This is a genomic window from Cypionkella sp. (assembly GCF_036782355.1).
GTDB lineage: Bacteria > Pseudomonadota > Alphaproteobacteria > Rhodobacterales > Rhodobacteraceae > Cypionkella.
Window position 1 is genome coordinate 39,639 of the sequence record NZ_DAIPZF010000002.1, and the last position, 54,465, is coordinate 94,103.

The following is a 54,465-nucleotide window of genomic DNA, read 5'->3' on the forward strand; positions in this document are numbered from 1 at the left end:
TGGCCGAGGCCTTCAATATGTGGCGCTTCAAAGAAGGCCAGTTCATCGACGAATCGGTTGCCGCTGGGGTGGCGCATTGAGGTTTAGGCATCATCAGACCTGGCTTGGCCGCTATCTGGAGGACCGCACCGCGTGGTTTTACCACAGCTGGGGCGTGTCGATCCTGTCCTTAGGCATCGTGATGGATTACTTCATGCGCGGCCTTTGGTTGCCGCGTGCGGGTGCCGTGGTGGCCGGCGCTGCGGCCTATACCTATTTCTTTGATCCGCGTACTTCGGATGACTGGTGGGCGATGCGGCGCAAGTCGGCAGCGCTTGAATTGGAAGATGTGCGCGCCGAGATCGCCAAACCCGCGCGCGACCGTGCCAGCGTGATGCGCGCCCGCAGGCTTGCGGCACAGATCAGTCTGGCCGAAAAATTGACCGCGCAGGCCAAGGAATTGCAACTGAGCTTGCCCTTGGCGATGCGCATCTTGAACGAAAGACATCATCGCGCCCTGCAAGTGCAGGGGTTTTGGGTGCTGCTTGGCACGCTGATCTGGGCCTTTGGTGATATTCCCGTAGAACTCGCAAAATGTGGAGCGATTCCATGCTGATCCTTGAATGCCCCTATTGCGGCGTCAAAGCCGAAGAAACCGAACTCTCGCCCGGCTACGAGGCGCATCTGAAACGCTTTGGTCCGGGGTCTTCGGACGAAGAGTTCGAGGCCTATATGTTTGCGCGCAAAAACCCCAAAGGCGTGCATTTTGAACGCTGGCGTCACACCTATGGCTGCGGCAAGTGGTTTTTGGCGGCGCGCGACACCGCCACATTGGAAGTCTTTGGCACCTATGCCGCACAATCCTCGGCCCCACCGGCCGAACTGCAAGATAAGATCAAGGCCAAACGGCCGGAGTGGAAGGGCTACAAATGAGCACTCGGCTTCACAAGGGCGGGCGGTTGATTGACCGCTCTGCGTCAACCGAATTTTCCTTTAACGGCAAGCGCATGCGCGGCTATGCGGGCGATAGCCTTGCCTCGGCGCTGCTGGCCAATAACCAGATGCTGGTGGGGCGGTCGTTCAAATACCACCGCCCGCGCGGGGTCGTGGCCGCAGGGCCGGAAGAGCCAAACGGCTTGGTCGGTCTGGGGCGCGATGGGCGGTTTGAACCCAATCAGCGCGTCACCACCACCGAGCTTTTCGAAGGCCTAGAGGCTGCCAGCCAAAACCATTGGCCAAGCCTCGACTATGACGTCGGCGTGGTGAACAACGCGCTGGCGCGGTTCTTGCCGGGCGGGTTTTACTATAAAACCTTCATGTATCCGCGCGCCGCGTGGAAGCATCTGTTCGAGCCGATCATTCGCGCCTCGGCAGGGCTTGGCCGCGCGCCAACCCAGCGCGACGCTGACCGCTACGAGCAGGCCTATGCCTTTTGCGACCTGCTGGTTGTGGGCGGCGGTATTGCCGGTTTGCAGGCAGCGCTGATTGCTGGGCAGGCGGGTGCGCGGGTGATCGTGCTGGAACAAACCCCGCATTGGGGCGGGCGCGCACCTGTTGATGGCGACCAGATCGAAGGCGCTGCGGCAGACCTGTGGATCAACGCCACCGTGGCCGCGCTCGAGGCGATGGAGAATGTCACCCTGCGGCTGCGCTGCGCCGGTGTCGGGGTCTATGACCACGGCTATGTCTTGGCCGATGAAAAGGTCGCAGACCATACCCCCGGCGACGGGCGGCCAAAGCACCGCTTGTGGCGCATTCGCGCGGCGCAAATCGTCACCGCGACGGGGGCGATTGAACGGCCGCTGTCCTTTGCGGGCAATGATATTCCCGGCGTGATGCTGGCGGGGTCTTTGCGCGAGTTTGTGGTGAACTTTGCCGTCTCGGCAGGCGACCGCACCGTGGTTGTGACCAATAACGACGACGCGTATCGCACCGCGATTGCCTTGGTGGAAGCCGGTCTTGTGGTGCCCTGCATCGTGGATGCGCGCAGCACGGTTTCTGGGGCTTTGGCGGAAAAAGCCCGCGCTTTGGGCATTCGGGTGGCCACGGGCACCGCGATTGCCAAGGTCAAGGGCGGCAAGCGTGTCACCGGCGTGCAGCTTTGCGCGCAGGCGGGCGAGGGCGCCGTTCTGGAAGAGATTCTGTGTGACGCCGTGGCGATGTCGGGCGGCTGGTCTCCGGTCGTGCATTTGTGGAGCCATTGTGGCGGCAAGCTGGTCTGGGACAAGGTCAATCAGCACTTCCGCCCGGATGTGATGCGTCCGCCAACCGGAGCAGACGGTCTTGCCATGGTCGTGGCGGTGGGCGCTGCCAATGGTGCTATGACGACTGCCGAAACCTTGGCCGATGCCGCACGCGGCGCGGCTGCGGCCTGTGCCGCTGTTGGCATGCAGGCCGAGGCCAAGGCCGCAAGCGCCGATGCGGTGATCGAGCAGGCGATGGAGCCGGTCTGGATCATGCCGCAGGGCGCGGGCCATGCGCTTAAGGCCAAGATGTGGCTGGATTATCAGAACGATGTCAAAGTCTCGGATGTGCAACTGGCGGTGCGCGAAGGCTATGAAAGCGTTGAACACACCAAGCGCTATACCACTTTGGGCATGGCGACAGATCAGGGTAAGCTTAGCAATATCAACGGTCTGGCCGTTCTTGCTGAGGCTTTGAATGAAGAGATTCCGCGCGTTGGCACCACCACCTTCCGCCCACCCTATGTGCCCGTGACTTTGGGCGCTTTGGCGGGGGAATCGCGCGGCGAGATCTTTCAGCCTTTGCGCAAAACCCCGATGCATGCCTGGCACGAGGCCAATCACGCCTATATGGAGCCGGTCGGTCTGTGGCGCAGGCCCTATTGCTTCCCGCGGGCTGGCGAAAACCACGAGCAGGCGGTGCACCGCGAGGTCAACAACACCCGCACCGCGCTGGGGCTTTTGGATGCCTCGACGCTTGGTAAGATCATCGTCAAAGGCCCCGATGCGGGCCGCTTTATGGATATGCTTTACACCGGCGTGATGAGCACGCTGCCAGTGGGCAAATGCCGCTATGGTCTGATGTGCAACGAGCAGGGCTTTTTGTCAGACGACGGTGTTGTGGCGCGGATTGACGAGGAAACCTGGCTTTGCCACACCACCTCGGGCGGGGCAGATCGCATCCATGCTTGGATGGAAGATTGGCTGCAATGCGAATGGTGGGATTGGAAGGTCTATACCGCCAATATCACCGAGCAATTGGCGCAAGTGGCGGTTGTTGGCCCCAATGCCCGCAAACTGCTGGAAAAGCTGGGCGGGATGGATGTCTCGAAAGAGGCGTTGCCGTTTATGGTTTGGGCGGACGGCAGCTTGGGTGGCTTTCCTGTACGGGTGTACCGGATCAGCTTTTCGGGCGAGCTGTCCTATGAAATCGCGGTTCCCGCCAGCATGGGCGCTGCGTTTTGGGCCAAGCTGCATGAGGCGGGGGCCGAGTTTGGCGCGATGCCTTATGGCACCGAGGCTTTGCACATCATGCGGGCCGAAAAGGGCTTTATCATGATCGGCGACGAGACCGACGGTACGGTTATTCCGCAAGATTTGAACCTTGGCTGGGCGATTTCGAAAAAGAAGGCCGATTTCTTGGGCAAGCGCGGGCAGGAACGGGTGTTCTTGGCCAGTGCGGATCGCTGGAAACTTGCGGGCTTTGAGACGCTGGACGGATCGGTTGTTCCAGACGGCAGCTATATTGTGGCGGCGGGCAGCAATGCCAATGGCCAGGGCAACACCCAAGGCCGCGTCACCTCGACCTATCACAGCCCAACCTTGAACCGGGGCATCGCCATGGGCTTGATCCACGGCGGCTTGGACCGGATCGGCGATATCGTCGAGTTCAACACGGTGACAGGCGGGCGGGTGAAAGCGCGCGTCGTGGATCCGGTGTTTTATGACAAAGAGGGAGAAAAGCCGAATGTCTAATCCGGTCAGTGCTTTGGGCCATGCGTCTTTTGACGGCTTTGCCAAAATTTCGGAAATCGGCCCCTTGGGGATGATCACTCTGCGCGCCAAGCCCGATGTCAAGGGGCTGGCCAAGGCGGTCAAGGCGGCGGTCGGGCTTGGCCTGCCCGCGCAGCGCCAGATCGAGGTTGCAGGCGATAAGGCTGCGGCTTGGATGAGCCCGGATGAATATCTGCTGGTGCTGCCCTATGATCAAACCGACGCGGCGATGGCTGCGATTGATAAGGCGCTGAAAGGCGAGCATTATCTTGCGGTTGTGGTCTCGGACGCGCGGGCGGTGTTTCGCGTGCAAGGCGGCAAGGCCGATCAGGTCATCGCCAAACTTGCTCCCGTCGATTTCGCCAAGCTGGGGCCAAAAGAGCTGCGCCGCACCCGCACCGCGCAAGTGGCGGCTGCTTTTTGGGCGCAGGACGATGGCTATACGCTGGTCTGCTTCCGCTCGGTGGCGTCTTATGTCATGGGGCTGTTGTCGCATTCGGCGATGGCGGGCAGCGAGCTGGACTAAGCTGCCCCTTGTAAGCGCGAAAATGCGGCATAGGTTTATATATGACGGGCAGATATCGCTTTCTGCCCTTGACCAATGGCGTCCATGCGCAGTTATTGACGCCAAATCACATCTGAACAGGAGATACTCCGATGGCTTTTACGCTTCCCGATCTGCCCTATGCGCATGACGCTTTGGCTGGCCTTGGCATGTCCGCCGAAACGCTGGAATTTCACCACGACCTGCACCACAAGGCCTATGTCGACAACGGCAATAAGCTGATTGCTGGCACCGAGTGGGAAGCGAAATCGCTGGAAGAGATCGTGGCTGGCACCTATGTGGCAGGCTCTGTCGCGCAGAACGGCATTTTCAACAATGCTTCGCAGCATTGGAATCACAACCTGTTTTGGGAAGTGATGGGCCCTGCCGGCAAGGCGATGCCAACCGTGCTTGAGACCGCTTTGGTCGAGGCTTTCGGCTCGGTTGCGAAGTTCAAGGAAGATTTCGCCGCAGCCGGTGCGGGTCAGTTCGGTTCGGGCTGGGCTTGGTTGGTGGTCGACAAAGACGGCAGCCTGAAGGTCACCAAGACCGAAAACGGCGTCAATCCTGTGTGCTTTGGCCAAAAAGCCTTGCTGGGCTGCGATGTTTGGGAGCATTCCTACTACATCGATTTCCGCAACAAGCGCCCAGCTTACCTGTCGAACTTTTTGGACAAGCTGGTCAATTGGGAAGCAGTCGCGGCCCGCATGTAAGCGCGGAACGTCAGACTTATTGGGCCTGTCAGAGCAATCTGGCAGGCCTTTTTGTTAGGCCATAGCCGCGGTCAGCGCAGGGGTTAGTGCCGTGACACTGTCCACCACGGCAAACAGATCACGCATGCTGGCCGAGGCAAAGCCTTGGGCTATGATGTGATCCATTAGCACAAGCAGGGGCTGCCAATAGTCCTCTGTGTTCAAAAGAAAAATCGGTTTGCTGTGCAGGCCCAGCTGCGCCCAGGTCAGCACCTCGAAAAACTCGTCCAGACTGCCGGCGCCGCCCGGCAGCACCACGATGGCGTCCGAGTTCATGAACATGACCTTTTTGCGCTCGTGCATGTTTTCGGTGATGATGAACTGCGTCAGATCGCGTTTGCCAACCTCTAGCGCCATCAGATGGGTTGGAATTACCCCAAGACAGGGCGCGCCTGCGGCCATCGCCGCGCGCGCAACTTCGCCCATCAACCCAACATCGCCCGCGCCGTAGACCAGCCGCCAGCCGCTGTCCGCCACCGCCTTTCCCATGGCTTGGGCGGCCTGCGTATAGGCGGGCAGGGTGCCTGCGCGCGCGCCGCAGAAGACACAGATTGATTTTTGGGCGGCCTGCATGGGCATATCCTTCTGAATAAGGTTGCGTTGCGCTGTGATATCGGGGTTCTTAGGCTAAGGAAAGCAGGGGTCGGAACAGGCCCCGCGAAATCAGGGGAATGTGATGACGGCTTGGTCGAAGATGGGCGCGCAGGCGCGGGGTGGTGTTGGTGTTGGTGTTGCGGTGCTTGTGGCGATTGCTGTCTATTTCGGATTTGGCGCAGCCCCAGAGTCCCCGGCGCTTGCGCCCGCGCCAGACGTCGCGGCTGTGCCTGCGGCCCCCGAGACTGCGGCTGCGGTCGCCGAGGCACCGGTTGCGGCTGCGGTCCCCGAGGCCGCCGTTGTGGCCGCCGTTGAACCGGCAGCGCTTAAGATCGACTTGGTGCGCGTTGCGGCGGATGGGGCGACCACCATCGCGGGCATGGCGGCTGCGGGCGATGAGATCAGCTTTTTAATGGCCGAGGCGGCGCTGGCGGTGACGACAGCCGATGCCAGCGGCAATTTTGTTGGCCTGTTTGACATTGCACCTGCGCCAGAGCCACGGGTTATGCGGGTGGTGGCCAAGACTTCAGAGGGCGTCACGCGTGAGGTCGAGCTGGTGATCGCGCCCTTTGCCGCCCCCGAGGCTTTGGTGGCCACGGCGGAGGCGCCTGTCACCGATGCGGCCGAACCCTTGGCAGCGCAGGCTCCCGCCGCTTTGTTGATTGCGCCCGAGGGCGTCAAGGTGGTGCAACCCTCAGCCTCAGCCTCAGCCTCAGCCGAGCCCGCAGCTGTCGGCGGGGTCACGCTTGACACCATCACCTATGGCGCAGATGGCGCGGTACAGTTGGGCGGCACCGGCGCGGCGGGCAGTGGCTTGCGAGTGTATTTGGATCAGGCCGTCGTGGCCGAGACGGCGGTGGGTGCAGATGCAAGCTGGCAGGCGGTGCTGACCGATGTGGCAGCGGGGGTCTATACGCTGCGCGTCGATCAATTGGGCGCAGATGGCAAGGTCACCGCGCGCTTTGAAACGCCATTCAAGCGCGAAACGCTTGAGGCTTTGGCCGCCGTTGCAGCCGCAGCTGCGCCCGAGCCCAGTTCCGAGGTCGCGGCCTTGGCTGAACCGGCAGCGGTTGCCTCTGCCGCGCCCGCATCCGCAGAACCGGCTTCTGCGGCGACAGAATCCGCGGCGATTGCCCCTGCCACACCCGCACCCGCACCCGCAGCTGCGGTGACCGAGGTGCAGGCGCCTGTCGCCGCCGCCGAGCAGCCCGCGGTGGCAGAGGCTACGTCGGTTGCCGCCGCCGCACCAGCTGCGCCCACAGCCGAAACCCCCGTCACCACAACGCCAAGCGTTACCATCACCGTGCAGCCCGGCTTTACGCTTTGGGGCATTGCCAAGCAGGAGTTTGGCGATGGCGTGATGTATGTGCAGGTGTTTAACGCCAACAAAGACCGCATCAAAAACCCTGATCTGATCTATCCAGGGCAGGTGTTCACTATCCCGACGCTGCCCTGACGCGCGGGTTTCGTGACAAGTTTTGCACAACAGCCAGAGGCCATCCTTCGGGGTGGCCTCTTTCGTCCCAAGGCCCGCTTTTGCCAAAGCCCTGTTCAAGCTGGATTGAACTGTCCGGTTTAAGCGCTTAGATCGGCTGCAAGCACAGGGGCAGGCCCCAAGCGGTGAAGGAAGAACGATGCGCAAGGTGACAACAGGGGCCCTGTCAAGCGACAAGGGCGAAGAGCATGGCTCGGGGTTTCAGACCATGCGGCGCGTGGCGCCCTATCTTTGGCCCGAGGGCGAAACTTGGGTAAAGCGCCGCGTCGTCGCGGCCTTGGTGTTTTTGCTTTTGGCCAAGCTGGTGGCGATCACCATGCCGTTTATCTATAAGCAGGCGGTCGATGTCTTGGTCGGCAAAACTCCGTCCGAGGCGACGATTCTGGGCATGGGGGCGGTTGGATTGACCGTGGCTTACGGGCTTGCGCGCTTTGGCTCGGTGGCGATGGGCGAGCTGCGCGATGTGGTCTTTGTGCGGGTGGGGCAACGCGCGCTGCGCAAGCTGGCGCTGGAAACCTTTACCCATATTCACCGCCTGTCGATGCGCTATCACATCACCCGCAAGACCGGCGGTCTAAGCCGTGTGATCGAGCGCGGGGTCAAGGGCGTCGATTTCTTGCTGCGCTTTATGCTGCTGTCGATTGGGCCTTTGATTTTGGAACTGTCGCTGGTCTCGATCATCTTTGCGCTGTATTTTGGTTGGCAATATATGGTGGTCGTGGTCACCACGATCACGATCTATGTCACCTATACTTTCAAGGTCACCGAATGGCGGGTGCAGATCCGTCGGCAGATGAACGACCAAGACACCGATGCCAATCAAAAGGCCATCGACAGTCTTTTGAACTTTGAAACCGTCAAATATTTCAACGCCGAGGCCCGTGAGGCCGAGCGTTATGACAAAGCCATGGCCGCCTATGAGGTTCTGGCCGTGCGCACCGGGCAAAGCCTGTCGGTGCTGAACGCGGGCCAATCTTTCCTGATCACCTGCGGTTTGATTGCTGTCATGGTGATGTCGGCGATGGGCGTGCGGGCTGGCAGCTTGACCGTGGGCGATTTCGTTATGGTCAACGCCTATATGATTCAAATCACCATGCCGCTGAACTTTCTGGGCACGGTTTACCGCGAAATCCGGCAGGCATTAGTGGATATGGCGGCGATGTTTCATCTGCTGGAACAACCTGCCGAGGTGAAAGACAAACCCGATGCGCCGGCTTTGGTGGTCACGGGCGGCTTGGTTGAATTTGACAACGTGCGCTTTGATTACGACCCCTCGCGCCCGATCCTGAAGGGCGTCAGCTTTCGGGTGGAACCGGGGCAGCGCATTGCCTTGGTCGGGCCTTCGGGCTCGGGCAAATCGACGATTGGGCGGCTGTTGTTCCGGTTTTATGATGTCACTGGTGGTGCGATCAAAATCGACGGCCAAGATCTGCGCGATGTCACCCAAACCAGCCTGCACGGGCTGATCGGGGTGGTGCCGCAGGACACGGTTTTGTTCAACGACACCATCCATTACAACATCGCCTATGGCCGTGCGGGGGCATCCGAGGCCGATATCATTGCCGCAGCCAAAGCCGCCAAGATCCATGATTTTGTGATGTCTTTGCCCGAGGGCTATCAAACCTCGGTTGGCGAGCGCGGGCTGAAGCTGTCGGGCGGCGAAAAGCAGCGGGTGGGCATTGCGCGCACCTTGCTGAAGAACCCGCCGATCTTGGTGTTGGACGAGGCGACAAGCGCGCTGGACACCCAGACCGAGCAGAGCATTCAGGAAAGCTTGCTTGCGATGGGCGAGGGGCGCTCGGTCATCACCATTGCGCATAGGCTGTCGACGATTGCCGATGCCGATATGATCTTGGTGCTAGAGGCCGGCGAAGTCAGCGAGCGCGGCACGCATGAAGAGCTTTTGGCGCGCGAAGGCAAATATGCCGCGATGTGGGCGCGCCAAACCGCCGAGGAAGAAGAGCAAGCCGCAGCCTAAAGCCACGCGGTTTCTTGGCGCGGGGCTTGGCAAGTTGCAGGCTTCGCGTGTAAGACTGAAGCCAAAGGGTAAAGGCGCGGTTTTGGCCGCGCTGCAAAGGAGACGCAGGCGTGAGCAATCCCGATAGTTTTATCGACGAAGTCACCGAAGAAGTCCGTCGCGACAAGCTGTTTGCGATGTTTCGCAAATATGGCTGGATCGGCGCTTTGGCCGTTGTGGCGATTGTCGGCGGCACCGCCTATAACGAATGGAGCAAGGCGCAGACGGCCGCGCGGGCGCAAAGCTTTGGCGATGCGCTGGAGGCAGCCCTTGCCCAGCCGACACCGGCAGAGCGCGCCACGGCCCTGACCGCTTTGGCAAGTGATGGCGGCCAAGTAGCCCCCAAGGCGCTGCTGGCAGCGGCGCAAAGCGATAAGCCCAAAGCCTTGGCCGATTTGCAGGCACTTGCCGCCGATGCCAGCCAGCCGCAGCTTTACCGCGATCTGGCCAGCCTGCGCGCTGTGATGCTGGCAGGGGCAGATCAGCCGCTGGCCGAGCGCCGTGTGGTCTTGCAAGATTTGGCCGTGCCCGGTCGCGCCTTTCGCACCCTTGCCAATGAGCAGCTTGCCTATCTGCTTGTCGAAGAAGGCAAGACCGACGCGGCCATCACAGCCTTTGGCGATCTGATGCAAGATCAGGATGCGCCCAGCAGTCTGCGCACGCGTGCGGCGCAGATGATCACGGCTTTGGGGGGCACGCCGCCCGAGGCCAAGGCCGCAGCCGCAGGCTGATCGACAGGTTAATGGGTTTTTCTGGGGGCTGAGACTATGACAGGTGCAAAAATCGGAGTTTCGGCAATTGTGCTTTGTCTTGGGCTGAGTGCCTGCGAGCGCGATGTGATCTTGCAAGGCGAACGCTTTGATCTGCGCACGCCGCTGCAAGCCTCGCTTGTGGTCGAGGGCCAGCCCGCACCAACCGCTCCCGCTGGCGTCGAAAATCGCGCGGTGCCGATTGCTGTGCCTGCGGCGCGCAGCTTTGCCGATTGGACCCATCGCGGCGGCTCGACCCAGCATACGGCGGGCAATGGCCAGCTGTCTGTGGTGCCGCAAAAGATCTGGAGTGTCAGCATCGGTGCGGGAAATACGCAGCGCGCAAGGATCACGGCCTCGCCGGTGGTGTCCGGCGGGCAGGTGTTTGTGATGGATGCGGGTGGCAAGGTCTCGGCTGTGTCGATGGCGGGTGCGGTGCTTTGGCAAGCCGATCTTGCGGCCGCGCGCGGTGGGAAGGCTGTCACCGGCGGTGGTCTTGCTGTCGAGGGTACAAGGCTGTTTGCCACCACAGGCGCAGGCGAATTGGTGGCGCTGAACGCAAGCTCTGGCGCGATCTTGTGGCGGCAGGCCTTTGCTGCCCCCACCAGCGGCGCGCCAACGGTTTCGGGCAGCACCGTTTACGCCATGGGCGCAGATGGCGGCGCTTTGGCGGTTTCGGTCGACACTGGCCGGATCTTGTGGAGCGTTGAGGGCACGGGGCTCTCGGCGGGGATGATCGGCTCGGCTTCACCCGCGATTTCAGGCGGCGATGTGATCCTGCCCTTCGCAAGCGGCGAGATCAAAGCGGTTGACGCCAAAACGGGCAGTGCAAAATGGATTGCCGCGGTTGCAGGCCAAAGGCTGGGCCGCGCCTATGCAGCGCTTGGCGATGTCACCGGCGATCCGGTGGTCATCGGTGGTGTGATCTATGCAGGTACCGCCGCAGGTCGTACCATTGCCGCAGATGCTGCCACTGGCACGCGCAAATGGCTCGCCACCGAAGGCGCACTGAACCCGCCCTTGGTGGTGGCAGGCTCGGTCTTTGTGGTCAGCGATGACGCGCGTCTGGTGCGGCTTGATGCGGCCAGCGGCGATCTGATCTGGGCCAGCGAGATGCCCTATTTCGTCAAAGACAAACCCAAAAAGCTCAAGCGCATCTATGCCCATTACGGCCCCGTGCTGGCAGGTGGGCATATCGCTGTCGTCTCCTCTGACGGGCAGTTGCGGCTGTTTGATCCGGCCTCTGGCGCAGTGGTCAGCAGTGTCGACATTCCGGGCGGCGCTGCCTCGGCACCCGCACTTGCCGGCGGGATGCTGTTCGTTGTTGGTGGCAATGGGCAACTTCACGCTTTCCGTTAGCGCTTGGGCCGTGTAAGGAGAGCGCTTCTTATGTCTGGACCCATGCAATGAGCTTTACCCTTGCCATCGTCGGCCGCCCCAATGTGGGCAAATCGACGCTCTTCAACCGCCTTGTCGGGCGCAAACTGGCGTTGGTCGATGACCAGCCCGGCGTGACGCGCGATCTGCGCGAGGGCGATGCCAAGCTGTTCGACATGCGCTTTACCGTGATCGACACCGCCGGTCTGGAAGAAATCACCGATGACAGCTTGCAAGGCCGGATGCGGCGCTTGACCGAACGCGCCGTCGATATGGCCGATGTCAGCCTGTTTGTGATCGACGGCCGTGTCGGGGTCACCCCTTCGGACGAGACCTTCGCCGATATCCTGCGCAAAAAAGGCGCGCGGGTTATTTTGGCGGTGAACAAGGCCGAAGGCAAAGCCGGCGACGCGGGCGCGCTTGAAGGCTGGTCTTTGGGTCTGGGCGAGCCGCTGCGGATCTCTGCCGAACATGGCGAGGGCATGGATGATCTTTACCGCCTGCTCAAACCGCTCGAGGGCGAGTTCGCCGAGCGCGAGGCCGAAAACACCCCCGAGATCGACGTCGATCTGACCGAGGAAGAGGCCGAGCTTGAACAAGACGAAGAAAGCTTCCGCCCCACCGCGAAAAAGCCGCTGCAAATCGCGGTGATCGGCCGCCCCAATGCCGGCAAATCAACGCTGATCAATAAGATCCTCGGCTTTGACCGCCTGCTGACCGGCCCCGAGGCTGGCATCACCCGCGATGCGATCTCGGTGCGCGCCGATTGGCTGGGCACGCCGATCAAGATTTTCGATACCGCAGGCATGCGCAAACGCGCCCGTATCAACGAAAAACTGGAAAAGCTCTCGGTCTCTGACGGCATCCGCGCGGTGCGCTTTGCCGAGGTGGTGGTGGTGCTGCTCGATGTCGATATCCCCTTCGAGGTGCAAGACCTGCGCATCGCCGATTTCGCAGAAACCGAAGGCCGCGCCGTGGTGGTAGCGGTCAACAAATGGGATCTGGAAGACGAAAAGCAGGAAAAGCTGGCCGAGCTGAAAGAGATGTTCACCCGCCTGCTGCCACAGTTGCGCGGCGCGCCGATGATCACGGTCTCGGGCAAAACCGGCCGCGGCCTTGACCGTCTGCACGAGGCGATCCTCAAGGCCCATGCGGTCTGGAACCGCCGCATCCCCACCGCGCGCCTGAACACTTGGCTGGGGGCCATGGTCGAATCGCACCCGCCACCGGCACCGGGCGGCAAGCGCATCAAGCTGCGCTACATGACCCAGGTCAAACAGCGCCCACCGGGCTATATCGTGATGTGCAGCCACCCCGACGAGATGGCCGAAAGCTACAAACGCTATCTGGTCAACGGCCTGCGCGAGCATTTCGATATGCCGGGCACGCCCATTCGGGTGACCTTCCGCGGCCAGGGCGACAAAAACCCCTTCCGCAACCCCAAGTTCCACACCCCAAGCCGCCTGCGCAAACACAAAGAAAAGAACACCGGACAATAAAACAACGCCGCAGATACTCTCTGCGGCGTTCTTTCATCTTGGTTCAAATATCCAATTCTACGGCCGATCTCAGCCGCGCTGGCTACAGATCTTGCCAGCGGCTCAGAGGTTTGCCGCGGTTTTGAAACCGTGTCAGCGCCGTCATCAAGCTGCCAAAAATCAGGCCGGCAAGCACCGCAAGATTAACCACCAGCAAAACTGGCATCGCTTGACCGCGCCACACCCAAAGATACATAATGCCGCCCCAGACCAGTGCAAAAAACAGACCAAAGCTGAGAATGCTGGCCAAAACCCCCTGATAGGGCACTGGCCGGATCCGCAGGCCCAAAAGCGCCGCAAGCCACAGCAAGGGCGGGTTGGCGCTGCCCGGCTTTACCCCAGCCTTGGCCATCTCGGCCTGGGCTGCGGCATAGCGGCGGTCAAAGTCAGACTGCGCCACGGCGTTATTCCAAATCGCCAGCGGCACTGATCCGGGTCTTGCCGCCCAAATAGCGGTGCAGCACCGCGGGCAGATCCACCGAGCCATCGGCGTTCTGACCATTCTCGACCACCGCAATCAGACAGCGCCCAATCGCCAGCCCCGATCCGTTCAGCGTGGCCACAAACTCGGGCTTGCCACCTGCTGCCTTAAAGCGGGCGTTCATCCGGCGGGCTTGGAACTGGCCGCAGGTCGAGACCGAGGAGATCTCGCGGTAGCGGTTTTGCCCCGGCAACCAAGCCTCGATGTCATGGGTCTTTTGCGAACCAAAGCCCATGTCACCGGTGCAAAGCACAATGGTGCGATAGGGGATTTCCAACGCTTCCAGAATGGCTTCGGCGCATTTCGTCATGCGGTCATGTTCGCCAAGCGCTGTGTCAGGCGTGCAGATGGTGACCATCTCGACCTTTTCAAACTGGTGCTGGCGCAGCATCCCCGAGGTGTCTTTGCCCGCCGAACCCGCCTCCGAGCGAAAGCACTGGCTATGCGCGGTCATCCGAATGGGCAGGGCGGTTTCGTCCAGCACATCGCCCGCCACGGTATTGGTCAGCGTCACTTCTGATGTCGGGATCAGCCACCAGCCATTGGTGGTCTGATAGGCGTCATCGGCGAATTTCGGCAGGTTGCCGGTGCCAAACATCGCCTCGTCCTTGACCAGAACCGGCGTCCACATCTCGGTCAGCCCGTGTTGGTCGATATGGGTATCAAGCATGAATTGCGCCAAAGCGCGGTGCAGCCGGGTGACGGCACCTTTCAGCACCACAAAGCGCGCGCCCGACAGTTTGGCGGCGGTTTCGAAATCCATGCCGGGCTTGATGCCGGCAATTTCGAAATGCTCGACAGGCGTAAAGTCAAAGCCGCGCGGATTGCCCCAGCGGCGAATCTCGACATTGTCATCTTCATCCGCGCCATCGGGCACCTCGTCCAGCGGCAGATTGGCAATGCCCATCAGCAGATCGCGCAACGCGCTGTCCAGTTCGGCGGCCTCGGCGGCCATGGCGGCAATCTCGGCCTTTTGCTTGGTGACAAAGTCGCGCAGGCGGGTGAATTCGGCGTCATCGCCGCGGGCTTTCGCGGCGCCTGCCTCTTTCGAGGCGGCGTTTTGCGCGGCCTGCGCGGTTTCCGAGGCCAAAATCTTGGCGCGGCGGGATTCGTCGATGCCAAGAATTTGATCTGTCAGCCCAATCAGCCCCCGGCGGTTCAGGGCTGTCTCAAAAGCGGCAGGGTTTTCACGGATGGCGCGGATGTCGTGCATGTCAGCCTCTTTGGCAAGGATTTGGTCCTGTCTATGCCCGATTTGACACCAAAGGGGAAGGGTTGCGGCGCTTTGCTCTGGCATTTGCCGCAACATTGCTTAGATGGGGTCCAAGGCTTGTCTGCCTTGCCTATCGCCGCGCGCGCGTCTAGGGTGCGGCCCGAGAAAACAGGGGTTTTTCCCCAAAGATGACAGAGAGGACGCCTATGTTCGTATCCCCCGCTTTCGCTCAGGCCGCCGGTGGCGCTGCTGGTGGCTCGGCTTTTGGCCAGTTGCTGATTTTGCCCGTGGTCTTTGCGATCATGTATTTCCTGATGATCCGTCCGCAGCAGAAAAAGATGAAAGAAGCCAAGGCCATGGTCGATGCGTTGCGTCGCGGCGATCAGGTTTTGACCCAAGGTGGCATCCTTGGCAAAGTCAGCAAGGTCAATGACGACGGCGTGCTGGAAGTCGAAATTGCCGATGGCGTGAAGGTCAAAGTGCTGAAGCAGACCATCGTGCAAGTGATGAATAAAACCGAACCCGCTAACGCTGCCTGAACGGATTTCCGATGTTGTACACGCCGCTGTGGAAGCGCCTTTTGATCCTTGCCCTTTGTGCTTGGGGCTTGGCGGCTTCGCTTCCGAACCTGTTCTATTCCAAAGTTGAACAGCATAATGACGCGGCCACTGCGATTGCAGCGGCGGGCGGGGTGGCAACATCGGACCAAAGCGCGGCTTTGGCGCAATGGCCGCAGGCATTGCCTTCGGCCTTGGTCAATCTGGGGCTTGATCTGCGCGGCGGTGCGCATTTGCTGGCCGAAGTGCAGGTGGCTGACGTCTATAGCCAGCGCATTGATGCGATGTGGCCACAGGTGCGCGACGCTTTGCGGGATCTGCGCGATCAGGTCGGGGCGGTGCGACGGATGCCTTCGGCACCTGGTGTGCTGCGGGTGCAGATTGCCAATGCCGATCAGATTTCGGTGGCGGTTGCCAAGGTGGCGACTTTGGCAACGCCGGTCGCCAGTTTGACAGGTGTGGGTCAAGACGACATCGTGGTCACGGCCGAGGGGGCGGAGGTTGTGGTGCAGCTGTCCGAGCCCGAGCGGGTGGCGACAGACAACCGCACCATGCAGCAAAGCCTTGAAATCGTGCGCCGCCGGATTGATGCGGCCGGCACCCGCGAGCCTACAATTCAGCGCCAAGGCACTGACCGGATCTTGATCGAAGTGCCCGGCATTGGTTCGGCGCAAGAACTCAAAGCGCTGATCGGCACCACGGCCAAGCTGACCTTTAACCCCGTGGTGCAGCAAACCACCAATGCCGCAGCCGACCCCGGCCCGCGCAATTCGCTGCTGCCTGCGGCGGACCAAGAGGGGCTTTACTATATCATCTCGGACGAGGCCGTTGTCAGCGGTGAAGAGCTGACCGACGCGCAGCCATCGTTTGACCAAAACGGCCAGCCTGCGGTGAGCTTTAAGTTCAACGTCTCGGGCGCGCGCAAGTTTGGCGAATACACCGGCGCGCATGTGAACGAGCCTTTTGCGATTGTGCTGGATGGCGCGGTGATTTCCGCACCGCGGATCAATCAGGCGATCACCGGCGGCTCTGGCATCATCACCGGCAACTTTAGCTTGGAAGAATCGACCAATCTGGCGGTTTTGCTGCGGGCAGGGGCTTTGCCTGCGAAAATGAATTTCCTGGAAGAGCGCACGGTTGGCCCTGAATTGGGGCAAGACAGCATCGACGCGGGCAAAAAGGCTGCGGTGATCGGCATTGTGGCGGTGGGTCTGTTTATGATCGCCTGCTACGGGTTGTTCGGGGTCTTTGCCAATATCGCGCTTGTCGTCAACATGGCGCTGATCTTTGGGGTTTTGGCCAGCATTGGCGGCACCCTGACGCTGCCCGGCATCGGCGGAATCGTGCTGACCATCGGCATGGCGGTGGATGCCAATGTTCTGGTGTTCGAGCGTATTCGCGAAGAGCTGCGCATCCAGAAAAGCCCGGCGCGCGCCATCGAGATTGGCTACGAGCGGGCGATGAGTGCGATTATCGACGCCAACTTGACCACGCTCATCACGGCGGGCGTGCTGTTCTTCCTTGGGGCTGGCCCCGTGCGCGGCTTTGCCGTCACGCTGGGGATCGGCATTATCACCTCGGTGTTCAGCGCGATCTTTGTGACGCGGTTCTTGGTCGAATTCTGGTTCAACTGGCGTAAGCCAAAAACGATTGTGGTGTAAGGAGAGACCTCATGGCTTGGCGTTTGCGGCTTGCACCCGAAAAAACCAATATCGACTTTTTCAAAATCCAATGGCTGACCTTTGGCGGCTCGATGGCGCTTATGGTTGCGGCCTTTGTGTTTTGGGGCATGTATGGGCTGAATTTCGGCATTGATTTCAAAGGCGGCACCACGATCCGCACGGAGTCGACCCAAGCGGTTGATGTCGGCGCCTATCGCAAGGCGCTTGACGGCTTGGCGATTGGCGATGTCGTCATTACCGAAGTGTTTGATCCAACCTTCCGCGCCGATCAGCATGTGGCGCAAGTGCGGGTGTCTTCTGCCGATGCCGAGCAAGCGGTCGGCGAAGAGGCCGTAGGCGCGGTTCAGGCGGCGCTGACCGCTTTGGATCCGGCGATCAAGTTTCCATCGGTGGAAACCGTGGGGCCAAAGGTTTCGGGCGAATTGGTGAAAACCTCGGTGCTTGCGGTGGCCACGACTTCGATCTTGATCATGCTTTACATCTGGATGCGCTTTGAATGGCAGTTTGCCTTGGGTGCTGTGCTGGCGCTGCTGCATGATGTTTTCATCACGGTCGGGATTTTCGCGCTGTTCCAGATTAAATTCGATCTGACGATCATCGCGGCGCTGCTGACGATCTTGGGCTATTCGATCAACGATACCGTGGTGGTCTTTGACCGTCTGCGCGAAAACCTGATCAAATACAAAACCATGCCGTTGAAAGAGGTGATGAACCTTTCGGTCAACGAGACCCTAAGCCGGACGCTGATGACATCGCTGACCACGCTGATTGCGGTGGGGGCGATGCTGGTGTTTGGCGGCGATGTGATCCGTGGATTTTCCTTTGCAATCTTTATCGGCGTCGTTTTGGGCACCTATTCTTCGGTCTATGTCGCCAAGAACATCGTGCTGATGATCGGTTTGGATCGCAGCGATAAGCCGAAGAATGGTCGCCCGTCTGACCATGAATTCGCCAATATCGACGCGTGATCTGATGCGCTTGACCGAAATCACCTATGGCTCGGCGCTGGCGATTGAAAGCTATGGGCCGGGGTTTTTCCGCGTCGGCACCCATGTGCTGCGCGGGGCGTCGCTGATTACGCCATGGGATGCGGGCGCTTGGGGCGGCTTGCTGGATATGGCCGCGCCCTTGTCGCTTGCGGGCAAGATTGATGTGCTGCTGGTGGGCTTGGGCCCCGAGGTTTCGGTGATTCCGCGCGGCTTTCGCCTCGCCTTGGAAGAGGCGGGCATCGGGGTCGAGCCGATGAACACGCCTGCCGCCTGCCGCACCTATAACGTGCTGCTGGGCGAGGGGCGGCGGATCGCGGCGGCGGTGCTGCCGGTTCCCTAAGACGCGTTGTCGCGCCCCCTTTCGCGAAGGCGCAGGCTGCGGTAGGGGTGAGGGATGGAAATGCGGGTTCAGGATCTGACAGTTGCGCGCGCCGGAATTGCGGTGCTGGAGGGGGTAAGCTTTGCGCTGGCCCCCGGTGCGGCTTTGGTGCTGCGCGGGCCCAATGGCATTGGCAAGACCACCTTGCTGCGCACGCTGGCGGGGCTGCAACCTGCGCTGGCAGGCACGGTCGAGGTCGGCCCCGAAGCTGTGGCCTATGCCGCCCATGCCGACGGGATCAAAACCGTGTTAAGCGTGCGCGAGAACCTTGCCTTTTGGGCCAGTGCTTATGGCGGCGGCGATGTCGACAGCGCTTTGGCGGCGATGAATTTGCAAGCCTTGGCCGATCGGCGCGCGGCCAATCTGTCGGCGGGGCAAAAGCGGCGGCTGGGGTTGGCACGGCTTTTGGTGACAGGTCGTCCGATCTGGGTGATGGACGAGCCGACGGTCTCGCTTGATACCGCATCGGTGGCGCTTTTTGCCGGCGTTTTGCGCGGGCATCTGGCCAAGGGCGGATCGGCGCTGATTGCCACCCATATTGATCTGGGGCTAGAGGCCGAGGTGCTGGATCTGACCCCCTATAAGGCGCGCGCGCCGCAGATGGGCGGGCGCATTGGCGCTTTTGATGAGGCATTTGAATGAAGGCGCTGTTGATCCGTGACATGCGGCTTGCGATGCGGGCAGGCGGCGGCTTTGGGCTGGGGCTTGCGTTTTTCCTGCTGGTGGCGGTGATCGTGCCTTTGGGCGTGGGGCCAGAGCAGGCGGTGCTGGGGCGGATTGCGCCGGGGATCTTATGGGTGGGCGCGCTGCTGTCGTGCCTGTTGTCGCTGGACCGGATTTTTGCGCTGGATTTCGAGGATGGATCGCTGGATCTGCTGGCGACCTCGCCGATGCCGCTGGAAGGCGTGGTGGCGGTGAAATCTGCGGCGCATTGGCTGGTGACAGGGCTGCCTTTGGTTGTGGTCTCGCCCATCCTTGGGCTTTTGTTGAATTTGGCGCCCGAGGGCTATGTCTGGCTGCTGGCAAGTCTTGCTTTGGGCACGCCAGCGCTGTCGGTGATCGGCAGCTTTGGTGCGGCGCTGACGGTGGGGTTGAAACGCGGCGGGCTGTTGATGAGCCTTTTGGTGCTGCCGCTTTACATGCCGACGCTGATTTTTGGTGCCGAAGTTGTGAAGCGCGGCGCGCAGGGTTTGGCGGTAGCAACACCCTTGGCGCTGCTGGCGGCGATTACGGCGGGATCTTTGGCGCTGTTGCCCTTTGCGGCGGCGGCAGCGATCCGCGTGAATTTACGATAGGGGTAGGAATGTCGATCTGGGAATATGCCAATCCGAAACGCTTCATGCAAACCTCGGGGGTCTTGCTGCCTTGGGTGACGGGGCTGGCCTTGCTTTGCCTGGTGGTGGGGCTGATCTGGGGGTTCTTTTTCACCCCCGACGCCGATAAATTCGGCTCGACCGTCAAGATCATCTATCTGCATGTGCCCGCCGCGATGATGGCGATTTCGGCTTGGATGATGATGCTGGTGACCAGTCTGATCTGGCTGATCAGGCGGCATCATGTCAGCGCTCTGAGTGCCAAGGCGGCGGCGCCGGTGGGTCTGACCTTTACCGTGATCGGGCTGGTGACAGGGGCGATCTGGGGCGAGCCGATGTGGGGCACCTGGTGGGCTTGGGATCCGCGGCTGACGTCTTTCCTTATTCTGGCGCTGTTCTATCTGGGCTATCTGGCGCTGTGGGAGGCGGTCGAGGATAAAGACACCGCCGCCGATTTGACCAGTGTGCTGTGCATCGTGGGGTCGGTCTTTGCTTTTCTCAGCCGCTATGCGGTGTTGTTTTGGAACCAAGGTCTGCATCAGGGCGCCAGCCTGTCGATGGATAAGACCGAGCATGTCTCGGATGTTTATTGGCTGCCGCTGCTGGTCTGTATCGCGGGGTTTGTGCTGTTGTTTGTGACGCTGGTCTTGCTGCGGACACGGACGGAAATTCGCGCGCGCAGGCTTTCGGCGCTGCTGGCAAGGGAGCGTTTGGCATGATGCCGGAACTTGGGAAATACGCAGGCGCGGTGATCGGGTCTTATGCGGCTTCGGTGGTTATTCTGCTGGCGCTGGTGGCTTGGTCACTTTGGCGCGGGGCGGCGGTCAAGCGCGCCTTGGCCGAGGTGGAAGCGCGGCAGGAGAAGAGCAATGGGTAAGTGGTTGATGTTCTTGCCGCCTGCGCTGTTTCTGGGCCTTGCGGTGGTGTTTTATGTCGGCATGCAGCGGCAGAACCCCGAAGACATTCCATCGGTGTTCTTGGACAAACAGGCCCCCAGCCTAAGCGCGGGCGTGCTTGCAGGCTTTGCCGGTGTCACCGATGCCGATCTGCGGCGCGGCGATGTGGTTTTGGTGAACTTTTGGGCCAGCTGGTGCCCGCCTTGCCGTGCCGAGAACCCGACCTTGCTGAAGCTGCAAGCCGAGGGCATTCGCATCATTGGCGTCAATATGATGGATGATGCCGGCAAGGCGGCGGCGTTTTTGCAAGAAGACGGCAATCCCTTTGCCGCCATCGCCTTTGATCCCAAGGGCAAGACGCGGCTTGATTGGGGTGTCACCGCCCCGCCCGAGACCTTTATTCTGCGCGGCGACGGCAGCATCGCCTATAAGTTCATCGGCCCAATGGTCGGCAGCGATTACGAGCAACGCTTTCGCCCAGAGTTGGACAAGGCCTTGGGCAAATGAAGCTGTGGTGGCTGGCGGTTTTGCTGCTGGCCGCCTCCAGCGCCGCCCCCAGCGTCGAAGCCAAGCCGGGCACGCCGGGGCCGCCTTATTTCACAGGTATCTATGAGCGTGTCGGGCGCGATGGCGCGCAGCGCTTGCTGAACGATCGGGTCAGCATTCTGCCCTTGGGGCAGGGCGTGGCGATCCGTGCCTGTCAGGGCGCGCCCTTGCAGATGGGCTTTGGCCCGGCGTTTGAGATCAACACTCTGATGACAGGGGCGCAGGGGCCGGTGGGCTTTGAATGCCTGTTTCACAACAACGGCTATAACCGCCCGATCTTGACCTGCCGTGGCAAGGATGGCGCGGCCTTTACCTTGTGGCCGACGCGGCTGATTGATCTGAGCTGTGGTTAGGCCATAGAAAAACCCCGCCCAAAAGGACGGGGTTTCTGTTGTTTTACGCGGAGTTTACTGGAACAGCGCCATCGCGTTGCCCATGGTTTTTAGAAAGCCCCAGATCAGCGGCGCGCCGACCAAGCTCCAAGCCAGCACAAGTTGAAGCGTCGTGGTTTTGGTTTCGTTAGACATTCAAAGCTCCTACTTCTCGCCGGTCATGTGGAAACGGGCGTCGACGGGTTTCATCATCAGGTTCAGCACAAAACCAACGGCCAGCAGACCTGCCATGATATACATGGTCACGGTATAGGCATCGGCTTTGGCCACGCCGCTGTCGATCTGATACTGGCGGATATAGTTCACCAGAACCGGACCCAGCACGCCAGCCACCGACCAAGCGGTCAGCAAACGGCCGTGGATTGCGCCAACATAGCGGGTGCCAAACACATCGCGCAGATAGGCTGGGATGGTCGAGAAACCGCCGCCGTACATCGACAAGATCACCGCATAGAAGGCAACGAAGAAGAAGATGCTGCCGGTCTGACCCGACCATGGCACGATCGCGTAAAGCACGATGCCCAGTGCAAAGAAGCACATATAGGTGGCTTTGCGGCCGATATAGTCAGATGTAGATGCCCAGAAGAAGCGACCCAGCATGTTAAAGATCGACAACAGGCCAACAAAGCCCGCAGCAGAGGCTGGGGTGATCCGGCCTGGGAACATCTCTTGGCTCATTGCCGAGGCTTGGCCAAGCACGCCGATACCCGCGGTCACGTTGAGGCAAAGCACGCCCCAAAGCAGCCAGAACTGCGGGGTTTTCATCGCGTCGTCGATATGGACGTTCTGCGTGGTGATCATGGCGTTTTGCACAACTGGCGGGGTCCAGCCTTCAGGCTTCCAGCCCTCGGCAGGTACACGCACCAACATCGCACCAATCATCATCACGATGAAATAGACCACACCCAGCACCATGAAGGTTTCGGCCACGCCGATATGGGTCTCGGTCGAGAAATGCTTCATCAGCATCACCGAAAGCGGGGAGGCCACGAAAGCGCCGCCGCCAAAGCCCATGATCGCCATGCCGGTTGCCATGCCTGGACGGTCTGGGAACCAAGTGATCAGGGTTTTCACTGGCGAGATATAGCCAAGCCCCAGACCAATGCCGCCCAAGACGCCATAGCCCAGATAGACCAGCCACAACTGGTGGGTCGAGATGCCAGCGGCCCCAACCAAAAAGCCGCCGCCAAAGCAGGCAGCCGCTGCGACCATCGCCTTGCGCGGGCCGACGCGGTCAAGCCATGTGCCGCCAAAAGCAGCAGCCAGACCGAGAAAAACGATGGCAATTGAGAAAATCCAGCCCAGCGAGGTCAGTTTCCAATCGTCGGGGGCGGATTCTGTGATGCCGATCAGCTTCGACATCGGCAGGTTGAACACGCTGAACGCGTAGGCTTGGCCGATGCACAGGTGAATGCACAAGGCGGCCGGTGGCACCATCCAACGGCTAAAGCCGGGGGGGGCGACGGTATTGGCTCTGTCGAGCCAGCTTGATGAAGACATAGAGACCTCCCTTATTTGCGACCTTTTGTCGCGTTCGGGGAACCTAAGCTATTACCAGAAATTGGCAAGAAAATATTACCACCAAAGATCTACGCAAGATACAACTTTGGTCGTAGGCGGGTGCAATTTTGGTGCCTGTATCCGAAGGTATAGGTCAGCGAAATCGGCAAAAAAACAAGGCCAGAATTGCTTCTGGCCTTGTTTTTAAACGGATTTTTCAGATTACCGCGATGCGAGGTCGCGCAGCACATAGTGCAAAACGCCGCCATGTTCGACGTATTCTTTTTCGATGGCTGTATCAATCCGGCACTTGATCTGGATGGTTTTGGTCATGCCATTTGCAAATTTGATATGGCAGGCCACATTCGACAAAGGCTTCAGATCGCCGGAAAGACCGTCGATGCTGATCTCCTCGTCGCCGGTCAGGGCAAGGGTTTTGCGGGTTTCGCCGCCGGTGAACTCGAAAGGAATAACGCCCATGCCAACCAGGTTCGAGCGGTGAATACGCTCGAAGCTTTCCGCGATCACGGCCTTGACGCCCAAAAGCGCAGTACCCTTGGCCGCCCAGTCGCGGCTGGAGCCTGCGCCATATTCGATGCCGCCAAAGATCACCAAAGGCGTGCCCGCGTCCTGATAGGCCATCGAGGCGTCAAAGATCGAGGTTTGCGCGCCATCTGGGCCCTTGGTGTAGCCGCCTTCGACACCGTCCAGCATCTCGTTCTTGATGCGGATATTGGCGAAGGTGCCGCGCATCATCACTTCATGGTTGCCGCGACGCGCGCCATAAGAGTTGAACTCGGCCTGCGGAACCTGACGGTCCATCAGGTATTTGCCAGCAGGGGTGCCAGCTTTGAACGAGCCTGCGGGCGAGATGTGGTCGGTGGTGATCATATCGCCCAGCAAGGCCAGCACGCGGGCGTCTTTGATATCCGAAATCACGCCCGGCGTTTTTGACATGCCTTTGAAATAGGGCGGGTTCTGGATGTAGGTCGAGGTCGATGGCCAGTCGTAGGTTTCCGAGTCGGTGATTTTCACCGCCTGCCATTTCTCATCGCCCTTGAAGACATCGGCGTATTTCTTCTGGAAAGCCGCGCGGGTGACGGTGGATTCCACCAGATCCGAGATCTCTTTGTTGGTGGGCCAAACGTCCTTCAGATACACAGGGCCATTGGTGCCCATGCCCAAAGGTTCCTTGGTCAGGTCGATGTTCATATCGCCTGCCAGCGCATAGGCCACAACCAGCGGCGGGCTTGCCAAATAGTTGGCGCGCACATCCGGCGAAATCCGGCCTTCAAAGTTGCGGTTGCCCGACAGAACGGCTGTTGCCACCAGATCGCCTTCGGCAATCGCTGCCGAAATCGCGGGGTCGAGCGGGCCCGAGTTGCCGATGCAGGTGGTGCAACCATAGCCGACAAGGTTAAAGCCGACCGCATCGAGGTCTTCTTGCAGATTGGCCGCGTTCAGATATTCCGACACGACTTGCGATCCGGGTGCCAGTGAGGTTTTCACCCAAGGCTTTGATTTCAGGCCCAAAGCGCGGGCCTTGCGGGCAACAAGGCCCGCGCCGATCATCACATAGGGGTTCGAGGTATTGGTGCAAGAGGTGATCGAGGCGATCACAACCTTGCCGCTGGACATGGTGTAGTCTTGGCCTGCAACCGCCACTTCGGTGCCCATGGCGCGTTTGAAGGTGGCGTCCATCTCATGCGCAAAGCCTGCGGCGGCATCGGTCAGCGGCAGATAGTCTTGCGGGCGTTTCGGGCCGGAAATTGCCGGCACGATCTCGCCCATATCCAGATGCAGGGTCGAGGTGTAGATCGGCGCATAATCCGCGTCGCGCCACATGCCATTGGCCTTGGCATAGGCTTCGACCAAGGCAATGCGCGCCTCGTCACGACCCGAGTTGCGCAGGTAGCGGATGGTTTCATTGTCGATCGGGAAGAAGCCGCAGGTCGCGCCATATTCGGGCGCCATATTGGCGATGGTGGCGCGGTCTGCCAAAGGCAGGCGGTCCAGACCTTCGCCGTAGAATTCGACGAATTTGCCCACCACGCCGTGTTTGCGCAGCATCTGCACGACCTTCAGCACCAGATCGGTTGCGGTGGTGCCTTCGATCATCTCGCCGGTCAGTTTAAAGCCGACCACTTCGGGGATCAGCATCGAAACTGGCTGGCCCAGCATCGCGGCCTCGGCCTCGATACCGCCGACACCCCAGCCCAGCACGGCCAAGCCGTTGACCATGGTGGTGTGGCTGTCGGTGCCGACCAGCGTATCAGGATAGGCGATTTGCTGGCCGGTCTGGTCGGTGTCGGTCCAAACGGTTTGCGCCAGATATTCAAGGTTCACCTGATGGCAGATGCCTGTTCCCGGAGGCACAACCCGGAAGTTGTTAAAGGCGTTCTGACCCCATTTCAGGAAGACATACCGCTCCATATTGCGTTCGTATTCGCGATCGACGTTGGCTTGAAACGCGCGCGGCGTGCCGAATTCATCGATCATCACCGAGTGGTCGATGACCAGATCGACAGGGGCAAGCGGGTTGATGGCTTGGGCATTGCCGCCAAGACCCTTAATGCCGTCGCGCATTGCGGCAAGGTCAACCACGGCGGGCACGCCGGTGAAATCTTGCATCAGCACGCGGGCAGGGCGATAGGCGATCTCACGCGGGTTTTTTCCCGCCATTTTGCCCCAATCGGAAAAGGCTTTGATATCGTCAACCGAAACGGTCTTGCCGTCTTCAAACCGCAGCATGTTTTCCAGCACCACCTTCAGCGCAGCGGGAAGCTTGGAAAATTCGCCCAAGCCAGCGGCTTCGGCGGCGGGAATCGAGTAATAGGAAACAGTCTGTCCACCCGCAGTCAAAGTCTTGCGGGTTTTAGAGCTGTCATGTCCAACGGTGACGGTCATAAAGGCCTCCTTCGGCGGGAATTTTGTGGTGGTGCTGACAAAGCATGTGCCGCAAAGGCGCAGGCTTCGCAAGGGAATCATCGGGTCGTTGTGGGTATTGTATACAAAGGTATGCCGAAAATCCAGCCCTCGCAGTCACGGTTGCCAAGAGTTATGCAACATGGGAGTGAATAAACTGTAACACTGGCTCGCAAAACCTTGATTGGTGCGGATGCGCGCGATGGATGTAGAAGAAAGCATCGATAAGGGGACAGACAGAGTATGAATACGCACATCGTCTGCGGTGCTATGGGGCTTTGGATGGCGGCTTCGACAGTGGCTTTGGCCGAGTCGCAGCAGGGGGTCTTGGTCGAGCTTTACACATCGCAGGGCTGCTCGTCTTGTCCGCCGGCGGATGATCTGCTGGGCCAATTGGTCGAGATGCCTGGGGTGATCGGGCTGGCGCTGCATGTGGATTATTGGGATTACATCGGCTGGAAAGACACCTTTGGCCAAGCGAAATTTTCGGCCCGCCAGCGCGGCTATGCGCAGGCGGCGGGCGATAAGATGATCTACACGCCGCAGATGATCGTCGATGGTGGCGCACGGATGGTGGGCAATGATCCCCATCCGGTGGTCAAGGCGATCAAATCCGCGGCAGCCGTGCCAAAGACCATCAGCCTGACGCTGTCGCGCGCGGCGGGGCAGCTGCATATTGCGGGCAAAACTCAGCAGCCTTTGCCAGCGGGCACCACGGTGCAATTGGTGCATTATCTTGACAACAAGAATGTCGAAATCGAGCGCGGCGAGAATGCTGGCCGCACGATTGAATACCACAATGTTGTGACCTCGTGGCAAACTTTGGGGGAGTGGTCTGGCTTGCAGCCGTTGCAGATGGTCGCCGAAGATGGCGGCGGGCCAGTGGTGGTGCTGGTGCAGGCGGCGGGGCCGCGCGCAGTTTTGGCGGCGGCACGGCTGAAATAGCTAGGCCCAGCGGCGATGGACCCAGAACCATTGTTCGGGACGGGAGCGGACCCGCGCCTCCAGGCTGTGCGACAGCGCGGTTGTCATCTCTAGCGCCGAGCCCTTGGCGATGGGCGCCTCCATCTCGACCTCGAAGCTTATGCCATCTGGCTGGCGCGTCGCGTAAAACGGAATCAGCTCGGCGTTGTAGCGCAGCGCCAGTTCTGCCGCGGAAAGCGCGGTTTTGGCGGGATGGCCCAGAAAGCTGATGTCTTCGCCGGCCGCGCGCTGATCAAACAGCAGCACCAACATGCCACCTGCCTTAAGATGTTTGACAAATCCGGCTGTGCCCGCGCGGCCTTGGGGGAAAACCGGCCCGCCAAAAGCCTCCATGGTGCGGATGTAATGGGCATTGAAATAGGGGTTGGTCATCGGGCGGTACAGCCCGCCGATGCGAAAGCCGCGCGCCACAAGGCAGGCGCGTGCGGCCTCGTAATTGCCAAAATGCCCCGAGACCAGAATAACGGGACGACCCTCGGCTTTGGCTGCATCCAGTGCGGCAAGGCCTGCGCCGGTGGGGGTCAGGCGCGCTTGGCGTTTCGTGAAGGTTTTCGAATAGTTCTCGATCAGCGTTCTGCCTGCATTATCAAGTGATTGCATCGCGATCTTCGATCGATCTTCCTGCGGCATATCTGGCCAGATCAGCGCCAGATTTTCGCACGCCCGTTTGCTATAGCCCGCGACCGGCCCAATGATCCGGCGCAACACCCAGCCCATCAGCGGCACGCGCAGCCGGTAGGGCAGTGCCAGAGCCAAGCCAATCAGGCCGCGCGCCACCAGATTTTGCGCAAAGGCCGAGCGTTGAAAGGGCAGTTTTGTCATAGGGTTTCTTATTGCTGCGTTGCGACAGACATAGGGCCAAGGCCCGCAGATCACAAGCTGCTGTCGTCCTCCTCTTGGGCCAAAACAATCTCTCCTGCCGCTTCCAGATCGCGGATGACCGAAACCACGGCGTTATGCGCCTCTTCGCCGACTTTGTCTTTGACGGTGCCAAGGGCCGCCATCTCTTCGCGCAGACCCTGAGCCATGCGTTGGGACATATTGGCAAGAATGAACTCGCTGGCCTCCTCCATCTCGGGTTTACCGAAACAGGCGGCGAGGGCCGTGACGAGAGTATTTTGCTCGACCGTGCGGACCAATTTTGGCACATCGCGGCCAAGCACGCGTTTGGGGATATGCTCGAAGGTGAAGATCGCCTTGCGCACGGCTTGGGCGAAGGTGGTGTCCACCTCATCCAGCCCACGCAGCACATCTTCCCGGGTCAGGCTGGGCGAGATGTTCAAAATGGCACCAACGCGCTGCACCGGATCGGTGTCAAAGGCGCGGGGGGGGCTGCATCCAATTGGTTTGCCAAGGCAAGCCCGATGCGTTTGACCGTATCGGGTTCGATGCTGGCGGTTTGGCTGACGGCATAGGCGACACGACGGGCGCGATCACCGGGTAATTTCCCCAGCAATTCCGCAGATTTGGCCACTGGCAGCATCGAGAGCATGACCGCCGCCACCTCGATGCTTTCTTCGGTCAGCACCGGCAGCAGCTGTTGGTTTGGCATCGCCGTCAGCCGCGCCCAAGGGTCGCCAGATTGCGTCGCTGCCGCCATCCGACGCAGGCGCGAGGCGGCATTTGCCGAGATATGGCCATCCATCACCGCAAGCGCAGCTTCGATCCCGCCGGGGAAGGACAGCCCCACTTCTTCCAACTGACCAATGAATTCTTCCAGCACAGCGGCCAAGGTTTTACGATCGACCGTGCGCATCTGTGACATCTTTTGCGTCAGCGCCGATTGCATATGATCGGGCAATTGGCTGATCGGCACTGGCGAGCCTTCGGCCAACAGGAAGCGCACGATGATCGCGGCCTTTTCAGGCTGCGTCAGGCCGCGTTTCACAGGTTTGGCCGCGACCGCACGCCGCGCAGGTTCAATGCGTGCCAATGCGTTGGGTTCACCTGCCATAACTTCCCCGAATCCTTTCTGGTCTCGGGGAAACTTTGGCAGGCTTAAGTTAACTTATGCTTACGCGCCAAACACGCGGGCAAAAATCGTATCGACATGTTTGGTGTGATAGCCAAGGTCGAATTTCTCTTCGATCTGGGCGGGGGTGAGGGCTGCGGTGACTTCGGCATCGGCCAAAAGCTCGGTCTTGAAATCGGCGCCCTTTTCCCAAACCTTCATCGCATTGCGCTGCACCAGACGGTAGCTGTCTTCGCGCGACACACCGGCTTGGGTCAGCGCCAAAAGCACCCGCTGCGACATCACAAGGCCACGGAATTTATTCATATTGGCCAGCATGTTGTCAGGGTAGATCACCAGCTTTTCGACCAGACCGGCAAGGCGGTGCAGGGCAAAATCAAGCGTGATGGTGGTGTCTGGCCCAATGGCGCGTTCAACCGAGGAGTGGCTGATATCGCGTTCGTGCCACAGGGCCACATTTTCCAGCGCCGGTATCACCGACATCCGCACCAGACGCGCAAGGCCGGTGAGGTTTTCGCTCAGCACCGGATTGCGCTTATGCGGCATCGCCGAAGAGCCCTTTTGGCCGGGCGAGAAAAACTCTTCGGCTTCAAGCACTTCAGTGCGCTGCATGTGGCGAATTTCGATGGCGATGTTTTCGATGCTGGAGGCAATCACGCCAAGGGTGGCAAAATACATCGCATGACGGTCGCGCGGGATGACTTGAGTCGAGATCGGCTCGGGCGTCAGGCCCAGCATTTTGCAGACATGCTCTTCGACCGAAGGGTCGATATTGGCAAAGGTGCCTACCGCGCCGGAAATTGCCCCCGTGGCGATTTCGTCGCGTGCCCGCGCCAGACGCGCGCGGCCGCGGTGCATTTCGGCATAAAAGCGCGCGAAGGTCAGGCCCATGGTGGTGGGTTCGGCATGGATGCCGTGGCTGCGGCCGATGCGCACGGTGTCTTTATGTTCAAAAGCGCGGGCTTTGAGCGCGGCCAAAACTCGGTCCATGCCAGCAAGCAACAGATCGGTCGCGCGCACAAGTTGCACATTCAGCGTGGTGTCCAAGACATCCGAAGAGGTCATGCCCTGATGCACAAAGCGCGCATCATCCGCACCGATATGTTCGGCCAGATGGGTCAGAAAGGCGATGACGTCATGTTTGGTCACGGCCTCGATCTCATCGATACGCGCGACATCAAAGGTGACGTCTTTGGCGCGCCAGACAGCTTCGGCATTGGCTTTTGGAATCACCCCAATCGCGGCTTGGGCGTCGCAGGCATGGGCCTCGATCTCGTACCAGATGCGGAATTTGGTCTCGGGGGACCAGAGAGCAACCATTTCGGGGCGAGAATAGCGTGGGATCATCGGCGAGGCCTTTCGGTGCAAGGGCAAAGGGCGAGTAAGGCCCCGCCTTAGCCTGTGAGGGCTGGGGGTGCAAGAGAAGGGGTGGTGGATGCGGGCCTATACCATGCGCCTTTGCGCTATTTCCATGTGCGATCAAGCACGGCTAGCCAGTTGTCGAAGCACAGTTTGCGCATCAAGGCAGCATCATAGCCATGGTCGATCATTGCCTGTTGCAGCGCAGGCAGGCCTGTGACGTCGCCGATACCTTGTGGGAGCGTGGCCCCATCGAAATCCGAGCCAAAGCCAAGGTGGTCTTCGCCCAAGATCGCCAGCATGTGATCGAGGTGCGCCAGCACATCCTGCCAGCCCATATCCGCCGATTGCTTGCCATCGCGGCGCAGGAAAGAGGTGGCAAAGTTCAACCCCACCATGCCGCCAGAATCGCGGATCATCTGCAACTGCCGGTCGGTCAGATTGCGGCTGCTGGCGGTGATGGCATGGGCGTTGGAATGGGTCGCCACCAAAGGCGCATCCGACAGGCGGGCGACATCGTTGAAGCCTGCCTCGTTCAGATGCGACAGATCAATCATGATGCCCAGCGCATTACAGGCGCGGATCAGATCCTTGCCCGCCGACGTCAGACCCGCGCCGGTGTCGGGTGAGGCGGGGAAGGCAAAGGGCACGCCATGGCCAAAGATCGTCGGCCGCGACCAGACCGGGCCAAGCGAGCGCAGACCCATGGCGTGAAAGGCATAAAGCGTGTCAAGATTGGCATCAATCGCCTCGGCGCCCTCCATATGCAGGATGCCTGCGATCACGCCTTGGGCGAGACAGGCGCTGATCTCAGCCGTGCTGCGGCAGATCTTGAAGCCGCCGTTCGAGGCGCGCTCCATCCACAGCAGCTGCGCTGCCATATCCATCGCGATGGGTAGGGCTGTGGCGGGCTCGGTCAGGGCAGGCAGTGGCAGCGTGAAGGGCGGGTTTTCCATCGCCGCCATATAGTCGGGGGCGTCATGCGCGATGGGCGAGGGGATATAGATCGCGAAAAACCCCGCCGCAAAGCCGCCCCGACGCATGCGCGGCAGATCAAGGTGGCCCTTGCCCTCGCCGGTCAGCCAGATCGCCTCGCGGTTATGCGGTGCGTTGTGCAGCCGCAGCAGGATGTCATTGTGGCCGTCGAAGGTTGGAAACATGTGGAGACCTTTGGATGCTATGCGGGCCGCCGGGGCTCTGCCCCGGACCCCGGGATATTTGGGGACAGATGAAGGCGCAAAGACGGAAGGATGTCTGAGCGAGTGTCGGGCTTTGGTGCGCGGGTGGCAAGTGTTTCTTCGGCCTGGGGGTTTGAGCCGGCTGGCAGATTGTGGCATTGCTGTTTGGGTGGAGATTGGGGCGATGGGGCAGGCGATGGCGATTTTGCACGACAGACTGCCACGGCTGGCATGGATGGAGCCTGCGGTCGCGCGTTTGCCGGGGATACAGCCGGTGCTGGATGACAGCTGGTTGCTGGTGGATGAGGCTTTTGCCGGCCAGATGGCGGAGCGGGATCGCTTGATCGCGCAAAGCCCGGCTTTGGTGCTGGGGATGCAAGAGGGCGCGCGCGCGGCGGCAGAGGAGCTTTACGAGGCGGTCTTGGCCAAGCTGGCGCGCAGCAAGGGCTATGTGGTGGGGGCAGACCGCGTGCTGCGCCCTGATGGGGTCGAGGTGGCACTGGATCGTGGCGCGCCCTTGCTGACCTTGGGGCGGCTGGTGCAGGAGGATCTGTGTCTGATGCAAAAGCAGGGAGAGGAGCATCTGCTGACGGCGGCGGTGTTGTGCTTTCCGGCCAGTTGGACTTTGGCCGAAAAGCTGGGCCGCGCGATGATTGGCATCCACCAGCCGGTTGCAGAGTATGGCCCTGATCTGGCCAAGCGGGTGCAGCGGTTGTTTGATGCGATCAGGCCCGAGCAGCCGCTGTGGCGGATGAATTACAACGTCTATGCCGAGCCCGAGCTGTTTCAGCCGCGGCGAGAGGCAGATCCGCAGCCGGTGCAGCGGGCCGGGCGGTATTTGCGCTCGGAGCGGCAATGTTTGCTGCGTTTGCCGAAAAGCGATGCGGTTTTGTTCAGCATTCACACCTATCTGGTGCCGCTTGAGAGCCTGTCAGAGGCGGCCCGCGATGGCTTGGTTGCGGCGGGTAAGCTGATCTTGGGGCCTGGCGCGGCATAGGTGTGCGTTTTTCACGCCAGTAGGCCAGAGGCTGTCCTAGGTTTGGGCGTGCAGGCAGGCGGAAGGGCGGGCCGTGATTGCGGCGCGCAGGCGGGTCAGCGCGTCGGTTTTGCTGGGTGCCGTCTTGGTCAGGCATTGGCTGCGGCGGTGGTCGAAATCGCGTGACAGTAGCGCGCTGAGAAGGGTGTCATCGAGGCGCGGCAGGGCGCGCGGCGGTCGGTCGTGGCGCGGACGCGGTGCGCTGAGGCATTCGAGCAGATCGAGATCGACCTGCGCTTGGGTTTCATACCAGAGTATGGCGTTGGCCGGATAAAGCTGGTGTAAATGGTCGGCCAGACGCGAGCAGAGTGCTGGATGTTTTTGCGCTGCGAGCAGCCGCTTTGCTTGCCCCCGCGCCGCGATATCTGAGGGACCCACCGAGATACACAGCGCCATTTCCACGCCGTTGCGCGGGAAATCTTGCTGGGCCAAGCCAATGCGGGTGCCTGGCATCTCGAAGCTGACCCAATGTTCGGCTTCCCAGCGCAAGCGGCAGGGCACCGCCGAAAAGCGGGTGAGGGTCTTGTCGAGCTGGCTGACCAGATGGGCAAAGTTAACAATCGGCGCGGTTGAAAAAACCAACTCGGCAATGGTCGAGACCTGAAACGCAGGGGAAAGGCACATTTCTGTCTCCATTCTTAAGTCAGGAAAATATGCGTGGCAAATGCGCCCTGATAGCGGAAACATTGTGGCGTTAACGAGTTGTTAACCATTTTTCAGGAAACGAGAGCCGCAAGATCGGCTTGGGCTACAGCCGTGGATTGTAACGAAAAAGGCCGCCCGAAGGCGGCCTTTCTGAGTATGATCGCTGCCCTTAGCAGGAATAATACATCTGATATTCGATCGGGTGCGGGGTATGCTCGTAGGCATAAACCTCTTCCCACTTCAGACCCATATAGGCTTCAAGCTGTGGACGGGTGAAGACGTCACCGGCCAAGAGGAAGTCCATATCCGCCGCCAGCGATTCGAGCGCTTCGCGCAGCGAGCCGCAAACGGTTGGGATTGCTGCCAATTCTTCTGGCGGCAGGTCATAAAGATCTTTGTCCGAAGCTGGACCCGGGTCGATCTTGTTCTTGATCCCGTCAAGGCCGGCCATCATCAAAGCCGCGAAGGCCAGATAGGGGTTGGCTGCTGGATCGGGGAAACGTGCCTCGACGCGCTTGGCTTTTGGCGATTCTGTCCACGGAATACGCACGCAGCCCGAGCGGTTGCGGGCCGAATAGGCGCGCAGCACGGGAGCCTCGAACCCAGGGATCAGGCGCTTGTAGCTGTTGGTCGAAGGGTTGGTCAGCGCGTTCAGGGCTTTTGCGTGCTTGAGGATGCCGCCGATGAAATACAGCGCCTCTTGGCTGAGATCAGCGTATTTGTCGCCCGAGAACAAAGGCTTGCCGTCTTTCCAGATCGACATGTTCACGTGCATCCCCGAGCCGTTATCGCCCTTCATAGGCTTTGGCATAAAGGTGACGGTCTTGCCGTAGGCGTGGGCCACGTTGTGGATCACGTATTTGTATTTCTGGATGTTGTCAGCCTGTTCAACCAGACCGCCAAAGATCATGCCCAGCTCGTGCTGGCAGGTCGCCACTTCGTGGTGGTGCTTGTCAACCTTGATGCCGATGCGCTTCATGGTCGAAAGCATCTCGCCGCGCAGGTCTTGCGCTTCATCCACTGGGTTCACAGGGAAATAGCCGCCCTTGTGGCCCGCACGGTGGCCGTAGTTGCCGCCTTCGGTGGCTGCATCGGTGTTCCAAGCGGCTGCTTCTGCGTCGATCTGATAGGCCACTTTTTGTGGCGTTACCGAATAGCGCACATCGTCGAAGATGAAGAATTCAGCTTCGGGACCAAAGTAGGCAACATCGCCGATACCCGAAGATTTCAGGTAGGCTTCGGCCTTTTTGGCGATCTGGCGTGGGCAGCGATCATAGGCTTCGCCGGTGTCTGGCTCGACCACGTCGCAATGCACGCAAAGCGTTTTTTCGGCGTAGAAGGGGTCCATATAGACCGAAGACGCATCCGGCATCAGTTTCATGTCGGACTGATCAATCGACTTCCAGCCAGCGATGGAGGAGCCGTCGAACATGAAGCCTTCTTCAAAGAAGTCTTCGTCCACAAGATCTGTCACCAGCGTAACGTGCTGGAGTTTGCCTTTTGGATCGGTGAAACGAATGTCGAGATACTCGATCTCTTCGTCCTTGATCAGTTTCAGAGCTTTTGCAACTGCGCTCATCATGCTGCCTTTCGTTAGGGTTTCGGTATGGCGGTCAGGGGATCAGCCCGCCGGTGTAGACGTATCAGACCGCGTCGTCGCCGGTTTCGCCGGTACGGATGCGGATAGCTTGCTCGACATGCGAGACGAAGATTTTGCCGTCACCAATCTTGTCGGTGCGCGCAGCAGAGATGATGGCAGCGATGGCGACATCCACCATATCGTCGGTCAGCACCACCTCGATTTTTACCTTCGGCAGAAAATCGACGACATATTCGGCGCCGCGATACAGCTCGGTATGACCCTTTTGACGGCCAAAGCCTTTGACTTCGGTGACAGACAGACCCTGAACGCCAGCCTCTTGCAGAGCTTCCTTCACCTCGTCCAACTTGAACGGTTTGATGATCGCCTCGATTTTCTTCATGGCCGACTCCTCAGATTTCTGCGTCTTTGAGGCTAGTGACCATTTCCGCAGGGCAGCTTCAATTGGTGCCGCGAGATGGTTGCGATTGCAAGGCGTGAAAAAGCAGCAAACGGCTAATATTTGTGCTGTTTGCATTTATTTTAGGCGGTTTATGAACGGAATCGGGAGGGGTTGCCGCGGTTTCAGGCAGGATGGCGGAAAGACTGCGCGGAAAACGAGGGGCGGCCGCCTTGGTGGGCGGCAGCAGGTTTTAGGCTTTGCTGGGGGAAATTGCGGGGCAGCTCATTTCCAGCGCGCCCACATAGATGATTTCGGGCTGTTCAAATTGCAGGCTGTAAAGACAAGCCTCGGCAAGCACCTCGCTGCGGATAAAGCTGCCGTCAATCAGCCGCTCGGCTGCGACCAAGGCAGCCTCGGTGTCAAACAGCGCTTTAGCGCGCCAGTCGCGCAGGAGAATCGGTTGTTGCGGTGCCACCTTCACATCGATATGCGGCCGACCATTGCCAAGCACACCTTGGGTGATGTGAACGACCTGAAGCTGTTGCGCCAAGATGCGGCTGATGCCTGCGACCTTGCGCATGCCCGAGCGGGTGATGACCGAGGCCCCGGGGGTCAAGTGTTCGATCGCGACTTCGCCGTTCAAGGTCAAGATATGGGTTCCGGCCAAAAGCCCATAGTTGATTGGCTGGGCTGCGACCGCAGCGGGTTGTTTGCAAATCGTTGCGATCATCGCGCCATTCCCTGTCTTCGGCCCAGTCTGTTGGGCGCTAACTTTCTGTTAACACTTTCTTCCCCCAGACTGTGGCGAGATTGCGTCCAAGCTGTGAGGATTTCGTGGAGGCGGACGGAAAACAGCAAATAAATTTTTCCTCTCGCTTCCCCCGCTCGGCTTTGTTAGAAGGACGCGGATTTCAGGACGCAGGCTTCTGCTTTCGGGCGGGGGCTCTGCGTCTTGTTGAGTTATGCGGGTATGGCGAAATTGGCAGACGCACCAGATTTAGGTTCTGGCGCCGTAAGGCGTGGGGGTTCAAGTCCCTCTACCCGCACCATAGGTTGATGAGAAGGACGAAGATATGCAGGTCACCGAAACCCTGAAAGACGGCTTGAAGCGCGCCTACACCATCACGGTGACCGCTGCCGAGTTGGACGCGAAAGTTCAGGAAAAACTGCTCGAGGCGCAGCCCGAGGTCGAAATCAAGGGCTTCCGTAAGGGTAAAGTGCCTTTGGCTATTTTGAAAAAGCAATTTGGTCAGCGCCTGATGGGCGATGCGATGCAAGATGCGATCGACGGCGCGATGAAGCAGCATTTCGACACCACCGGTGATCGTCCTGCGCTTCAGCCAGAGGTCAAGATGGTTGACGGCGAGACTTGGAAAGAAGGTCAGGACGTTGTGGTTGAGATGAGCTACGAAGCTCTGCCACCGATTCCAGATCTGGACCCAAGCCAAATCACGCTCGACCGGCTTTCGGTCAAAGCCGATGAAGCTTCGGTTGACGAAGCGCTGAAGAACCTTGCTGAAACCGCGCAAAACTTTGTGGCGCGTGGCAAGGGCCGTGCCGCCAAAAAAGGCGATCAGGTTGTGATCGACTTTAAAGGCTCGGTGGATGGTGTTGCATTTGAAGGCGGCGCTGGCGAAGATTACCCGCTGGTTCTGGGTTCGAATTCGTTCATCCCAGGCTTTGAAGACCAACTGATTGGCGCGGCTGCCGAGGCAGAAGTCTCTGTCACCGTAACCTTCCCAGCAGAATATGGTGCAGAGCATCTGGCCGGCAAAGAAGCCGTCTTTGCTTGCACCGTTAAAGAAGTGCGCAAGCCCGTTGCTGCCGCGATTGACGACGAAATGGCCAAGAAATTCGGTGCCGAAGATTTGGCAGCGCTGAAGGGCCAGATCGCGTCGCGTCTGGAAGAAGAGTACAAAGGGGCCGCCCGTGCCGTGCTGAAGCGCGCGATGCTGGACCAGTTGGACGCTTTGGTGAAATTTGACCTGCCGCCGGCTTTGGTGGAAGCAGAGGCTGCGCAAATCGCGCATCAGCTGTGGCATGAAGACAATCCAGAAGTTCACGATCACAACCACGGCAATGTCGAAACCACCGAAGAGCACAAGACTTTGGCCGAGCGCCGCGTGCGTTTGGGCTTGGTTCTGGCCGAAGTGGGTCGTAAGGCCGAAGTCACTGTGACCGATGCCGAGATGACCCAAGCAGTCCTGACCCAAGCGCGTCAGTATCCCGGCCAAGAGCGTCAGTATTTCGAGTTCATTCAAAAGAACCCGCAAATGCAACAGCAGCTGCGCGCGCCGATCTTTGAAGACAAAGTCGTTGATCACATTCTGGCAGGTGCCAAAGTGACCGATAAGGACGTCAGCAAAGAAGAGCTGCAAAAGCTGGTTGAAGCTTTGGACGAAATGTAATCAGATCTTCGGATCATGCGATGGGGCCGCCTTTCGGGGCGGCCCTTTTTCTTTTGCCGATAAGGACCACGCCCATGCCCGAGTTTTTGCCCGATCTGCCCGTTGAAGGGATTCTGGAGTGTTTGAAGCGCTCGCCGGGGCATGAAATCCGCTCGGGCAAATTTGACAGCCCTGAATCCTCGGCGGCCTTGGTGGCCAATGCCTTTGGCTGGTTTCTGAACCGCCCGCAGGTTTTGCCGCCTTTGCCCGGTGTGCCCGCAGGTCAGGCCGAGACTGTGACGCTTGAGGCCGAGATGCGCTATCCTTGGAAGGGCGGGCGGCAGCCTTGGCTGGATGTGGGGATCGAGACCGCCACCACGCTGATCGGCATTCAAAGCAAGCGCTACGAGCCGTTTCGCCCCAGCAAGGTACAGGGCTTTTCCGAGCTGATTGATCGCCCCGAATGGCGCCAGAGCATGGGTGCCTATACCAAGATGCGTGATGATCTGGTGTCGGGCAAGGTTGATTTCGACGCGATGGATGCGGTGGGGCTGATCAAGCAGGCTTACGGCATTCAGACCCGCGCGGAAAAGCGCGCCTTGGGCGGGGTCTTGGTCTATCTTTATGCCGAACCTAAGACTTGGGCTTCAGGCAAGCCTGTGAACCCAGATCGGGTGATCCAGCACCAAAAGGAATTGGCCAAGTTCGCGCGTATGGTGGCGGGGGATGCGGTGGTGTTTGTGCCGTTGCGTTGGGCAGATTTGCTGCGGCAATGGGCTCAGGTGCCAGCACTTGCCGCCCATGTCGAGGCGCTGCGTGCGCGCTTTGGCAAGCTGGGCTAGACCCGCTTGGCGCGGTATTCGCGCCACAGCACAAACAGCCCCGCGCCGCTGATGATGCTGATGCCGATCCAGCCGGTGCGGGTCGGCCAATCGGCAAAGAACATCCAGCCGAAAATCACGCCCCAGATCATCGCGGTATATTCAAACGAGGCGACAATGCTGGCCTCGCCCATCCGGTAGGCTTGGGTCAGCAGCGTCAGCGCAATCGCGGCGATCACGCCGCAGGCGCACATCAGCGCCAGATCCTGCGGGCTGGGCGTGACCCATGCCCGTGTCAGGAACGCGAGGCTTTTGTGGGTTGCGCCCTCGAACTGGCCCGCGCCAAAGATCAAAGACAGCAGTGTGGCGCAAAGCAAAAACACCGCATTGCCCCAAAACGCCATCGCCGAGGCGGTCTCGCTGCGGCCAAGCTGGCGGGCCGAGATCATCGCCAGCGCATAGGTGCTTGCGGCGGCCACGGCCAAAAGTGCTGCCCAGTCGAACAGATCGGTGCCTGGTCGCGCCATCAGCACAACGCCGCCAAAGCCGATGATCACGGCGGTCCAGCGCGGCCGACCGACCTTTTCGCCCAGCATCGGCACCGACAGCAGGGTGATGAACAAGGGGGCTGCAAAGAACAGCGCCACCACGGTGGCAATCGGCAGCGCCGCCAGCGCCAGATAATAAAGCGTATAGGGCGCAAAGACCACAAAGCCGCGCCCGATCATCCGCATCATGCCGGGGGTGAATAGGGTTTTGCTGCCGCCATCAAACAGCACCAAGACCCAGATCAGCGGCAGGGCGGTCAGGCTGCGAAACACCATCGCCTCGGATAAGGGATAATTGCCGGACAGCAGTTTCAGGATCAGATCCTGCACCGAAAACAGCGCGATGCCTGCGACAAGCAAGCCAATCGCGCGCAGGTTTTGCGCAACTGCCAGCAGCGGAAGTTTCGGAGTGATATCGGTCATCGCAGCCCTTTCAGCTCAGCCTTAAGCTGCGGCGGAATGTCCGCGGGGTCTGCGCGATTTGCGACAGGCTGGAGGGTGAATTTGGCCATGAAAAAACCGCGCAAGGTTGCCCCTGCGCGGTGACGTCGTTGAGTTGGCGTGGGCCGCTTACATTGGCGGCAAGATCACCGCGTCGATCACATGGATGACGCCATTGCTGGCCTCGATATCGGCGGCAGAAATCGGCGCACCGTTGATCTTTGCGCCGCCCTCAAGGGTGAAGGTGACATTGCTGCCCTGCACGGTTGCCGCGGTCATGCCTTCGGTCAGTGCCGAGGACATCACCTTGCCTGCGACCACGTGATAGGTCAGGATGGCGACCAATTTGTCTTTGTTTTCTGGCTTGAGCAGGTCTTCAACCGTGCCTGCGGGCAGGGCTGCAAAGGCTGCGTCGGTTGGGGCAAAGACGGTGAAGGGTCCAGCGCCCTTCAGCGTGTCCACCAGCCCTGCTGCTTGCACAGCGGCGACCAGAGTGGTGAAGTTGCCAGCGCCCACGGCGGTATCAACGATATCCTTGTCGGCGGCGTAAGAAGCGGTCGCCATCAAAGAGGCTGCGGCGGTCAGCGCAATGAAGGTTCTACGGATCATGTGTCGTCTCCCATTAGGAAAGTGTGAATACCAAACTTGTTTTGGTATAAGGGATACGGGGGGCCATCGCGGCTGGATCGGTTCTGGGCGGTCACGAAAACTCACATGGGCGTGATGGGATTTTGCGCGCGGAATGGGGCAGGGACCGCTGCCCCGCAAGCATGAAAAAACCGCGCGAGGTTGCCCCCGCGCGGTTCTTATTGGTTTAAAGCTGCGATCAGTCGCGGCCGAGGTCTTCGTCGCCTTGGGCAGCGCCCATTTCGTCAAAGAGGTTCGCGATCTCGAAATCAGCTTCGGCTTCTGCCTCGGCTGCGAGTTCCTGGATCGACTTGCCCGAAGCCTGAAGTTCAGCTTCTTCAACCGAACGAGCGATGTTCAGGTTGAATTTGACAACGACTTCTGGGTGCAGAATGGCCGAAACCGTGTGCAGGCCCAGTTCTTTGATCGGACGATCCAAGGTGATCTGTGCGCGGTTCACGGTGATGCCGCCAGCGGTTGCAGCGTCTGCTGCGTCGCGGGTGGTGACCGAACCGTACAGAGCGCCCGAATCGGAAGCCGAACGGATGATCACATAGACCTGACCGTCGAGCGTCGCGCCAAGGGCTTCTGCCTCTGTGCGGGTCTCGAGGTTGGTTGCTTCCAGTTGGGCTTTTTTGACTTCGAACGCTTTCACGTTCTGATCATTGGCGCGCAGCGCCTTGCCCTGTGGCAACAAGAAGTTGCGTGCGTAGCCGTCTTTGACGTTGACGACTTCGCCCATTTGGCCAAGCTTGGCGACGCGCTGAAGAAGGATAACTTGCATGTGTCAGATCCTCACTTCACTGCATAGGGCAGAAGGGCGAGGAAACGGGCGCGCTTGATGGCCTGAGCCAGCTCGCGTTGTTTCTTGGCCGAAACTGCGGTGATACGCGACGGCACGATCTTGCCACGCTCGGAAACGTAGCGCTGAAGAAGGCGCGTGTCTTTGTAGTCGATTGCCGGAGCATTGTCGCCCGAGAAGGGGCAAACCTTGCGGCGGCGGAAAAACGGTTTATTCGCCATGGTTTATGAACCTTTCCTGAGGCTGATGATCAACGACGCGGTGCGCCGCCGAAGGACGGACGCTCGCCACGGTCAGGGCGGTCGCCACCGAAGGAAGGACGCTCGCGACGTTCACCGCCACCAAAGCCACCCTCGGAACGCTCGCCACGCTCACGGTCGTCACGCTTTTGCATCTGGACCGAGGGGCCCTCTACATGTGCGTCAACCTTGATCGTCAGCACGCGCATGACATCATCATGCAGGCGCATCAGGCGTTCCATTTCCTGCACGGCAGCCGACGGTGCGTCGGTTTTCAGCAGGGCATAGTGGCCTTTGCGGTTCTTGTTGATTTTATAGGCCATCGTTTTGACGCCCCAGTATTCATGCTCGACAACTTTACCGCCGTTGTCGGTCAGAACTGTGGAGAAGTGCTCGATAAGGCCTTCAGCCTGCGCATTGGACAAGTCCTGACGCGCAATCATAACATGCTCGTAAAGCGGCATGTGTGCTCCGATCTGTCTGTTGTGGCGTATTTCATAGGACGGGCAACACTTTCCACCGCCCGCCCACGAGAGGCTACGCCGTTTCATGGAATTCGTGGAAAGATGCCGCCTTATAGCCGGATCGGCCAAGGATGCAAGGGCGCAGCTGCGGCTATTTGGGGGGCTTTGCGGCTTGTGCGCGATTGCACAGCCAGTGTTTGGGCACGCGGACTTGGCGCAGCGCTTGTCGGCCCGCACATTGGGCCAGACGCCGCCCCAGTCGGGGGGCGCAGACCTTTTTAGGAGAGATTGATGATCCGTTTTGTTTCTGCCGCAGTTTTGGCCGCAACCTTGGCCGCCCCCGCCTTTGCCGCTCCAGAGAAATACCTGCTGGACCCAAGCCACAGCCAGATCGTTTTCACCTATAACCACCTCGGGTTTTCCACCACCACCGGCATGTTTTCGGGCTTTGACGGCGAGATCATGTTCGATCAAGCCGAGCCTGCTGCATCGAGCGTGACGGTCAGCTTTCCGGTCACCACCATGCTGACCGGCTGGCAAGAGCGCTTTGACCACTTTATGTCGCCCGACTTCTTCAATGCAGCGACGGGCGATCAGGTCAGCTTTACCTCGACGTCGATCGAGGTGACCGGAGAGAAGACCGCCAAGATCACGGGTGATCTAACCTTGAACAAGGTGACAAAATCGGTGGTTCTGGACGCGGTGCTTAATCAGACGGGCGAACATCCGATGGCGAAAAAGCCATGGGCTGGCTTTTCGGGCACCACCACTTTGCTGCGCAGCGATTACAATCTGGGGATGTTCGCGCCCTATATCAGCGACGAAGTTCAGGTGATGATCTCGGTTGAAGCTTCCAAGGCCGAGTAATATTTGCGCTTGAAAGGTAAAAGGCCGCCGGAGCAATCCGGCGGCCTTTTGCTTTAGCTGCGCTCTGCGGTCAGCGCGATTTTGACGGCGACGGGAAAGCCGACTGTGGATTCATCTGCAAAGCCTGCACCTATGCCGAAATCGCGCCGGTCTAGGCTGACCGCGGCCTGCATCTGCGCGGTATCGCCGGTAAGGCTAAGGCTGAAGGGGAGGGTCAGCGGCCGTGCAATCCCGCGAATCGTCAAGATGCCCACCGCCTGATAACTGCCCGCCTCGGCGAGGATCTGGGCTTTGAACTGCGCGGTTTTATAGCTGGCGACATCAAAGAAATCGGCGGATTTCGCCTGATCTGTCACTGCGCCCAACGTCAGAGAGCCGATGTCGATCGTGACCAGAACCTCGCCTGCGGGGCCGCTGGTTGTGGTTTCATCAAAGCTGATTTCTGCGCTCCAACTGGCAAAGCTGCCGGCAATCTCGGCTCCCATTTGCTTGACGTCAAAGCCCAAGCTGCCTTGGCTGACTTGCCAATTGCCGCCCAAGGCTTGGCTGGCGGTCTGGGGCGGCGCGGCGGTGGCGGCGGGAGGCGCTTTGTCTTGCATCTGAAAGACAAGTGCCGCCGCTGCGGCATAGATCGCCAGAGCGCAGAGCATCGGTACAAGGTTTGCGGCTTTGGTGCTGGCCTGCAAGGGCGCTTTCAGCCCGCGCGTCATCCGCCGCAGCGTGTCATCGCGGTCAATCAGGTGATGTTTCAGCGCGCCTGCAATATGCAGCAAGACCGAGGCCACCAGCAGCTTGGTAAACAGCCAATGCGCGGCGGCAAACAGATCTGCCGTGATCTGAGATTTCGCCACAAATGGCAGGTCTTGGCCAAAGGGCCACAGGATCGGCGCAAAGCCTGACAGCGCGGCATGGTGGATCCAGCCCGTCAGGGGCACCGCAACCAAAGAGATATACAGCATCCAATGCACCAAGGCTGCCAGCGCATTGGCGATTTTGGCCTTTGGGTGCAGCGGCAGCGGGTGGGGTTGCAGGAGGGCGGCAAGAATGCGGGCAAGGCCCAGAAAGAACGCGACGACGCCAAGGGTCTTATGCAGGGAAAACAGCAGGGTTTTGCTGGCGATCGTACTGGCATCGGCGGGCAGGCTGTTGGCGATCAGGCCAAGGGGAATCGCGGTTAAAATAAGCAGGGCGGTCAGCCAATGTAGACTGCGGCTGAGGCTGCCAAAACTGGTGGGTGTATTGACAAGGGACATGGGGGCTCCAAAATGAACTGACGTTAAAATATCAGGCCTGACGCGCGTTGTAAGGCGCGGCTTTGCACAGCGATTGTGCGCAGACGTTGCACGGGCTGCGATCAAAGGGTAAGCCAAGGCCAACAAACAGGAGGGCCAGATGAGCCGCGCATTCGTATTTCCGGGGCAGGGTGCCCAGACCATCGGCATGGGCCGGGCTTTGGCCGAGGCCTATCCGGCCGCAAAGGCGGTGTTTGACGAGGTGGATGAGGCTTTGGGGGAAAAGCTGTCGGCCTTGATCTGGGAAGGTCAGATTGAAGAGCTGACACTGACCAAAAACGCCCAGCCCGCCCTGATGGCGACCTCGATTGCCGCGCTGCGCGCGTTGGAGGCCGAGGGCTTGCGGATCGAAGACAGCGCGGATTTTGTTGCAGGCCATTCCTTGGGAGAATATTCGGCGCTTTGCGCGGTGGGGTCTTTGCAACTGGGCGATACTGCGCGGCTGTTGCGGATTCGTGGGCAAGCCATGCAAGAGGCGGTGCCTGTCGGGGTGGGGGCTATGGCTGCCCTTTTGGGGCTGGACTTCGCCGCTGCCACTGAAGTTGCTGCCGAGGCTGCACAGGGCGAGGTCTGTCAGGCTGCCAATGACAATGATCCGGCGCAAGTGGTGGTCTCGGGCCATCGCGGGGCGGTTGAGCGCGCGCTTGAGATTGCCAAAGCCAAGGGCGCAAAGCGCGCGCTGTTGTTGCCGGTCAGCGCACCGTTCCATTGTAGCTTGATGCAGCCTGCTGCGGCAGTGATGTCCGAGGCTCTGGCGGGGGTTGTGATCTCGACGCCGTCTTTGCCGATTGTGGTGAATGTGCGCGCCGAGGCCGTGACCGAGGCCGACCGCATTCGCGCGCTTTTGGTGGCGCAGGTGACCGGGTCGGTGCGCTGGCGCGAATCTGTGCTGTGGATGCAGGGCGCGGGGGTGACCGACTATTGGGAGATCGGCGCTGGCAAGGCCTTGTCTGGGATGATCAAGCGGATTGCCAAAGAGACAACCACCCGCGCCATCGGCGCGCCAGAGGATGTGCTTGCGGCGAAGGCCGAGGTCGAAGCCTAGGCTGGCGGATGAAATTGCAACACAAGGTTGCGGCGTAAGCCTGCCTTGGGAAGGAGAGATATGTTTGATTTGACAGGTAAAACCGCGTTGGTCACTGGCGCTTCGGGGGGCATTGGCGGTGAAATCGCCCGCGCGCTTTATGCGGCGGGGGCAAAGGTGGCGCTGTCGGGCACGCGGGTCGAGCCCTTGCAGCAGCTTGCGGCCGAATTGGGCGAGCGCGCTTTTGTGGTGCCTTGTAACCTCAGCGATCTGAGTGCTGTCGATGATCTGCCAAAAGCCGCGATCGCGGCGCTGGGCAGCCTTGATATCTTGGTTAACAATGCCGGTATCACCCGCGACAATCTGTTTATGCGGATGTCGGACGAGGAATGGCAGGCGGTGATCGACGTCAATCTGACGGCGGTGTTCAAACTGTCGCGCGGTGTCTTGCGCGGCATGATGAAGGCGCGTTGGGGCCGGATTATCAATGTAACTTCGGTGGTCGGGCATTCGGGCAATCCAGGCCAAGGCAATTATGCTGCGGCCAAGGCCGGGGTTTTGGCGATGTCGAAATCCTTGGCGCAAGAGGTCGCAAGCCGCAACATCACCGTGAATTGCGTCGCCCCTGGGTTGATCGAAACCGCGATGACCGAAAAGCTGAACGACGAGCAGCGCGGCAAAATCCTTGCAGGTGTGCCTGCCGGCCGGATGGGCCAGCCGCAAGAAGTGGCCGCTGCCGTTCTCTATCTTGCCTCGCAAGAGGCGGCCTATGTCACCGGCACCACGATGCATGTGAATGGCGGCGGTGATATGTCTTAAAACCGCAATTGGCAAAACCGCTTTGAAAGAGTTTGCCTAATGCGCGCGCGCTTGCTATAGGCGCGCTGGAATACACCGATGGTCGCTTGCGGCCGCGGTGCCCTGCCTTTCGCGGGGGAAAGCGCCCCTTGTTTGGGGCAGGGTAAAGACCGGGGAATTCCCCTAAACGTATGAGGAAATAACATGAGCGACATCGCTGATCGTGTGAAGAAGATCGTCGTCGAGCATCTGGGCGTCGAAGCAGAAAAAGTAACCGAGACCGCATCGTTTATCGATGATCTGGGTGCTGACAGCCTGGATACCGTCGAGCTGGTTATGGCTTTCGAAGAAGAGTTCGGCATCGAGATCCCCGATGACGCTGCCGAGACCATCCAGACCTTTGGCGATGCCGTAAAGTTCATCTCTTCGGCTGCTTAAGTTTTTTTGTAGACCAAAGCAAAAAGGCGCCCGTCTGGGCGCCTTTTTTGTTTTGCTGCGATTGGGTTTGGGCCGTGGCGGCAGGCGGGGCAGGCGGGCTCGATGCCCGCGTGACCCGCGCCTGTTTATGCCTATTCGGCCGCCAGTTCCGGCCTGCCTTTGCGGCCCTTGGCTTCTGCCGCCGCTGCGCTGGTTTCCAGCGCTTGAATGCGGCTTTGCAGCTCAAGCGGGTCTGGCGTCTCGGCTTCCATCTCTTTTGCGCCAACGATGCCTTTGAACGCCCAAGCGATCAATTTCGACAGATCATCCATGATCAGATAGAACGAGGGCACCACCACAAGGCTGAGCACGGTCGAGACGATAATCCCGCCGATCACCGCTGTCGCCATCGGCGCGCGGAAGGCCCCGCCCTCACCAACCCCAAGCGCTGACGGCAACATGCCCGCCGACATCGCAATCGAGGTCATCACGATGGGCTGGGCGCGTTTGTGGCCCGCCTCCATCACTGCTTTGAACCGCTCTTGGCCTTGGCGGCGCATTTCGATGATGAAATCTACCAAAAGGATCGCGTTTTTGGTGACAATGCCCATCAGCATCAAGATGCCGATCAGCACCGGCATCGACAGCGCCGAATTGGTCAAGATCAGCGCGGCTGCCACCCCGCCAATCGCCAGGGGCAGCGACAACAAAATGGTGAAGGGCTGGATCACCGATTTGAACAGCAAGATCAGCACCGTCAGCACCAGCATCGCGCCAAGGATCATCGCATTGGCAAAGCTGGCAAAAAGCTCGCTTTGCACCTCGGCGTCGCCCGCCTCTTTGATCACAGCGCCTGCGGGCAGCTGCAAGCCTGCGACAATCTCGGTCAGCCGCTCTTTGGCAGTGCCAAGCGCCACCCCAACCGGCAGGCCCGCGCCAATGGTGGCCTGACGGCTGCGATTCAGCCGCTTCACCATCGAGGGGCCTTCGCCGATTTGCACATCTGCCACCGTCGACAAGGGCACCGAAGCGCCGGTCTTGGTGATGACCTTCAGCGCCGAGATTGCGCGCAGATCTTTACTGCTGGCCTTGTCCAATTGAACCCGAATCGGGATCAGCCGGTTGTCGATCGACAGTTTCGCCAAGGCGGCATCAACATCGCCGATGGTGGCCACCCGCAGTGTAGTTGCGATATCGGCTGCGGTGACGCCAAGGCGGGCGGCCTCGTCGCTGCGCGGGGTGATCTGCACCTCGGGGCGGGGCAAGGCGCCTTCCGAGCTGATATTGGCCAGCAAGGGTTCTGCGCGCAGCGCCGATTCCAGAATTTGCACCGTGGTGTTTAGATCGGCCTCGCTGTTGGCCAGCACCGAATATGAGATGTCACGCTCGCCGCGGTCGTTCAGTTTAAAGGCGCGCATATCGGGGATGGCGGCGATCCGCTTGAAGATCTCTTCCTCGATCACGTTTTGTGGCACCGGGCGGCCTTTGTCGGCCACCTCTGGCACCAAGCCGCCGATCAGCGGGAAGCTGCGGCCCAATTGCGAGAGTTTCAGCAGCAAGGTTTGATCGAGTTTGACCAAAGTCACCGTCACCGAAGCGCGGCGGATATCCAGATCGCCCCGCGGCGACGACCCGCCCAGCACAAAAATCTTATCCACCCACGGCACATTTTTGATCAAGGCGGCCATGGCTTGGGTGGTCTGGTCGGTTTCAGCCAAGGTTGATCCCGGCGGCAGTTCAACCGAGATCGAGATGCGGCTGACATCTTCGGGCGGCAGGAACGACCCCGGCACCTTCAGCATGAAATAAAGCGAGACGATCAGCACGCCAATCGCGGTGATCATGGTAAAGTAATAGGTGGGCAGGCGGCGGAATTTGCCAGCGGCGGTTTTGCCCAAGAACGGCAGCGGCAGGCCTCCCAAAGTGGTGCGCTGCACCAGTTTCAGGTAGTTGCGCATGAAGGGTCCGTCTTGGCCGTCGTGGTGGCCTGCGTTGGCGTCTTTGGCGCTCATCAGATAGGCCGCCATCATCGGTGTGATCAATCGCGCCACAAGCAGCGAGAAAGCCACGGCGATGGCGACAGTCAGGCCGAATTGTCGGAAATACTGCCCCGGAATGCCGCCCATGAACGACACCGGCATAAACACCGCGATGATGGTGAAGGTGGTGGCAATCACCGCAAGGCCGATCTCGTCTGCGGCCTCGATCGCAGCGCGGTAGGGGGTTTTGCCCATGCGGATGTGGCGGGCGATGTTTTCAATCTCGACGATGGCGTCATCGACAAGGATGCCTGTCGCCAAGGTAATCGCCAAGAACGACACCAGGTTCAGCGAAAAGCCCAACAGGTCCATCACCCAAAACGTCGGCACCGCAGACAGAGGCAGCGCCACCGCCGTGATCAGCGTGGCGCGCCAGTTGCGCAGAAAGGCCAGCACCACCAGAATCGCCAGCAAAGCGCCCTCGAGCAGGGTGTGGATTGCGGATTCGTAGTTGCCATAGGTGTAGAACACCGTCTCGTCGACAAGGCTGATGTTCACATTTGGATGGGCGCTGCGCAGCTGATCGAGTGTGGCATTGACGGTTTCGGCAACCGAGACTTCCGAGGCTCCCTTGGCACGAAACACCGAAAAGGTCACAACCTGATTGCCATTAACCCGCGAGAACGAGCGCAGATCTTTGTAGGTGTCGGTCACACTGCCCAAATCGGACAGCCGTACATGCCGCCCCGAGGGCAGCGCGATGCTGGTTTGTGCCAGATTGGCCACGGTCTCGGCGTCGCCAAGGGTGCGGATCGCCTGCTCACCTGTGCCGATTTCCGAGCGGCCTGCGCCAAGGTTGGCGTTGGTGGCGCGCAGCTGCGCATTTACCATCGGCGCGGTGATGCCAAAGCTGCCCAATTTGATCGGATCAAGATCAATGTGGATCTCGCGGTCTGCGCCGCCAAAGCGGTCGATGCGCCCAACCCCCGGGCGGCCTTGCAGCGCGCGCAGAATGGTGTCGTCGGTGAACCAAGACAGCTCTTCCAAGGTCATATCGGGGGCCGAAACCGCAAAGGTCATGATCGCCTGACCTTCCACCTCGATCTTGGTCACAGTTGGCGCGTCAATGCCCGAGGGCAGTTTTGCCCGTACGCGGTCGACGGCGTCTTTGACGTCTTGCAGCGCTTTGTCGGTTGGCACTTCGATGCGGAATTCAACGGCAGTGGTCGATAGCCCATCGACAACATTCGAGGTTACGTTTTTAGCACCCGTGATGCCTGCGACGGCATCTTCGATCACTTTGGTGACTTGGGTTTCCATCTCGGCGGGGGCGGCGCCGGGTTGACTGACGGCGACGGCGATGACGGGCACATCGATATTGGGAAAGCGGGTGATCGGCAGCGCGTTGAAGCTTTGCCACCCCAGAACCATCAGGATGAAAAAGGCCAGCAACGGCGCAAGGGGATTGCGAATGGACCAAGCTGAGAAGTTCATCCTGAGCCTCAGTTCGTTGCGGCGGCATCGGCCGCGATCGGGTTGATGTAATCGCCGTCGCGCACGAAAGCGCCGGCTTTTGTCACGACGGTATCGCCCGCTTGCAGGCCTTGGATGATTTCCACCCAACCGCCATCGCGCATGCCTGTGGTGACGGGGAGGCTATGGGCTTGCCCGTCTTTGACCGCCAGCACTTGGGCTTGCCCATCGGCGCGACCAAGCGCGGTAATTGGCACCGCGACCACGTTTGCCGCGCGCAGCAGGATGCTGGCTTCGGCATACATGCCGGCCCGAATTGCGCTTGCGTCTTCAAAGCTGATGCGAAGGCGGCCAAGGCGGGTGATTGGGTCTATGCTGGGCTCGACCAGCCGTACCAAGCCTTTGATCGGTGCGGCGGCGCCCACCAGCATAATCTCGACCGATTGGCCAATTTGCAGGCGGGCAAGGTCGGTTTCGGCGACATCGGCGCGCAGCTCTAGCGCATTGTCGCGGATCAGGGTGAACATCGGCTGACCTTGCGCCGAGGCCACAGCGCCAAGCTGGGCGTTGCGGGCGGTGATTTCGCCTGCAAAGGGGGCTTTGACCTCGCTGCGCGAGAGTTGCAGATCGACGTTGGCAATCTGGGCTTCGACAAGGGCAAGCTGGGCTTTGGCGGCTTCGGCGGATTGGGTGGCAACCGCGATGCGCGAGCCGGCCGAGACGGCGGCGGCGGTGGCCTGATCGGCGGCGGCTTGGCTGGCGGTGCCTTGGGCCTTGAGCGCTTTGGTGCGATCGGCCACGCGCTGGGCTTCGGCGGCGGAAGAGGTGGCGTCAAGCACCTGCGCCTGAGCCTGAGCGATCTGGGCGCGGGCGGCGGCGATAGAGGCGGTCAGCTGCGCCTTTTGCAGCGTCAGCGTCGAGGAAGACAGCCGCGCCAGCACTTGGCCTTCGACCACAGTGTCGCCAACATCGGCAAGCAAAGCCTCGATCGGTTGGCCCTCGATCAGTGGCACCACTTGGATTTGTTGCAAGGGGGTGATCAGGCCGCTGGCCAGCACGATGTCGCGCAAGTCGCGGCTTTGCACCTTTGATACGGTGATTGCGGGCAGGGTGGTTTGATCGCTCGGCGCGGTTTGCGCCCAAAGCGGAGCGGCAGCAGAGCCAAGTAGGGCGACAAGCATCAGGGGAAATATCGGGGTCATCATTTAACTTTCAACGAGGCGCGGGCGACTTCGGCCAGCATTTGATCAATGGTGTTAAGAATAAGCGTGTTCAAAGCGTCGCGAGCCTCGGGCGCACGCGGCGCTTGCATAGAGGCGGCTTTGACCAGCAGCACGATATAGCTGGCATGGCTTTGAAAACGTTTGGTGATTTCGGCAAGCGGTAGCCCGGTTTCGCGGGCAAAGACCTGCATCAGATTGGCCGTGATCGAGGCTTCCATCCGATCGGCGGCCTGCGCGATCTCGGGTTTGCGCAGGGCGGCAGCGGTGATTTCGGCCCAGATTTGACCATCGACACACTCTTGATGCAGCTGAATTTGCAGTGCAACCTGTTGTTTCAGCGTTAAAAGCGGGAAAGGCGAGGTCATGATCTCGGCGAAATGCCCCTCCATTTCGGCCAGATCATGCGCGATCAGCTGCTCGACGATGGCAGCTTTGGAGGGGAAATAGCGGTAGAAATTACCAACACTCATCCCCGCCGCGCGGGCGAGGTCTTGCATCGACGCCCCGTCGAAGCCTTTTTCGGCAAAGGCGACGCGCACCAAAGCCAGAATGTCTAAGGTGCGTTGTTCAGCCCGAAGGTCTTGGGCGGTGGCGACAGAGGTCATGGAGGCTCCGGCATGGGGGCGAAAAGGAAGTGAACGTTCATTCATTTCTTATCAGCTTGGCAGAATAGGTCAATAAATCTTTGCGTGAAGCGCAGCATTGCGACACTTAGCGCAAAATGGCGCGTGATCCAGACCAAGCAAGCCGATTGTTGCGCCCAAGGCGGGGGGCGTGTATCAGGCGGGAAAGCTGGATTGAACCAATTTGGGGGCAAATATGCGTCGTGTTGTCATAACGGGTCTGGGCATGGTCACACCCCTTGCCTGCGGTGTGGAAGAAACTTGGAGCCGTCTTTTGGCGGGCCAGTCTGGTGCCGGGCCAATTACCCGCTTTGATGCCAGCAATGTGGTGACGCAATATGCCTGCGAAATTCCCTTTGGCGATGGCACAGATGGCAGCTTTAACCCCAACGATTGGATGGAGCCGAAGGACCGTCGTAAGGTCGATGATTTCATCCTTTACGGCATGGCGGCGGCTGTGCAAGCGGTGCGCGATTCTGGTTGGGAGCCGCAAACCGAAGAAGATCGCTGCCGCACTGGCGTGATGATCGGCTCGGGCATTGGCGGGCTGACCTCGATTGCCGAGACGGCGGTTTTGATCAAGGAAAAGGGTCCAAAGCGGGTTTCGCCGTTCTTTATTCCGGGATCGCTGATCAATTTAATTTCGGGGCAGGTCTCGATCCGCTTTGGCTTCAAGGGGCCGAACCATGCGGTGGTGACGGCCTGTTCAACGGGCGCGCATGCGATTGGCGATGCGGCGCGGCTGATCCAATGGGGCGATGCCGATGTGATGCTGGCAGGCGGGGCGGAAGCGCCGATTTCCGAGATTGGCATCGCGGGCTTTAACGCCTGCAAGGCGCTGTCGACCAAGCGCGGCGATGATCCGACCAAAGCCAGCCGCCCCTATGACGCCGATCGCGATGGCTTTGTGATGGGCGAAGGCGCCGGCGTGGTGGTGCTGGAGGAATACGAGCATGCCGTGGCCCGCGGTGCCAAGATCTATGCCGAGGTTCTGGGCTATGGGTTGTCGGGCGATGCCTATCACATCACCGCACCTGCCGAAGATGGCGATGGTGGGTTCCGTTCGATGCAGATGGCGTTGAAACGCGCTGGGCTTGAGCCTGCCGATATTGACTACATCAACGCGCATGGCACCTCGACCATGGCAGATACCATCGAGCTGGGCGCTGTCGAGCGGTTGATGGGGGATGCGGCGGCGCAGGCGACGATGTCTTCGACCAAGTCGAGCATCGGGCATTTGCTGGGGGCTGCGGGTGCTGTGGAGGCGATTTTCTGCGTGCTGGCGCTGCGCGATCAGGTGGCTCCGCCAACGATCAACCTTGATAATCCGGCGATTGCCCCCAAGTTGGATCTGGCACCAAATGCGGCGCGCAAGCGCAAGATTGATGTGGCGCTGTCGAATTCTTTTGGCTTTGGCGGCACCAATGCCAGCCTTGTTTTGGGGAAGGTTAAGGCCTGATGTGGAAGTCTGTTGCCTCTAATGCGTTGACTTTGTTTATTGTGATCCTTGTGGTTGCCTTTGGGGTCATCGCTTGGGGGCGGCAGCAGTTTGTTGGCGCGGGGCCATTGGCCGCGCCGATTTGTTTCAAGGTGGAACGCGGCGCGTCCCTGTCGCAGGTGGGGCGCACGCTGGAAGAGCAGGGTGCGGTCAGCGATGCGCGGATTTTCCGCATTGGTGCGGATTATTCGGGGCGGTCCAAGGATTTGAAATTTGGCAGCTATCTGATCGCGCCCAATGCCTCGATGGAAGCGGTGCTGGACGATCTGACGGCGGGCGGGCAATCGACCTGTGGGCGCGAGGTGAATTTCCGCATCTCGGTGGCGAAAAGTCAGGTGATCTTGCGCGAGCTTGATCCTGCCAGCAATCGCTATGTCGAAGTGGCAAGCTTTGATCCGGCCGCCGAGGCCGCGCCAAGTGCCTATCTGGATGCAGCGCAGGCAGGGGATCTGCGGTTGCGGATCACTTTGGCCGAGGGGGTGACATCGTGGCAGGTGGTGGATGCGCTGAAGCGGGCGGATTTTCTGTCGGGCAGCATCGAGGCGGTGCCCGCCGAGGGCATCTTGTCGCCTGACAGTTATGAGGTGGAAAAAGGGGCTGATCGTGCGGCGCTGATTGCCGAGATGGAAGCGCGGCAGGCGGCGACTTTGGCCGAGCTTTGGGCGCAGCGCGCGGCAGGGCTGCCCTATAAGACGCCGGAAGAGGCTTTGGTGATGGCCTCGATCGTCGAGAAAGAAACCGGTGTGGCGGCCGAGCGCAAGCTGGTGGCGGGGGTGTTTTTGAACCGCATTGCCAAGGGCATGCGGCTGCAAACCGACCCTACGGTGATTTATGGTGTGACCAAAGGCAAAGGCCTGTTGGGGCGGGGGTTGCGCCAAAGCGAGCTTAAGGCTGCAACGCCTTGGAACACCTATGTTATTTTAGGTTTGCCGCCGACGCCTATTGCCAATCCGGGGCGGTTGAGCATTGAGGCGGCCTTGCAGCCAGAGCCGAGCGATTATCTGTTCTTTGTGGCCGACGGATCGGGGGGCCATGCCTTTGCCACAACCTTGGCCGAGCATAACGCCAATGTGGTGAAATGGCGCGCGATTGAGGCAGCCAAGCCTGCGGTGGCGCCTTAAGGGGTTAATGAAACCCTAACTCTGCGCGCGCAAGTCACTGATATAAAATGGTTTTATCTTGACTTTGCGCGCGCTCTGCTGTAGCAATTTCCTATGCTAGAAGAGATGGGCAAACGGCTTGGGGGCAACCCTTGGGCCGTTTTTTCATGTCTATCGTGCGGGGCGGCGTGAAAGGTGGGTCAGACACCATATGAGCATAAATTTCTCGGCGGACGACGAACCTGGGGTCGATATGTTGGCGCAGGTCGAACAGCTGATGCGCGTGGCGGCTGAAGAGCTGGTCACGGCGGTCAATTCGGTGAAACGCGGCAAACTCGAGGATGCAAAGGCAGCGACGACTGCCGTGCGCGACCTGCGGGCTGCTTATTTTGTTGTGATGGATGAAAGAGGTAAAGTTGAAAAACTCCGCAAGCAAGTTGCAGGGGCTGTCGGAACCGGCACGCTCGACCTATCAGCCGCGCGCGATGAGATCGGGCGCAGATTGGCTCGCCTCCGCGACGCCGCAACAGGTTGAGGATTTTATCGCAGGCCTAAGTGAAAACGCGCTTTTGGCGCTGCCTTGGATGTTCGAATTCTGGGCGCTGGCGCATCAGCTGCCGCCCGAAGGGGTGTGGAAGACCTGGGTGATCATGGGCGGGCGCGGTGCTGGCAAAACGCGGGCGGGCGCGGAATGGGTGCGCGCGCAGGTCGAAGGCGCGGGGCCGCAGGATCCGGGCCGCGCGCGGCGGGTGGCGCTGTTGGGCGAGACGGTGGATCAGGTGCGCGAGGTGATGATCTTTGGCGACAGTGGT

Annotated in this window: 56 protein-coding genes and 1 tRNA gene (1 of these 57 cut by a window edge); 33 read left to right on the forward strand and 24 right to left on the reverse strand. The window is 60.0% G+C overall.

Annotated features, from left to right (window positions below; all coding sequences use genetic code 11):
• The first annotated feature begins 76 nt into the window (after positions 1–76).
• From V7Q10_RS01220 to V7Q10_RS01240, 5 genes are all read left to right on the forward strand, one after another.
• On the forward strand, positions 77–595 hold the full coding sequence (locus V7Q10_RS01220; protein ID WP_333867212.1) for a hypothetical protein: 519 nt from the start codon (positions 77–79) through the stop codon (positions 593–595).
• Complete coding sequence (locus tag V7Q10_RS01225; protein ID WP_333867213.1) at positions 589–912, forward strand: sarcosine oxidase subunit delta; 324 nt, start codon at positions 589–591, stop codon at positions 910–912. Before V7Q10_RS01220 ends, V7Q10_RS01225 begins: the two co-directional genes overlap by 7 nt.
• Entirely contained in the window at positions 909–3,917 is a 3,009-nt protein-coding gene (locus tag V7Q10_RS01230; protein ID WP_333867214.1) for a sarcosine oxidase subunit alpha family protein, read from the forward strand. The genes V7Q10_RS01225 and V7Q10_RS01230 overlap by 4 nt, the downstream gene beginning before the upstream one ends.
• The gene (locus V7Q10_RS01235; RefSeq protein WP_333867215.1) at positions 3,910–4,461 is read left to right on the forward strand and encodes a sarcosine oxidase subunit gamma; all 552 of its coding nucleotides are present in this window, start codon (positions 3,910–3,912) and stop codon (positions 4,459–4,461) included. Before V7Q10_RS01230 ends, V7Q10_RS01235 begins: the two co-directional genes overlap by 8 nt.
• Positions 4,462–4,592: 131 nt before the next feature.
• Complete coding sequence (locus V7Q10_RS01240) at positions 4,593–5,192, forward strand: superoxide dismutase (RefSeq protein ID WP_333867216.1); 600 nt, start codon at positions 4,593–4,595, stop codon at positions 5,190–5,192.
• 54 nt (positions 5,193–5,246) lie between these two features.
• On the opposite strand, the gene V7Q10_RS01245 is transcribed toward V7Q10_RS01240, so the two are convergent.
• Positions 5,247–5,810: a TIGR00730 family Rossman fold protein gene (locus V7Q10_RS01245; RefSeq protein ID WP_394971457.1), complete on the reverse strand. Its 564-nt coding sequence runs from the start codon at positions 5,808–5,810 to the stop codon at positions 5,247–5,249.
• A 97-nt stretch (positions 5,811–5,907) separates the two neighbouring features.
• Between V7Q10_RS01245 and V7Q10_RS01250 the strand changes: the two genes are divergently transcribed.
• From V7Q10_RS01250 to der, 5 genes are all read left to right on the forward strand, one after another.
• Complete coding sequence (locus V7Q10_RS01250) at positions 5,908–7,281, forward strand: LysM peptidoglycan-binding domain-containing protein (RefSeq protein ID WP_333867218.1); 1,374 nt, start codon at positions 5,908–5,910, stop codon at positions 7,279–7,281.
• A 178-nt stretch (positions 7,282–7,459) separates the two neighbouring features.
• Positions 7,460–9,298 (forward strand): ABCB family ABC transporter ATP-binding protein/permease, encoded by a 1,839-nt coding sequence (locus V7Q10_RS01255; protein ID WP_333867219.1) that lies wholly within the window; start codon positions 7,460–7,462, stop codon positions 9,296–9,298.
• Positions 9,299–9,408: 110 nt separating this feature from the next.
• Positions 9,409–10,068 carry a hypothetical protein gene (locus V7Q10_RS01260; RefSeq protein ID WP_333867220.1) on the forward strand — a complete coding sequence of 220 codons (660 nt, stop codon included), beginning with the start codon at positions 9,409–9,411 and terminating at the stop codon, positions 10,066–10,068.
• A gap of 36 nt (positions 10,069–10,104) precedes the next feature.
• Positions 10,105–11,445: a PQQ-binding-like beta-propeller repeat protein gene (locus V7Q10_RS01265; RefSeq protein ID WP_333867221.1), complete on the forward strand. Its 1,341-nt coding sequence runs from the start codon at positions 10,105–10,107 to the stop codon at positions 11,443–11,445.
• A 47-nt stretch (positions 11,446–11,492) separates the two neighbouring features.
• Positions 11,493–12,962 carry a ribosome biogenesis GTPase Der gene (gene der, locus V7Q10_RS01270; protein ID WP_333867222.1) on the forward strand — a complete coding sequence of 490 codons (1,470 nt, stop codon included), beginning with the start codon at positions 11,493–11,495 and terminating at the stop codon, positions 12,960–12,962.
• Between the two features lie 82 nt (positions 12,963–13,044).
• On the opposite strand, the gene V7Q10_RS01275 is transcribed toward der, so the two are convergent.
• Both V7Q10_RS01275 and serS read right to left on the reverse strand, forming a co-directional pair.
• Entirely contained in the window at positions 13,045–13,428 is a 384-nt protein-coding gene (locus tag V7Q10_RS01275; protein WP_333867223.1) for a DUF6404 family protein, read from the reverse strand.
• Positions 13,406–14,695: a serine--tRNA ligase gene (gene serS / locus V7Q10_RS01280; RefSeq protein ID WP_333867224.1), complete on the reverse strand. Its 1,290-nt coding sequence runs from the start codon at positions 14,693–14,695 to the stop codon at positions 13,406–13,408. The genes V7Q10_RS01275 and serS overlap by 23 nt, the downstream gene beginning before the upstream one ends.
• Before the next feature lie 206 nt (positions 14,696–14,901).
• Here serS and yajC point away from each other — a divergent pair, with 206 nt between their 5' ends.
• Genes yajC through V7Q10_RS01330 form a run of 10 tightly spaced genes read left to right on the forward strand, consistent with a single transcriptional unit; the run spans position 14,902 to position 21,410 of the window.
• Complete coding sequence (yajC, locus tag V7Q10_RS01285; RefSeq protein ID WP_333867225.1) at positions 14,902–15,234, forward strand: preprotein translocase subunit YajC; 333 nt, start codon at positions 14,902–14,904, stop codon at positions 15,232–15,234.
• Positions 15,235–15,245: 11 nt separating this feature from the next.
• Positions 15,246–16,913 carry a protein translocase subunit SecD gene (gene secD / locus V7Q10_RS01290; protein ID WP_333867226.1) on the forward strand — a complete coding sequence of 556 codons (1,668 nt, stop codon included), beginning with the start codon at positions 15,246–15,248 and terminating at the stop codon, positions 16,911–16,913.
• 11 nt (positions 16,914–16,924) lie between these two features.
• Complete coding sequence (gene secF / locus V7Q10_RS01295) at positions 16,925–17,902, forward strand: protein translocase subunit SecF (RefSeq protein WP_333867227.1); 978 nt, start codon at positions 16,925–16,927, stop codon at positions 17,900–17,902.
• Between the two features lie 4 nt (positions 17,903–17,906).
• The gene (locus V7Q10_RS01300) at positions 17,907–18,263 is read left to right on the forward strand and encodes an Mth938-like domain-containing protein (RefSeq protein WP_333867228.1); all 357 of its coding nucleotides are present in this window, start codon (positions 17,907–17,909) and stop codon (positions 18,261–18,263) included.
• A gap of 54 nt (positions 18,264–18,317) precedes the next feature.
• Complete coding sequence (gene ccmA, locus V7Q10_RS01305) at positions 18,318–18,944, forward strand: heme ABC exporter ATP-binding protein CcmA (protein ID WP_333867229.1); 627 nt, start codon at positions 18,318–18,320, stop codon at positions 18,942–18,944.
• The gene (gene ccmB / locus V7Q10_RS01310) at positions 18,941–19,597 is read left to right on the forward strand and encodes a heme exporter protein CcmB (protein WP_333867230.1); all 657 of its coding nucleotides are present in this window, start codon (positions 18,941–18,943) and stop codon (positions 19,595–19,597) included. Before ccmA ends, ccmB begins: the two co-directional genes overlap by 4 nt.
• Positions 19,598–19,605: 8 nt before the next feature.
• A complete protein-coding gene (locus V7Q10_RS01315) occupies positions 19,606–20,334 on the forward strand; it encodes a heme ABC transporter permease (protein WP_333867231.1) in 729 nt (242 codons plus the stop codon).
• Positions 20,331–20,492 carry a heme exporter protein CcmD gene (gene ccmD, locus V7Q10_RS01320; RefSeq protein WP_333867232.1) on the forward strand — a complete coding sequence of 54 codons (162 nt, stop codon included), beginning with the start codon at positions 20,331–20,333 and terminating at the stop codon, positions 20,490–20,492. The genes V7Q10_RS01315 and ccmD overlap by 4 nt, the downstream gene beginning before the upstream one ends.
• Positions 20,485–21,018 carry a DsbE family thiol:disulfide interchange protein gene (locus V7Q10_RS01325; RefSeq protein WP_333867233.1) on the forward strand — a complete coding sequence of 178 codons (534 nt, stop codon included), beginning with the start codon at positions 20,485–20,487 and terminating at the stop codon, positions 21,016–21,018. Before ccmD ends, V7Q10_RS01325 begins: the two co-directional genes overlap by 8 nt.
• Positions 21,015–21,410, forward strand: coding sequence for a hypothetical protein (locus V7Q10_RS01330; RefSeq protein ID WP_333867234.1), 396 nt, complete (start codon positions 21,015–21,017; stop codon positions 21,408–21,410). The genes V7Q10_RS01325 and V7Q10_RS01330 overlap by 4 nt, the downstream gene beginning before the upstream one ends.
• A gap of 54 nt (positions 21,411–21,464) precedes the next feature.
• Here V7Q10_RS01330 and V7Q10_RS15610 read toward each other — a convergent pair whose 3' ends face one another.
• From V7Q10_RS15610 to acnA, 3 genes are all read right to left on the reverse strand, one after another.
• Entirely contained in the window at positions 21,465–21,584 is a 120-nt protein-coding gene (locus V7Q10_RS15610) for an MFS transporter small subunit (RefSeq protein WP_442885801.1), read from the reverse strand.
• A 9-nt stretch (positions 21,585–21,593) separates the two neighbouring features.
• Complete coding sequence (locus V7Q10_RS01335; protein ID WP_333867235.1) at positions 21,594–22,949, reverse strand: L-lactate MFS transporter; 1,356 nt, start codon at positions 22,947–22,949, stop codon at positions 21,594–21,596.
• A gap of 222 nt (positions 22,950–23,171) precedes the next feature.
• Positions 23,172–25,856 carry an aconitate hydratase AcnA gene (gene acnA / locus V7Q10_RS01340; RefSeq protein ID WP_333867236.1) on the reverse strand — a complete coding sequence of 895 codons (2,685 nt, stop codon included), beginning with the start codon at positions 25,854–25,856 and terminating at the stop codon, positions 23,172–23,174.
• A 261-nt stretch (positions 25,857–26,117) separates the two neighbouring features.
• Here acnA and V7Q10_RS01345 point away from each other — a divergent pair, with 261 nt between their 5' ends.
• Positions 26,118–26,819, forward strand: coding sequence for a DUF1223 domain-containing protein (locus V7Q10_RS01345; protein WP_333867237.1), 702 nt, complete (start codon positions 26,118–26,120; stop codon positions 26,817–26,819).
• Here the strand turns inward: V7Q10_RS01345 and V7Q10_RS01350 are convergent, their stop codons facing one another.
• The 5 genes from V7Q10_RS01350 to V7Q10_RS01370 all read right to left on the reverse strand — a co-directional run bounded on the left by V7Q10_RS01350 (position 26,820) and on the right by V7Q10_RS01370 (position 31,349).
• Complete coding sequence (locus V7Q10_RS01350; RefSeq protein WP_333867238.1) at positions 26,820–27,680, reverse strand: lysophospholipid acyltransferase family protein; 861 nt, start codon at positions 27,678–27,680, stop codon at positions 26,820–26,822.
• 50 nt (positions 27,681–27,730) lie between these two features.
• Positions 27,731–28,141 carry a FliG C-terminal domain-containing protein gene (locus V7Q10_RS01355; RefSeq protein WP_333867239.1) on the reverse strand — a complete coding sequence of 137 codons (411 nt, stop codon included), beginning with the start codon at positions 28,139–28,141 and terminating at the stop codon, positions 27,731–27,733.
• Positions 28,138–28,812: a hypothetical protein gene (locus tag V7Q10_RS01360; RefSeq protein ID WP_333867240.1), complete on the reverse strand. Its 675-nt coding sequence runs from the start codon at positions 28,810–28,812 to the stop codon at positions 28,138–28,140. Before V7Q10_RS01360 ends, V7Q10_RS01355 begins: the two co-directional genes overlap by 4 nt.
• Positions 28,813–28,872: 60 nt before the next feature.
• The gene (purB, locus tag V7Q10_RS01365; protein WP_333867241.1) at positions 28,873–30,177 is read right to left on the reverse strand and encodes an adenylosuccinate lyase; all 1,305 of its coding nucleotides are present in this window, start codon (positions 30,175–30,177) and stop codon (positions 28,873–28,875) included.
• A 116-nt stretch (positions 30,178–30,293) separates the two neighbouring features.
• Positions 30,294–31,349: a dipeptidase gene (locus V7Q10_RS01370; protein WP_333867242.1), complete on the reverse strand. Its 1,056-nt coding sequence runs from the start codon at positions 31,347–31,349 to the stop codon at positions 30,294–30,296.
• Positions 31,350–31,500: 151 nt separating this feature from the next.
• Here V7Q10_RS01370 and V7Q10_RS01375 point away from each other — a divergent pair, with 151 nt between their 5' ends.
• Positions 31,501–32,364, forward strand: a complete 864-nt coding sequence (locus tag V7Q10_RS01375) for a heme-dependent oxidative N-demethylase family protein (protein WP_333867243.1) — start codon at positions 31,501–31,503, stop codon at positions 32,362–32,364.
• Positions 32,365–32,400: 36 nt separating this feature from the next.
• On the opposite strand, the gene V7Q10_RS01380 is transcribed toward V7Q10_RS01375, so the two are convergent.
• The 4 genes from V7Q10_RS01380 to V7Q10_RS01395 all read right to left on the reverse strand — a co-directional run bounded on the left by V7Q10_RS01380 (position 32,401) and on the right by V7Q10_RS01395 (position 35,760).
• Positions 32,401–33,027 (reverse strand): hypothetical protein, encoded by a 627-nt coding sequence (locus V7Q10_RS01380; RefSeq protein WP_333867244.1) that lies wholly within the window; start codon positions 33,025–33,027, stop codon positions 32,401–32,403.
• A 190-nt stretch (positions 33,028–33,217) separates the two neighbouring features.
• Complete coding sequence (gene glnA, locus V7Q10_RS01385) at positions 33,218–34,627, reverse strand: type I glutamate--ammonia ligase (protein WP_333867245.1); 1,410 nt, start codon at positions 34,625–34,627, stop codon at positions 33,218–33,220.
• Between the two features lie 64 nt (positions 34,628–34,691).
• A complete protein-coding gene (locus tag V7Q10_RS01390) occupies positions 34,692–35,030 on the reverse strand; it encodes a P-II family nitrogen regulator (RefSeq protein ID WP_333867246.1) in 339 nt (112 codons plus the stop codon).
• Between the two features lie 250 nt (positions 35,031–35,280).
• On the reverse strand, positions 35,281–35,760 hold the full coding sequence (locus V7Q10_RS01395; RefSeq protein ID WP_333867247.1) for a Hint domain-containing protein: 480 nt from the start codon (positions 35,758–35,760) through the stop codon (positions 35,281–35,283).
• Positions 35,761–35,994: 234 nt separating this feature from the next.
• Between V7Q10_RS01395 and V7Q10_RS01400 the strand changes: the two genes are divergently transcribed.
• The 3 genes from V7Q10_RS01400 (at position 35,995) to V7Q10_RS01410 (ending at position 38,259) form a co-directional block, all read left to right on the forward strand.
• A tRNA-Leu gene (locus V7Q10_RS01400) sits at positions 35,995–36,079 on the forward strand.
• A gap of 24 nt (positions 36,080–36,103) precedes the next feature.
• A complete protein-coding gene (gene tig, locus V7Q10_RS01405) occupies positions 36,104–37,438 on the forward strand; it encodes a trigger factor (protein ID WP_333867248.1) in 1,335 nt (444 codons plus the stop codon).
• 74 nt (positions 37,439–37,512) lie between these two features.
• Positions 37,513–38,259 carry a hypothetical protein gene (locus V7Q10_RS01410; RefSeq protein ID WP_333867249.1) on the forward strand — a complete coding sequence of 249 codons (747 nt, stop codon included), beginning with the start codon at positions 37,513–37,515 and terminating at the stop codon, positions 38,257–38,259.
• On the opposite strand, the gene V7Q10_RS01415 is transcribed toward V7Q10_RS01410, so the two are convergent.
• From V7Q10_RS01415 to rpsF, 5 genes are all read right to left on the reverse strand, one after another.
• The gene (locus V7Q10_RS01415; RefSeq protein ID WP_333867250.1) at positions 38,256–39,209 is read right to left on the reverse strand and encodes a DMT family transporter; all 954 of its coding nucleotides are present in this window, start codon (positions 39,207–39,209) and stop codon (positions 38,256–38,258) included. The two genes, V7Q10_RS01410 and V7Q10_RS01415, sit on opposite strands and share 4 nt — an antisense overlap.
• A gap of 147 nt (positions 39,210–39,356) precedes the next feature.
• Positions 39,357–39,836 carry a fasciclin domain-containing protein gene (locus tag V7Q10_RS01420; protein WP_333867251.1) on the reverse strand — a complete coding sequence of 160 codons (480 nt, stop codon included), beginning with the start codon at positions 39,834–39,836 and terminating at the stop codon, positions 39,357–39,359.
• A 217-nt stretch (positions 39,837–40,053) separates the two neighbouring features.
• On the reverse strand, positions 40,054–40,638 hold the full coding sequence (rplI, locus tag V7Q10_RS01425) for a 50S ribosomal protein L9 (protein ID WP_333867252.1): 585 nt from the start codon (positions 40,636–40,638) through the stop codon (positions 40,054–40,056).
• An 11-nt stretch (positions 40,639–40,649) separates the two neighbouring features.
• Positions 40,650–40,877, reverse strand: a complete 228-nt coding sequence (gene rpsR, locus V7Q10_RS01430) for a 30S ribosomal protein S18 (RefSeq protein ID WP_054008603.1) — start codon at positions 40,875–40,877, stop codon at positions 40,650–40,652.
• A gap of 29 nt (positions 40,878–40,906) precedes the next feature.
• A complete protein-coding gene (rpsF, locus tag V7Q10_RS01435) occupies positions 40,907–41,359 on the reverse strand; it encodes a 30S ribosomal protein S6 (protein ID WP_333867254.1) in 453 nt (150 codons plus the stop codon).
• A gap of 291 nt (positions 41,360–41,650) precedes the next feature.
• Here rpsF and V7Q10_RS01440 point away from each other — a divergent pair, with 291 nt between their 5' ends.
• Positions 41,651–42,226 (forward strand): YceI family protein, encoded by a 576-nt coding sequence (locus tag V7Q10_RS01440; RefSeq protein WP_333867255.1) that lies wholly within the window; start codon positions 41,651–41,653, stop codon positions 42,224–42,226.
• A gap of 53 nt (positions 42,227–42,279) precedes the next feature.
• On the opposite strand, the gene V7Q10_RS01445 is transcribed toward V7Q10_RS01440, so the two are convergent.
• Complete coding sequence (locus V7Q10_RS01445; protein WP_333867256.1) at positions 42,280–43,479, reverse strand: cytochrome b/b6 domain-containing protein; 1,200 nt, start codon at positions 43,477–43,479, stop codon at positions 42,280–42,282.
• A gap of 139 nt (positions 43,480–43,618) precedes the next feature.
• Between V7Q10_RS01445 and fabD the strand changes: the two genes are divergently transcribed.
• The 3 genes from fabD (at position 43,619) to V7Q10_RS01460 (ending at position 45,778) form a co-directional block, all read left to right on the forward strand.
• Positions 43,619–44,563, forward strand: coding sequence for an ACP S-malonyltransferase (fabD, locus tag V7Q10_RS01450; protein WP_333867257.1), 945 nt, complete (start codon positions 43,619–43,621; stop codon positions 44,561–44,563).
• Between the two features lie 60 nt (positions 44,564–44,623).
• Positions 44,624–45,361, forward strand: coding sequence for a 3-oxoacyl-[acyl-carrier-protein] reductase (gene fabG, locus V7Q10_RS01455; protein ID WP_333867258.1), 738 nt, complete (start codon positions 44,624–44,626; stop codon positions 45,359–45,361).
• 183 nt (positions 45,362–45,544) lie between these two features.
• Positions 45,545–45,778, forward strand: a complete 234-nt coding sequence (locus V7Q10_RS01460; protein WP_054008607.1) for an acyl carrier protein — start codon at positions 45,545–45,547, stop codon at positions 45,776–45,778.
• 131 nt (positions 45,779–45,909) lie between these two features.
• Here V7Q10_RS01460 and V7Q10_RS01465 read toward each other — a convergent pair whose 3' ends face one another.
• From V7Q10_RS01465 to V7Q10_RS01475, 3 genes are read right to left on the reverse strand one after another with little or no spacing between them, the layout of a single operon-like run.
• Entirely contained in the window at positions 45,910–49,230 is a 3,321-nt protein-coding gene (locus V7Q10_RS01465; RefSeq protein WP_333867259.1) for an efflux RND transporter permease subunit, read from the reverse strand.
• A gap of 8 nt (positions 49,231–49,238) precedes the next feature.
• The gene (locus V7Q10_RS01470; protein WP_333867260.1) at positions 49,239–50,411 is read right to left on the reverse strand and encodes an efflux RND transporter periplasmic adaptor subunit; all 1,173 of its coding nucleotides are present in this window, start codon (positions 50,409–50,411) and stop codon (positions 49,239–49,241) included.
• The gene (locus tag V7Q10_RS01475; RefSeq protein ID WP_333867261.1) at positions 50,411–51,037 is read right to left on the reverse strand and encodes a TetR/AcrR family transcriptional regulator; all 627 of its coding nucleotides are present in this window, start codon (positions 51,035–51,037) and stop codon (positions 50,411–50,413) included. The genes V7Q10_RS01470 and V7Q10_RS01475 overlap by 1 nt, the downstream gene beginning before the upstream one ends.
• Positions 51,038–51,251: 214 nt before the next feature.
• Here V7Q10_RS01475 and fabF point away from each other — a divergent pair, with 214 nt between their 5' ends.
• The 4 genes from fabF to V7Q10_RS01495 form a co-directional block, all read left to right on the forward strand.
• A complete protein-coding gene (gene fabF, locus V7Q10_RS01480) occupies positions 51,252–52,514 on the forward strand; it encodes a beta-ketoacyl-ACP synthase II (protein ID WP_333867262.1) in 1,263 nt (420 codons plus the stop codon).
• Positions 52,514–53,674, forward strand: a complete 1,161-nt coding sequence (gene mltG, locus V7Q10_RS01485; RefSeq protein WP_333867263.1) for an endolytic transglycosylase MltG — start codon at positions 52,514–52,516, stop codon at positions 53,672–53,674. Before fabF ends, mltG begins: the two co-directional genes overlap by 1 nt.
• A gap of 232 nt (positions 53,675–53,906) precedes the next feature.
• Positions 53,907–54,188: a hypothetical protein gene (locus V7Q10_RS01490; RefSeq protein WP_333867264.1), complete on the forward strand. Its 282-nt coding sequence runs from the start codon at positions 53,907–53,909 to the stop codon at positions 54,186–54,188.
• Positions 54,139–54,465, forward strand: the 5' end (the start) of a protein-coding gene (locus tag V7Q10_RS01495) for a DNA-packaging protein (RefSeq protein WP_333867329.1). Its footprint extends 1,017 nt past the window's final position; only the first 327 of its 1,344 coding nucleotides appear in the window; the start codon lies at positions 54,139–54,141; its stop codon lies off the right edge, out of view. The genes V7Q10_RS01490 and V7Q10_RS01495 overlap by 50 nt, the downstream gene beginning before the upstream one ends.

What these genes read in the sequence shown, in the direction of transcription:
- V7Q10_RS01225 (WP_333867213.1), top strand. Translation starts at nt 589, where the DNA reads ATGCTGATCCTTGAATGCCCCTATTGCGGCGTCAAAGCCGAAGAAACC.
- V7Q10_RS01230 (WP_333867214.1), top strand. Translation starts at nt 909, where the DNA reads ATGAGCACTCGGCTTCACAAGGGCGGGCGGTTGATTGACCGCTCTGCG.
- V7Q10_RS01235 (WP_333867215.1), top strand. Translation starts at nt 3,910, where the DNA reads ATGTCTAATCCGGTCAGTGCTTTGGGCCATGCGTCTTTTGACGGCTTT.
- V7Q10_RS01240 (WP_333867216.1), top strand. Translation starts at nt 4,593, where the DNA reads ATGGCTTTTACGCTTCCCGATCTGCCCTATGCGCATGACGCTTTGGCT.
- V7Q10_RS01245 (WP_394971457.1), bottom strand. Translation starts at nt 5,810, where the DNA reads ATGCCCATGCAGGCCGCCCAAAAATCAATCTGTGTCTTCTGCGGCGCG.
- V7Q10_RS01250 (WP_333867218.1), top strand. Translation starts at nt 5,908, where the DNA reads ATGACGGCTTGGTCGAAGATGGGCGCGCAGGCGCGGGGTGGTGTTGGT.
- V7Q10_RS01255 (WP_333867219.1), top strand. Translation starts at nt 7,460, where the DNA reads ATGCGCAAGGTGACAACAGGGGCCCTGTCAAGCGACAAGGGCGAAGAG.
- V7Q10_RS01265 (WP_333867221.1), top strand. Translation starts at nt 10,105, where the DNA reads ATGACAGGTGCAAAAATCGGAGTTTCGGCAATTGTGCTTTGTCTTGGG.
- der (WP_333867222.1), top strand. Translation starts at nt 11,493, where the DNA reads ATGAGCTTTACCCTTGCCATCGTCGGCCGCCCCAATGTGGGCAAATCG.
- serS (WP_333867224.1), bottom strand. Translation starts at nt 14,695, where the DNA reads ATGCACGACATCCGCGCCATCCGTGAAAACCCTGCCGCTTTTGAGACA.
- yajC (WP_333867225.1), top strand. Translation starts at nt 14,902, where the DNA reads ATGTTCGTATCCCCCGCTTTCGCTCAGGCCGCCGGTGGCGCTGCTGGT.
- secD (WP_333867226.1), top strand. Translation starts at nt 15,246, where the DNA reads ATGTTGTACACGCCGCTGTGGAAGCGCCTTTTGATCCTTGCCCTTTGT.
- secF (WP_333867227.1), top strand. Translation starts at nt 16,925, where the DNA reads ATGGCTTGGCGTTTGCGGCTTGCACCCGAAAAAACCAATATCGACTTT.
- V7Q10_RS01300 (WP_333867228.1), top strand. Translation starts at nt 17,907, where the DNA reads ATGCGCTTGACCGAAATCACCTATGGCTCGGCGCTGGCGATTGAAAGC.
- ccmA (WP_333867229.1), top strand. Translation starts at nt 18,318, where the DNA reads ATGGAAATGCGGGTTCAGGATCTGACAGTTGCGCGCGCCGGAATTGCG.
- ccmB (WP_333867230.1), top strand. Translation starts at nt 18,941, where the DNA reads ATGAAGGCGCTGTTGATCCGTGACATGCGGCTTGCGATGCGGGCAGGC.
- V7Q10_RS01315 (WP_333867231.1), top strand. Translation starts at nt 19,606, where the DNA reads ATGTCGATCTGGGAATATGCCAATCCGAAACGCTTCATGCAAACCTCG.
- ccmD (WP_333867232.1), top strand. Translation starts at nt 20,331, where the DNA reads ATGATGCCGGAACTTGGGAAATACGCAGGCGCGGTGATCGGGTCTTAT.
- V7Q10_RS01325 (WP_333867233.1), top strand. Translation starts at nt 20,485, where the DNA reads ATGGGTAAGTGGTTGATGTTCTTGCCGCCTGCGCTGTTTCTGGGCCTT.
- V7Q10_RS01330 (WP_333867234.1), top strand. Translation starts at nt 21,015, where the DNA reads ATGAAGCTGTGGTGGCTGGCGGTTTTGCTGCTGGCCGCCTCCAGCGCC.
- V7Q10_RS15610 (WP_442885801.1), bottom strand. Translation starts at nt 21,584, where the DNA reads ATGTCTAACGAAACCAAAACCACGACGCTTCAACTTGTGCTGGCTTGG.
- V7Q10_RS01335 (WP_333867235.1), bottom strand. Translation starts at nt 22,949, where the DNA reads ATGTCTTCATCAAGCTGGCTCGACAGAGCCAATACCGTCGCCCCCCCC.
- acnA (WP_333867236.1), bottom strand. Translation starts at nt 25,856, where the DNA reads ATGACCGTCACCGTTGGACATGACAGCTCTAAAACCCGCAAGACTTTG.
- V7Q10_RS01345 (WP_333867237.1), top strand. Translation starts at nt 26,118, where the DNA reads ATGAATACGCACATCGTCTGCGGTGCTATGGGGCTTTGGATGGCGGCT.
- V7Q10_RS01350 (WP_333867238.1), bottom strand. Translation starts at nt 27,680, where the DNA reads ATGACAAAACTGCCCTTTCAACGCTCGGCCTTTGCGCAAAATCTGGTG.
- V7Q10_RS01360 (WP_333867240.1), bottom strand. Translation starts at nt 28,812, where the DNA reads ATGGCAGGTGAACCCAACGCATTGGCACGCATTGAACCTGCGCGGCGT.
- purB (WP_333867241.1), bottom strand. Translation starts at nt 30,177, where the DNA reads ATGATCCCACGCTATTCTCGCCCCGAAATGGTTGCTCTCTGGTCCCCC.
- V7Q10_RS01370 (WP_333867242.1), bottom strand. Translation starts at nt 31,349, where the DNA reads ATGTTTCCAACCTTCGACGGCCACAATGACATCCTGCTGCGGCTGCAC.
- V7Q10_RS01380 (WP_333867244.1), bottom strand. Translation starts at nt 33,027, where the DNA reads ATGTGCCTTTCCCCTGCGTTTCAGGTCTCGACCATTGCCGAGTTGGTT.
- glnA (WP_333867245.1), bottom strand. Translation starts at nt 34,627, where the DNA reads ATGAGCGCAGTTGCAAAAGCTCTGAAACTGATCAAGGACGAAGAGATC.
- V7Q10_RS01390 (WP_333867246.1), bottom strand. Translation starts at nt 35,030, where the DNA reads ATGAAGAAAATCGAGGCGATCATCAAACCGTTCAAGTTGGACGAGGTG.
- V7Q10_RS01395 (WP_333867247.1), bottom strand. Translation starts at nt 35,760, where the DNA reads ATGATCGCAACGATTTGCAAACAACCCGCTGCGGTCGCAGCCCAGCCA.
- tig (WP_333867248.1), top strand. Translation starts at nt 36,104, where the DNA reads ATGCAGGTCACCGAAACCCTGAAAGACGGCTTGAAGCGCGCCTACACC.
- V7Q10_RS01410 (WP_333867249.1), top strand. Translation starts at nt 37,513, where the DNA reads ATGCCCGAGTTTTTGCCCGATCTGCCCGTTGAAGGGATTCTGGAGTGT.
- V7Q10_RS01415 (WP_333867250.1), bottom strand. Translation starts at nt 39,209, where the DNA reads ATGACCGATATCACTCCGAAACTTCCGCTGCTGGCAGTTGCGCAAAAC.
- V7Q10_RS01420 (WP_333867251.1), bottom strand. Translation starts at nt 39,836, where the DNA reads ATGATCCGTAGAACCTTCATTGCGCTGACCGCCGCAGCCTCTTTGATG.
- rplI (WP_333867252.1), bottom strand. Translation starts at nt 40,638, where the DNA reads ATGCAAGTTATCCTTCTTCAGCGCGTCGCCAAGCTTGGCCAAATGGGC.
- rpsR (WP_054008603.1), bottom strand. Translation starts at nt 40,877, where the DNA reads ATGGCGAATAAACCGTTTTTCCGCCGCCGCAAGGTTTGCCCCTTCTCG.
- rpsF (WP_333867254.1), bottom strand. Translation starts at nt 41,359, where the DNA reads ATGCCGCTTTACGAGCATGTTATGATTGCGCGTCAGGACTTGTCCAAT.
- V7Q10_RS01440 (WP_333867255.1), top strand. Translation starts at nt 41,651, where the DNA reads ATGATCCGTTTTGTTTCTGCCGCAGTTTTGGCCGCAACCTTGGCCGCC.
- V7Q10_RS01445 (WP_333867256.1), bottom strand. Translation starts at nt 43,479, where the DNA reads ATGTCCCTTGTCAATACACCCACCAGTTTTGGCAGCCTCAGCCGCAGT.
- fabD (WP_333867257.1), top strand. Translation starts at nt 43,619, where the DNA reads ATGAGCCGCGCATTCGTATTTCCGGGGCAGGGTGCCCAGACCATCGGC.
- fabG (WP_333867258.1), top strand. Translation starts at nt 44,624, where the DNA reads ATGTTTGATTTGACAGGTAAAACCGCGTTGGTCACTGGCGCTTCGGGG.
- V7Q10_RS01460 (WP_054008607.1), top strand. Translation starts at nt 45,545, where the DNA reads ATGAGCGACATCGCTGATCGTGTGAAGAAGATCGTCGTCGAGCATCTG.
- V7Q10_RS01465 (WP_333867259.1), bottom strand. Translation starts at nt 49,230, where the DNA reads ATGAACTTCTCAGCTTGGTCCATTCGCAATCCCCTTGCGCCGTTGCTG.
- V7Q10_RS01470 (WP_333867260.1), bottom strand. Translation starts at nt 50,411, where the DNA reads ATGACCCCGATATTTCCCCTGATGCTTGTCGCCCTACTTGGCTCTGCT.
- V7Q10_RS01475 (WP_333867261.1), bottom strand. Translation starts at nt 51,037, where the DNA reads ATGACCTCTGTCGCCACCGCCCAAGACCTTCGGGCTGAACAACGCACC.
- fabF (WP_333867262.1), top strand. Translation starts at nt 51,252, where the DNA reads ATGCGTCGTGTTGTCATAACGGGTCTGGGCATGGTCACACCCCTTGCC.
- mltG (WP_333867263.1), top strand. Translation starts at nt 52,514, where the DNA reads ATGTGGAAGTCTGTTGCCTCTAATGCGTTGACTTTGTTTATTGTGATC.
- V7Q10_RS01490 (WP_333867264.1), top strand. Translation starts at nt 53,907, where the DNA reads ATGTTGGCGCAGGTCGAACAGCTGATGCGCGTGGCGGCTGAAGAGCTG.